The organism is Mobilibacterium timonense, from assembly GCF_900155555.1.
GTDB classification, from domain to species: domain Bacteria; phylum Bacillota; class Clostridia; order Peptostreptococcales; family Anaerovoracaceae; genus Allobaileyella; species Allobaileyella timonense.
Window position 1 is genome coordinate 1 of record NZ_FUHN01000004.1, and the last position, 56985, is coordinate 56985.

Genomic DNA, 56985 nt, shown 5'->3' on the forward strand with positions numbered 1-56985 from the left:
CCCATAAACTAATAGTACAAAGACTTTCCAGTCTCCTTAGAAAGGAGGTGATCCAGCCGCTCGTTCTCGAACGGCTACCTTGTTACGACTTCACCCCAGTCATTGGTTTTGCCTTAGGTAAACTATTTATCGTCCAACTTTGGGCACCCCCAACTTCCATGGTGTGACGGGCGGTGTGTACAAGACCCGGGAACGCATTCACCGCGGCATGCTGATCCGCGATTACTAGCAACTCCATCTTCGTGCAGGCGGGTTTCAGCCTGCAGTCCGAACTGGGACCGGTTTTAGTGATTTGCTCCGCCTCGCGGTTTTGCTTCTCTCTGTACCGGCCATTGTAGCACGTGTGTAGCCCAGAACATAAGGGGCATGATGATTTGACGTCATCCCCATCTTCCTCCGAGTTGACCTCGGCAGTCTCGCCAGAGTCCTCAACTTAATGTTAGTAACTGACAACAAGGGTTGCGCTCGTTGCGGGACTTAACCCAACATCTCACGACACGAGCTGACGACAACCATGCACCACCTGTCTCTGCTGTCCGTAGAAGGGCCCGGTTAAGGACCTGTCAGCAGGATGTCAAGTCCTGGTAAGGTTTTTCGCGTTGCTTCGAATTAAACCACATGCTCCGCTGCTTGTGCGGGTCCCCGTCAATTCCTTTGAGTTTTACACTTGCGTGCGTACTCCCCAGGCGGAGCACTTATTGCGTTAACTGCGTCACTGAATCCATTCGGACCCAACAACTAGTGCTCATCGTTTACGGCGTGGACTACCAGGGTATCTAATCCTGTTTGCTCCCCACGCTTTCGTGCCTCAGTGTCAGTTGCAGTCCAGAAAGCCGCCTTCGCCGCTGGTGTTCCTCCTAATATCTACGCATTTCACCGCTACACTAGGAATTCCGCTTTCCCCTCCTGCACTCAAGTCTTCCAGTTCGCAAGGCGAACAGCAGTTAAGCCGCTGCCTTAGACCTCACGCTTAGAAAACCACCTACGCACTCTTTACGCCCAATAATTCCGGATAACGCTTGCCCCCTACGTATTACCGCGGCTGCTGGCACGTAGTTAGCCGGGGCTTTCTCCTTGGGTACCGTCACTTCCTTCGTCCCCAAGAACAGAAGTTTACAGCCCGAAAGCCTTCTTCCTTCACGCGGCGTTGCTGCATCAGGGTTTCCCCCATTGTGCAAGATTCCCTACTGCTGCCTTCCGTAGAAGTTTGGACCGTGTCTCAGTTCCAATGTGGCCGATCACCCTCTCAGGTCGGCTACTGATCGTCACCTTGGTGAGCCGTTACCTCACCAACTAGTTAATCAGACGCAGGCCCATCTCACACCGATAAATCTTTGGCCGATACAACATGTGTTGTTCCGGCGTCATGAGGTATTATTCATCGTTTCCAATGGCTATCCCTCTGTGTGAGGCAGGTTGCCTACGCGTTACTCACCCGTCCGCCGCTGTCCATGAACAAAATCTACCGAAGTTTCATTCATCCATTTCTCGCTCGACTTGCATGTATTAGGCACGCCGCCAGCGTTCATCCTGAGCCAGGATCAAACTCTTTTTATGTTGTATTCATCGGGACTCTATCCCGTTTGAATCGATCCTGATTTCAGATCTGACGCTTTGCGCTCGATCTCGTTTCGAAATCATTGTTTTAAGAATCGTACGTGAACCACTTGACTTACCATCTCATGATTGCTATGTACATTTGTCTTTGGAATCGTATTGCTACAAGTTCCTTTGACTGGTATTCTTTGTACTATTTAGTTTTCAAGGTGCTGCGCCGCTTTCGTGCGACAGCTTGTTCATTATACGGCTTTATTTGCTTTCAGTCAAGCTCTTTTTTTGATTTTTGCAAATCTTTTTTCGAGCTTAACCTTGCAGCCGTGGCCGTATAAATTTGCCGTCTTAAAAACGGCCTAACTAATATAGCACAATTTTTGTTCTGCGTAAAGCCCTCTTTTGTATACATTTACACATATACTTCCCGAATCGCCGTCAGCAGTACATGCCATCTTCTTTTCCATATCCTATTCCAGGGAACTCCGCAACTATGTCGTTTTCCATTCCCATAAACGGTGAATACGGAGGAAAAGTCCTCAGATATTTCTTATAAGCCTGTCTTAGCCTGATGAAGTTGTTTCTTCCTATGGTCAAGGCAACACCTGAAGTGAACACCACTTCTCCATCCTCGATCTTTTCAACTGCATCTAAACTGATGTACATACTCTCCATCACCTTGTACATTCCGTTATGTTCAAGGATCTTTCTTATATCGGCAAGCCTTGCATAGCACGAATACTCGCAACCGTCATTGAGAAGGATCGTAAGCTGTCTTCCGTCCTGTTCCGCCATGGCTATCTCACCGATATGTATCCTTGAACAGAAATTGTTTGTGACGATGGATATGTATTCTGTTCTCCCCGGAGAACTTCTATCATGTTCATTTATATACATATTCTATTCCCCCCATGTTCTTACAGAGTTGCTCCCACCTGTCAGGCATCATGATGCGTTTCATGAACAGATGTTAACTGAAAACAGGGCTTTTGTGTCCGTAAACTTTTCGTGTTTTGTCGTGGTAAATCGAAGGGAATTGGGTATTTTGTGGATAAACATGTGGAAATCCCCAGTTTATCGGGTCTTGTATGCCTTACTGCCTGGGATCGGCAGATTGCGGGTTTTCTTTCCACTATACGAAGCGGCATATCTGATGCAGGCCTCAAGGAGACACTTACTGGATCACCGTGTACATCTTTTCTGCGTCTTCTTTGCGCGGCGACTCTATGAGTTCTTCCACCCTCACCTTCATGGTGCTGTTTCCGAATGTTATCACTATCTCATCGCCTGTTCTGAGCTCTACACCCGGCTTGGCGACTTTGCCGTTGACCTGGATACGTCCTGCCTCGCATGCCTCCTTCGCAACAGTCCTTCTCTTTATTATTCTGGAATTTTTCAGATACTTGTCTAACCTCATTATTCCTCGCTTTCTTACCATCATCCGCTTAACACACGATCTGCGCAGGTCATCCAGTTCCCTGCACGAAAAAAGGCCGACGACCATTCGGCCGCCTGCCCTGCTTAACAAGCTGTAATGATCTACTTGTTTACGGCATCCTTCAGAGACTTACCAGCCTTGAAAACAGGTGCCTTAGACGCTGGAATATCGATCACTGTATCAGGCTTCTGAGGGTTTCTGCCCTTTCTGGCCTTTCTGGATCTGGTCTCAAATGTTCCGAATCCGATAAGTCTTACGCTGTCTCCTGCAACCAGTGACTCTTCTATTGTTCCCAGGACTGCATCCAGTGCTGCCTCTGCATCCTTTTTCTTGAATCCGGTCTTATCTGCAACCTTGCTTACCAACTCAGCCTTGTTCATAACTATCCTCCTTAATGGGTTTCAACTTTCATTATTATACGAACGCCCCTTGAGGGTGTCAACAGCAAACATCAATTTTTCTCTTATTTTTCAACGATTTCGGCCGTTTTGAGCCTCCGTCCAGTCGGAAATATTATCGAATATCCGGTCCTGTTATACCCTTGCTCTGACCCTTTCACGTGATTCTTTTGCCATATGCATGGCCTTCTCCACATCGATGGTGTCATATTTTCCATCCTGATACAGCACTCTGCCGTCAACCATGGTCAGAACCACGTCTTTGCCATCGGCCGAGAACACCAGAGCCGTTGGAACATCTTCTATCGGCTGCATGTTAGGGACATCCAGATCCACAACTATCAGATCCGCATGCCACCCTTCCTTGATGAGTCCGCAGTGTTCCCTTCCCTGGGCGACAGCCCCCGCTCTCGTCGCACTGTAGAGCACCTTTTTCGGGTCCATTGCCGACGCATTGCCGCTCTTTACTTTTCCCAGGAGAGCAAAAGTCTTCATCTCCTCGAAAAAGTTCAGGCTGTTGTTGCTGGAAGGCCCGTCGGTGCCTATCGCAACGTTCACGCCGGCGTCGTAAAGCGCAGGCACGTTGCAGATCCCACTTGCCAGCTTGAGGTTGCTGACGGGATTGCTGGCCACTGTCACATTTCTATCTCTTAAGATCTTTCTGTCATCGTCCGTGAGCCACACGCAGTGGGCGGCTGTGGTGTTCTGATCGAAGATGCCCATGGCGTCCAGGTACTCAACAGGCGTCATGCCGTCATGGCGCTCCTTGCATCCCTCCGTTTCAGAAAGCGTTTCGGCTACGTGGACATGCATGTTCACGTCGTATTTTCTCGCGGCTTCCGCCACAAGCCTGGCAGTGGCGTCATCATTCGAGTATTCTGCATGGATCGAGGCATCCGCCTTGATCCTCCCCTCGCCGAACCCGTCGTACATCCTGATAACGTCGATCATATCTTTGTAAAAGCCAAGCTGCTCAGGATCCTCGTGAGCGAAGTTGGTGACGGATCTGCACACGTTGGCCTTAGTGCGGCTGTCCATGTATGCCCTCACCATGTAGTCCACCCACATGTACATATCGGTGGTTGAAACGATGCCGAACCTCAGGGATTCTGCCATGCTCAGGAGAGTGCCCCAGTACACAGCCTCTCCGTCGAGCTGCGCTTCAAACGGGAATATCCTCTCGTTTAGCCAGCGTCCCAGCTCCAGTCCCTCTCCATAGCCCCTGACGAGGGACATTGGAGAATGTCCGTGGGCATTGTAAAATCCCGGCATCAGCAGCTTGCCCTTGCCGTTGTATACAGGCCCGAGATTGCCCTCGTAGCTTTTTCCCTCTGGCCTCTTGTCTCCTATGTATACTATCCTGTCACCAAAGGTGAGGACGAATTTGTCCGGCCGATAATCGAAATTTTCGTCGAGAATTCCTATATGTTCGAAGAGCATTCTTTCCTCCTGACCATGTTCATATCATTTAGCAGCAACGGCATTATCTCAGTGGCATTATAAACCTCAAGGAACGCATCCACAATGTATGTCACGCGCCCACCGCCTTTGATTCTTCTATCTTCTCGTCAAGGGTCTCCATAAGCTTCAGAACCTCATCTGCAGCCGTCTGATCCGGTTCGGCGAAGTAATCCAGTTCCGGATTTTCACCGCTCCTTATGGCAAGCCTCTCTCCGAACTCCTGTTTCGCCATGACCAGTACATAGGCGTTCATGTTGTTTTCACCGCCGAATGTGATGTGGACCTTCCTGCCTGATACGTTGATCTCTTCCACACCTATCTTCTCTGCGGCGCTCCTGATCTCGGCCACCTTGATAAGGTTCATCACAGGATCAGGAATGTCGCCAAACCTGTCGATGAGTTCGTTTATCACGTCTTCTCCGTCTTCCCTCGTCCAGATCTGGGCGATCTTCTTGTACGCCTGGAGTTTCAGTGTCTCATCGGAGATATAGGAATCCGGTATCCTGGCCGGAACGTCCAGGTTTATGGAGATATCCGCTCTCGTCTCCGTTACGGTCTCTCCCTTGAGCCTTCTCACAGCCCGGTCTATCTCCTTGCAGTAGAGCTCGTACCCTATTCCTGCAATGTGACCGTGCTGGGCCTCTCCGAGCACATTCCCGGCACCGCGGAGTTCCAGGTCCCTCATGGAGATCTTGAAACCGGCACCGAACTCCGTGAACTCACGAATCGTGCTAAGCCTTTTTTCCGCGATCTCCGTCAGCTGTCTCTGCGGGTCGTACATCAGGTACGCATAGGCCAGCCTGCTGGACCTGCCCACCCGACCTCTGAGCTGATAGAGCTGGGACAGCCCGAATTTATCCGCATTGAGTATGATTATGGTGTTGGCGTTAGGTATGTCGATCCCGTTCTCGATGATGGTAGTGGCAACAAGGACGTTGCTGTTCCCCTGAGTGAAATCGATCATTATATTTTCGAGCGTCTTTTCGCCCATCTGGCCATGTCCCACGGCCACCTTCGCCTCAGGCACCAGTTCCTGTATGTTCTCCGCTATATCCCGGATGCCGCGCACCCTGTTGGAGATTACGTACGCCTGACCGCCGCGGGCCAGTTCTCTCTTTATCACACCGGATATAAGCTCCTCGTCATATGGTGTCACGAAGGTCTGTACCGGCAGTCTGTCTCCTGGCGGTTCCTCGATTATGCTTATGTCCTTGATGCCTGTGAGAGACATGTTCAGTGTCCGCGGTATTGGCGTAGCAGAGAGCGTCAGTACATCCACGCTCTTCCGCAGCATCTTGATCTTCTCCTTGTGCTTCACCCCGAAGCGCTGTTCTTCATCTATGACGAGGAGTCCCAGGTCCTTGAATTTCACGTCGCTTGAAAGGAGCCTGTGAGTGCCCACCACAAAGTCTATCGTGCCTCTCTTCAGACCTTCGACGATCTTCTTCTGCTGCTCCTCGTCCCTGAAACGGGAAAGCATCTCGATGTTGAACGGGAAATTCCTGAATCGCTCCTTCATGTTGTGGTAGTGCTGATCCACCAGCAGTGTGGTCGGCGCCAGCAGCACCGCCTGTTTCCCGTCAGCAAGGCACTTGAAAATAGCTCTCGCCGCCACCTCCGTCTTGCCGTAGCCAACGTCGCCGCACAGCAGCCGGTCCATCGGAAGAGGCTTTTCCATGTCCTCCTTGATCTCGTGGATCGCCTGGAGCTGATCGTCGGTCTCCTCGTACGGGAATTCGTCCTCGAACTCCGCCTGCCACACCGTGTCCTTGGAGAACGGGTACCCTCCCGCCTCCTGTCTCTGGGCGTAGAGCTTCACCAGGTCTTCGGCAATGGCCTCGATCGCTCTCCTGGCCTTCTGCCGGGCATTTCTCCAGTCTCCCCCGGACAGCCTGGAAAGCTTCGGTGCCTCGCCCTCGTTTCCGATGTACTTCTGGACTATGTCCATCTGCTCCGTAGGGATGTACAGGACGTCGCTCCCAGCGTAGTGTATCTTGAGGTAGTCGCTGGCGTCTCCGCCTTTGTCCAGAGTGACGATACCTTCGAATCGCCCGATGCCGTGGGACTCGTGTACAACGTAGTCTCCCTTATGTAGATCGGAAAAATCTATGGAATTTCTGTTTTTCTTCTTTTTCCTCTTCCTGTGCTTCCTGACATCAGGGAAAATATCCGTCTCTGTTATTATGCTGAGCTTCTCATCCTGAATGATCATGCCAGAGCTGAGATCGCCCACATCGTACTGTATCTTCCCGTAGATCCCGGAATCGTTGAGATATTCCCGTATTCTCTGTGACCGGTCGCTGTTTTCCGTAACGATCCTTATCTGGTAACCGTGGTCGAGCCAGTGCCTCACATCGCTGACGAAAAGCCCGAGCTGCCCGTTGTATGATGCCGCCTGCCGTCCCTGAGGCGCAACGACCTCGTCCATGGATGTGCTTTTTCCCTGGTCCATTGGAAAAGGTGAAAAAACCGCAAGGTCATCCTTGTCGTAGATCCTGCGGAACGCGTCCTTATCCTGGTATTCAGGTATCGTCTGCGCCACGCGCTCCGGGTCGGCCACCATGAGTATGCCGTCATCCAGGTAGTCCCAGAGGTAGTTGTCTCCCTCATGGAAATAATCCATGTAATCGCCGAATACTCTCGGGCTCGTTCCGGACTCGAAGATCTCCTGGATCCTCCCCTTTATGCCCTCGAGCCGCTCTATCCTGCCGTCCTTGACGTCTTCCTCGGCGTGCTGCTCCCGACACTCCAGGATGCGCCTGTCGTATTCGTCCCTGATGGCGGACCATGCCTCGATCCTTTCATCTTCTGATGGAACTATCTCTGCAGCAGGACATATGCGGATGGAGTTGAGGTTCTCCACAGATCTCTGCGTTTCAGGGTCAAAGGTCCTCAGCGAGTCGATCTCGTCATCGAAGAACTCTATCCTCACCGGATACTGATCTCCCGGCGGGAATACGTCGATGAGTCCGCCCCTGATGCTGAACTCTCCAGGATTCTCGGTGACCGGAGCGGGAGAATATCCTGCGAGCACGAGATCTTCCCTGAGGGCTTCAGGCTCCAATATCTGCCCCGTTTCAAGAAACTGGACAGATGCGAGAAAACGCTCCTTTCGCTCGAGTTTCCGCATGGCCGCCGACACCGGCGCCACCACAACGGCGGGCTCCGGACCCGTCAATGCGTCCAGCGCCTTCATTCTCCTGGTCAGGGTGTCCATATCCCTGACTTCGTATACTATCCTTATGTCATCCTCTTCCGGCATGGTGCAGATTTTTCTGCCGTCCTTCAGGAAATACGCCAGATCCGATGCTACTATCTGTGCAACTTTTTCCGTGGAAACGATGATCACAGCCTTGGAGTATTCCTCCGCCAGCCTTGATCCGTAATAGGCTATCCTGCTTCCGGTCGTGCCGCTGAATTCGATCCTCATATTACTCCGCCGAAGCCTTTTCTTTTCTGGTGTTATTGCGGTTCATGGCGAGATCTATACCAAGGGTGATATAGTCCTCCACTGCGGCCGCACCCAGCTTCGCGGCCTCCTGCAGCAATTCCTGTTCTTCCTTAGGGACCTTTCCTATGACGAAATCCACCATGTCCTTGTCGGGGCTCCCGATCCCGATCCGAAGCCTCGGGAAATCCCTGTAGCCCAGCTCCTGAACGACCGATCTCATGCCGTTATGAGTACCCGGACCTCCGGATTTTCTGAGTCTTATGCTTCCAAGCGGAATATCCAGGTCGTCGTAGACCACCATCAGATGATCGTGGTCCTCCTTGTAAAAATGCATGACCTGCTGCAGGGACTGGCCGCTGAGGTTCATGAATGTCTGGGGCTTGACCAGAAGGACTTTCTCGCCTCCAGCCATGCCCTTTCCCGTAAGGGCCTTGAATTCGTTTTTGCTCACGTCGATCCCAAGCCTGTCCGCCAGGACATCGATGACACGGAACCCCATGTTGTGCCGCGTTTTTTCATATTTGATGCCGGGATTTCCCAATCCCGCGATGATATACATATTTGCTTACCTCATAACCTGCAAAAGGCAACGGACCATTTTCTGACCCGCTGCCTCCAATGTTTTCTTCTGGTGTTTTGTTGCCGTATCCCCGTGACTATTTGTCGAAGAGGTCGCTGATGGAGCCGTGAGTGTATACCCTCGTGAGCACCTCTGCGAAGATAGGAGCCACTGACAGGAACTTCATCTTGTCCAGTTTCTTCTCCTCAGGAATAGGAAGGGTGTTCAGGAGTACCATCTCCTTGATGGCGCTGTCCCGGATCCTTTCGATCGCCGGTCCTGAGAGGACCGCGTGGGTGGCACATGCGTAGACCTCCTTTGCGCCCATCTCCTTGATGGCGTTGGCGGCATTTGTGATGGTGCCCGCAGTATCGATCATGTCGTCCAGGATGATACAGTTCTTTCCGTCTATATCCCCGATGATGTTCATGATCTCGCTCTTGTTAGGCTCAGGCCTCCTCTTGTCCACGATGGCGATAGGACAGTTCAGCCTGTTTGCCATATTTCTTGCTCTTGTTACGCTTCCGTGATCCGGGGAGACCACTACCACGTCCTCAAGGTTCTTTTCCTTGAAGTAATCGCTGAGGATAGGCATTCCCAGGAGATGGTCCACCGGTATATCGAAGTATCCCTGGATCTGATTCGCGTGGAGATCCATGGTGATGACCCTCTGAACTCCCGCTGCCGTGAGCATGTTTGCCACAAGCTTGGACGTGATCGGATCTCTCGCCTTTGCCTTCCTGTCCTGACGGGCATATCCGTAATACGGAATGACGGCGTTAACGCTTCCCGCAGAAGCACGCTTCATGGCGTCGGCCATGATGAGGAGCTCCATGAGATTGTCATTTACCGGCTCTCCGGTTGGCTGAATGATGAAACAGTCTCTTCCTCTGACTGATTCCCAGATGCTCACCGAGATCTCGCCGTCGCTGAACTTGCTGACTGTCGCCTTGCCCAGCTCCACTCCCATGATGTCCGCGATCTCCTTTGCCAGCTCCGGATGGGCGTTCCCGGCAAAAAGCTTCATGTTTGCAAATACGTCCTTATCCATATAAATGACTCCCCCTGTTTTTCTCCTGAGTTCATTTCAAACGATCTATGTACAACCCGTCTCCGGTGTTCTACCAAAATCTTAATCCTTTTTAAGATCCTTCTTGAGGATCTTTCTCTTCTTTACCCATCCCTCTTTTACGGTCTGTCTGGAACGGCCGATACACAGCGAATCATCATCTACATCCTCTGTGACCGTAGTGCCCGCGGCGACGTACACTCCTTTTCCAAGGTGAACAGGTGCGATGAGGTTTGAGTTGCACCCCACGAAGGAATCGTCTCCCACCGTGCTCCTGTACTTCCTGGATCCGTCGTAGTTCACGAACACCACGCCGCATCCGAGGTTGACGTTGCTCCCGACGTCGGCGTCTCCGATATACGTGAGATGGGATGACTTGCTTCCGTCTCCCATCGTGGAGTTCTTGACCTCCACAAAGTCTCCCACCTTGCAGCCGTCGCCTATGGTGCTGCCCGGTCTGATATAGGCGAAAGGTCCTACATGTGTGTTCTCTCCCACCTTGCTGTCGTATATATAAGAAGCCTCCACATCAGTACCCTTACCGATCTCAGAATTCCTGATCACGGAAGACTGCCCGATGTGCGCACCACTGCGGATGACGGTGTCCCCCTGCAGAGTAACATTCGGCCCGATCAGGGCTCCGGCCTCGATCACCACCGTGTCATCGATATATGCGGAATAGATGTCCACGAATTCCACTCCGTCGTCTTCAAGCCTCTTTCTGTTGCTCTCCAGCCTGGCCTTCTCTCTGTTTCTGTATTCCTCGATGTCCATTTTCTCTCCAATTCCGGTTTTTCCGGTCTTCATCCAGTCTTTCTCCGTTCTTTCCGGGAAAAAGCTTTTTCGTCGGGCGCTGCTTCTGCGGCTATCAGGACTGCTTTCCGAGCATCATCCTGCCGACCTTGTACACGTCGCCGGCACCCATGGTTATCACTATATCATCCTTTTTCGCATGTCTCTCGAGATACTTTGCGATATCCTCAAAATCCTGGATGTAGTGGACATCGCGCTCTGGATGTTTCTCCTTCATGGCCTGTACCAGCTTGTATGAAGACACACCGTACACGTCCTTCTCTCTTGCAGCGTAGATATCCGTCACGATCAGCGTATCCACATCCTTAAACGCGTCCACAAACTCATCGAACAGCGCCTTTGTCCTGGTGTAGGTATGAGGCTGGAAAACGCACCAGAGCTTGTCGTGCTTTACGTTCCTCGCAGCCTTCAATGTGGCCATTATCTCAGTCGGATGGTGAGCATAATCGTCGATCATCTGCACCCCGTCGCCGGTGACACCCACAAAATCGAATCTTCTGTGAGGCCCGTGGAAACTTACGAGGGTCTCGCAGATGACTTCATCTGAAACGCCGAGATAGTGACATGCGGCGTAAGCGGCCATGGAATTCAGTACGTTATGCTCTCCCGGTACTCCAAGGTGGATGTGGCAGAGCGTCTTTCCCTTGCTGCAGATATCATACTGAGGGAACCCGAAGGTATCAAAGGAGATGTTCTCCGCATAGTAGTCATTTCCCTCTGAGTATCCATAGGTTATCTTGTTCTTCACGCCTTTGAGGACTTCCTTTACAAAAGGATTCTCTCCGTAGGCGACAACCATGCCATCCTCAGGGATCTGAGTCACGAACTGTCTGAATGATGCCTTTATGTGGTCAATATCCTTGAAGTAGTCAAGGTGATCTGAGTCGATGTTCAGCAGTACGCCAAGCGACGGTCTGAGATTGAGGAAGCTGTCCATGTATTCACATGCCTCGGTAACGAAGTACTCGTGCTTTCCTATCTCCACGTTCCCTTTTATCTCCGGAACGTTACCTCCCACCAGGATGGTAGGCTCATACTTTGCATTCCTGAGGATAAGGGAGATCATGGAAGTCGTGGTGGTCTTGCCGTGAGTGCCGCAGATCGCAACGCTGTGCCTGTACTTCTCCATTATCGCCCCAAGCATCTGGGCTCTGGTGACCTCAGGGATCCCCAGCTCCTTGGCCCTCACGATCTCCGGATTGTCGTCGGCCACCGCTACTGAATACACGATGATATCGGCGCCTTCAACGTTCTCAGCCTTATGTTCGTAAGAGATCCTGATGCCCAGGCTTTCCAGGTGCTCAGTGACCTCTGACCGCTTCATGTCGGAACCGGTAACAGTACATCCGACATTATTCAAAATCTCGGCAACAGCGGAAAGCCCTATACCGCCGATACCGATGCAGTGGATATTCTTATATTTCGAGATATCAATCAATATCTGCACCTCCAATTTGAAATCATACTGGCTCATTATATTCCATTTCACAAACCTTGACAAGAAGAGTGGATTTTGCACGGGCCGATTGACTTTCATGCCTTTTACTATAATATAATGGAAAAAATGGAGGATAAAACATGAAGAAGAACAAAAGAGTTGCTGCTCTCCTCACCGAGCTTTCCATGAACCCGAATAAAATATATCCATCCAAGTACTTCTGCAGCAAATTCGACATTGCCAAGTCCAGCCTCAGCGAGGATATCCGCGTTGCAGACGAGATAGCCAGGGAGATGGGGCGCGGACACATAGAGACTATCCCAGGAGTCGGCGGAGGCATCAAGCTCCGTCCGGGAATATCACTGGAAGACGCAGAGGCCCTTCAGAACGACCTCTGCAGCAAGCTTTCCGATCCCACAAGGATCCTGGGAGGAGGTTTTCTGTACACTTCAGACATCATGTTCGACAGTCACACCGTAAGGGACATGGCCTTGATATTCGCACATCACTTCAGGGATGTGCAGGCCGATTACATAGCCACGGTGGAGACCAAGGGGATACCGCTCGCCGAGATGACATCTCTCATGCTGAACATCCCCATGGTGGTAGTCCGCAGAGAGCCAAAATACAGCGAGGGCTCCACGGTGAGCATCAACTATTTTTCCGGCTCCTACGAGAGGATCCAGAAGATGTCCATATCCAAGAGGGCTGTGAAAAACGGTTCATCGGCCATAATAATAGACGACTTCATGAGAGGTGGCGGCAGTCTGAAAGGTCTCACCGAAATACTCTCCGAGTTCAATATCGATGTAAAAGGCGCCGGAGTAGCAATGGCTTCGCGGGAACCTGAGAAGAAAAAGATAAGCAGCTATTTCCCGATAATCTACCTTGAAGACATAGATGAGGAAGAGCGGGTGATCAAGGCAAGTCCGAACCCTCTGAAAAACTGGTATGACGAGGAAGATCCGCAGTAGCCGGTCCCTGTCAGCAACTGCATAACATGAGTTACTTAAAAGTGCGCTGCCTGTAAAGCATAAGTCCGGCTTTACAGGCAGTGCACTTTTTTTCATGAAACGCGAAAAGAGTTATTATTTTATTCGTGTTGATTTGTAATTGAAATCGTACTATTCTTAAGTTAATAAAATCGTTCAATCAACACAATTGCATTCCTAATTCTAAAAGTATTATGAATACAATGTGGAACGCATAAAAAGAATGCATTGAAGTATTATAATGTTCGTGAAAGGCGGTTGACAAAATGGAAATCACAGATGTCAGAGTCCGTAAGATCTGCGACGATGACAAAATGAAAGCCATCGTTTCGATCACCATCGACGGAGAGTTTGCAGTACATGACATTAAATTGATCGACGGTTCAAATGGTCTTTTTGTAGCCATGCCGAGCAAGAAGCTTGGCAAAGGAGAGTTCAGAGACATCGCTCACCCACTGTCATCCAGCACCAGAGAGGTGATCAAGGATGCGATATTCCAGGAGTATGAGCGAGTTCTGGCCCTGATGGCAGAAGACCCTGAAAAGGATCTGGCGTCTATCTACAGCATGGACTGATACAAAACAGAATATTCCCGTGAAGCAATAAATAGAGTTGGTTTGAAACGATAAACCGCATGCAGAAACGAACGACAGCAAAGGAGACGGCAGCTTTGAGATTTGATATGCATTGTCATACGAAATATGGATCTATTGACGCTAAGGTAGCTATCACAGAGTATGTGAAGATCCTTAAGGACAAGGGCTACGACGGGATGCTGGTCACAGACCACGACTCCTATGATGGATATAATGTTTGGAAGAAAACACCTCTCAGCAGAGAGACGGAATTTGTGGTGCTCAAGGGGATCGAATACGACACCCGGGATGCCGGACACTTTATAGTGATCATGCCTGACGGGATCGAGCTCAAGGCTCTGACCCTGCGGGGCATGTCCGTAAGGTCTCTGGTGGATCTGGTACACGAGTACGGCGGTATACTGGGGCCCGCGCACCCTTTCGGGACGCGGAGCTCAAGTGCCATGCTTTTTCATGCCATGAAAAAGAACCGGAACCTGATCAACGAGTTTGATTTCATCGAGGCATTCAACGCCTGCGAGGCTGTAGAGGCCAACAGGCTCTCAAATTCCATGGCTTACGAATACGTTAAACCTATGTTCGGTGGTTCGGATTCACACGACCACAAGTACGTGGGGATGGGGTACACAGACATCGACGCTGATATCAGGTCGAACAATGATCTGATAAAGGCGGTGAAAGACGGTACTCCTGTTTCCTGCGGCGGAAAAGAGAGAGGCTGGACCTTCAAGTCGATGAATGCCCATGCCTTTTATTCAGTGTACGGATTCATCCTGTACAACAAGGGCATCGGCGCCCTGATATCCCCTTATCGTTCCTACAAACTGAAACAGGCCGGAGAGATCGACGACAGACGCCTGAAGATCCGCGGCAGTCACGGCAGGAACACGCACAAAGCGCAAAGGTGATAATGTCACTTATTCAAAAAGATCCCGGAACAGCATCTGCTGCCGGGACCTTTTTTCTTTGACCTCTATTGATACCGTTACGGGTTCTATTGCATTCCGGAAAGCTCTCCCGTACCATGATGCCCGCGACGCTTAGCCTCATTGCCTGGAACAGCTTCACGGAAATGAGAACACGGCCTGATGTAACAGAACCAGTAGCCGAGTCCGACTATCAGAGAGCCGCCTATGATGTTGCCCAGGGTTACCGGGATAAGGTTGTTTACGAACATGCTGCCCCAGGTCAGTCCGTCCGCTTCTATTCCGTACACAGACGACGTCATGATCCCAGAGGATATGAAATACATGTTTGCCACGCTGTGCTCGAATCCGCAAAGCACGAAGGCGGCTACCGGAAGCATGAGTCCCAGTATCTTCCCCGCCAGCTCTTTAGCTGCAAACGAGATCCACACCGCCACGCACACAAGCACGTTGCACAGTATCCCCCTGATGAGAGCATCCCCGAAGGAGAGGCTCACTTTTCCTGCAGCCGTAGTCACCACAGATGCGGCGAGCTGCTGATCGAAGAGGCTGTACACGTGGCCGTAAGTACACGCGGCAGCGACCAGCACGCCTCCCGCCAGGTTGCCGATGTACACGAACAGCCAGTTCTTCAACATTCCTGACATCGTCCCCTCGCCCTCGAGGACAGGTATCACCAGAAGGCAGTTGCCCGTAAAGAGCTCGCTTCCGGCAACGAGGACCATCATGAGTCCTATGGGAAAAACGAACGCCCCCGCCGCCTTGGCGACGGACTGCAGCGGTATGCTCACGGCGATGGCCTGGCTGCAGACGGCGCCGAAGGCTATGTACGCGCCTGCGAAAATTCCCAGAACGAACATCTTCGACACGGGAAGTTCCATCTTACCTTTTCCCACCTTAACGTAAAGCTTTCCGATCTCCGACGGTGAATTCATGTTTTTTCCTCCTGCTCCACTGCATGGATCCTGAGTTCCGTGCCTTTCAATGGAGATTATAAATAAGGAAAACGCCTGAGATCACCGACGTTTGGCGTTAAAAAATAAACGCTTGACCGATTTAATAAAAATTTTTTGATTTGTTGTTTTTGTCGACAATTTCTAGCCGCCGATGACACGCAGACCTATGATCCCCACTGCTATGCAAGCGATGCACATCAGTATCCGAAGAACTCATCCTTCACTATGTTTGCATCCTCGATCCCGAGCTCCTGGAGCTGCTTCGTAAACGCGGCATTCATACCCGGCGAACCTGCGATCAGGTACTCTGCCTCGTTCCCGTTCGCCTTCGCGTACTCGGCCACTTTTCCGGTGAAAACATCGACCTCTGTGACGAACTCCACCGAGTAGTCTGCCAGCTGCTTGTCGGCCTCGCGGAAGAAATCGCCAAACGGATGATCGCCGCCCGCCTCCGAGAACAGCATGTGGATCTTGTGTCCGTCCCTGTGGGCATCGAGCTCGTGGCGCATGATGGACCTTACAGGCGTGATGCCGATGCCTCCAACGATGATGAGAGACTTGTCCTTTTCCGGGCTGAATCCGAAGGTTCCGAGAGGCGCCGCCACCTGTATGGCATCACCCGGCTCGATCTTGTTAAGCAGGATCTCCTTGAAGCTTGTGTGAAGCTCGCCTATCTTGGTGGCGAACATCAGGAATCCATCTTCGGGAGCCGAAGCTATGGTAAACACGCGGGTATCCTTGTCTCCCTCGTCCACCTGGTAACCGGGGATCCTCCAGAGCACGTGCTGGCCGGCTTTCCATGTGTACCCTTCCGGGACCGTCATCTTGAAGCTGTACGAGTCGTGAGCGATCTGCTTTTTCTCCAGCAGAACTGTATCCTTGAATTCCATGATCCACTTCCTTTCTGTCGATTATGTCGATCCTATTGATTGACACCGATGTATGTTAATAATATTGTACCATTTTCGTAGGATTTAGAAAGGGGTAAAGTCAAAAAATTTCAAATTCTATCCCGCGTATTTTTACGGGGTCGCCAAGGGGATAGTCATCGCCGTCCACCGGCTGCGACGCGATCCTTTCCACCACGTCCATTCCCTGGAAGACCTGCCCGAATACCGTGTACCTCCCGTCCAGCTCCGGCAGTCCGCCCGCCTCCCGGTACGTTTCTTCCACGTTCACCGGCAGGGACGCCTTGGGGAATACGCCCTCATCCGCTTCCGGGCACTCAACGATGAAGAACTGGTTCCCGTTGGTGTGCGGCCCGGTGTTCCCGAGCGCCACAGCGCCGTTGAAGCAATAAAGCCCCTTTTCCACCTCGTCCCGGAAGTATCCGCCGAAGCTCGATATGTCTTCGTCGCCGGAGCCGTCAAGGGCGCCGCCCTGTATCACGAAGCCTCGTATCACCCTGGAAAAAGGCATACCGTCGTAGAAGCCCTCTGCGGCCAGCACCTTCCAGTTCACCACGGCGAGAGGTGCCTTTTCCGGGAAAAGCCTCATACGTATCTCCCCTGCGTCCGTGGTCACGACACAGATCTCTTCTCCCGGAGATGGTGCATCCAGCTGATGTATCACGACAGGGCTCACATCAACTCCGTTGTCGTTCCACAGGATGCGGCAGAACTTCCACTTCATTCCGGAGGAGTCCCCACACCTCGACGACTGGAGGATCACCGTGTGCTCCGTGACCTTTTCCTTTTCCTCGTCCTCGACCCGGAAACGCAGCTCCAGAACGCCTCTCAGGTCGTTGTATTCGTCCGTGTCCCCGACGCGGCTCAGGACGTGGAACTTTAAGAACACGATCGAAACGTCCCGGCCGGATAGCCTGCTGAAATAATTTCTCAGCCCGTCCCTGTCATTCTCCGGGATACCCTCTGCAATAAAACCGGAAACATTTTCCCCGGCCGTCAGTACCTCCGCCAGCTCCTGGCAACGAAGGCGGATGTCATCCTCGTCCCAGTGTCTGGGAAAGAATTGATAAGTCACATGATCAGAATGATCGAAAGCCATGGCCGTTCCTTTCTACTGACATTCTGCACAGCAAGGATCATCTGTCCCTTGCCTTATTGCCTCCATTTTCCATGTTTTCGATAGAAAATCAAATAGGCAGCCCGGATGGCCAGTCGATTGAAACCATCTGGATCTGAATGCATTTTGTTATCTCATTAAATATAAAAACACGATACACAGAATAAAAAAGGGCTCACGATTGTGAGTCCTCTTTCTGTGAAATTCTTTTTGAAATAACAATCAGTTGTGGTGAAATCATGGTGCGATCATGGTGCAATCTTTTCAGAAAAGCGCCGTAAATCGCCGTAAATATTCGAAATGCTCCGATTTTGCAAAGCCCATTAAAGCTCAATACTTTCAACGGATATATTGATATCACTAAGCTCTGGGCAATATCCCGAACGCGTTACACATTGAAGAGGAAGTGAATGACATCACCATCCTTCACTGTGTAGTCCTTTCCCTCTGAGCGGATCAGGCCCTTTTCTCTGGCCTTCGCCAGCGACCCGTCCACGGAGATCAGGTCATCGTAGGAGATGGTCTCGGCCCTGATGAATCCCCTTTCAAAGTCCGTGTGTATCTTACCAGCGGCCTGAGGGGCCTTCGTTCCTTCCTTGATAGTCCACGCTCTGACCTCAGGCTCACCAGCGGTGATAAAGGAGATCAGATCGAGCAATCTATAAGAAGCCTTGATCAGCTTATCCAGGCCTGATTCTTCTATGCCCATGTCCTCCAGGAAAGACTGGCGGTCCTCGTCGTCCAGCTCGGCCATCTCGGCTTCGATCTCGGCACAGATCTGCACACACTCCGCTCCTTCGGCCTTCGCATATTCCTTTACAGCATTGACGTACTTGTTGTCGTCGCTCTGGATATCGTCCTCGGAGATGTTCGCAGCATAGATGATTGGCTTCGATGTCAGGAAATCGTACCCTTTCATGAACTCCTGCTGCTCCTCGTCAAGGTCCAGCGTGCGCAGAGGCTTGCCGTCTTCCAGCCAGGCCTTCGCGGACTCGAGAGTCTTCAGGTTAACGCCCTGCTTTTTGTCGGCCTTCATGCTCTTGGTGACCTTTCCAATCGCCCTTTCGATGACCTCCAGGTCTGCAAAGATCAGCTCCATGTTGATGGTCTCGATGTCATCGATCGGGTCGATGTGGCCGTTCACGTGGACGATGTTCTCGTCTTCGAAGCAGCGCACCACGTGGATTATGGCAGAAGTCTCACGAATGTGCCCCAGGAACTTGTTTCCCAGGCCCTCACCCTTGGATGCGCCTTTCACCAGTCCGGCGATATCGCAGAATTCGATGGTGGTGTATATCGTCTTCTTCGAGTTATAGATATCGTGGAGCACCTGGAGCCGCTTGTCCGGCACGTTCACCACTCCGATGTTTGGCTCAATGGTGCAAAAAGGATAGTTCGCCGACTCGGCGCCAGCCTTCGTTATGGCGTTGAACAGTGTGCTTTTTCCCACGTTTGGAAGGCCGATTATTCCCAGTTTCATTTATCAAGATCTCCTTTGCAATTATTCTTCGTCTTCGTCGTCTTCCTGCTCCTCGCTGAACCTGTGGAGCCTGCTGGAACGCCCGCGGCCACCAATGCTCGGCATCTGAATGGAGTCGTTGGCGTAAAAGTCTGTATCGACGTTATAATCGTCGTCGCTCTTCTTTTCGTCTGATGCTTCAGCGGGATCCCTGCCGTCACCTTTTTCGGCGTCCTCTTCCTCGATCTCCTCCATTACCTCGGTCTCGAACTCAGGAGCGGTCTCTCCGAAGGCCTCGTCTATCTCACTGGCCGTCTCTGCAGCCTGGGAAAAGTATTCGTTCTCCAGCGTGGTGTCCGCGTACTCGCCCGGCATTTCGTCGGGAGCAGCTTTTTTCTCGATCTCCTTAGGCGCCCCATCCGGCTTTCCTGAAGATGACCCCTGTGTATCCAGAGCCGCCTGGATGTCAGACACCGCCGCAGTAGCAAGCGTATCTTCGGCCGCACTCACCGACAGATCCTTTACCTCCTTTTCCAGGTCTTCCAGATCCTCCTCAATGTCACCAGCGGCCTCCGCAGCCACGACCTGCGCACCGTCGAGATCTCTTTTTCTGGCCCTGGACCTGCACACTATGAACAGTATCAGCGAGAAGATGAAGATGCACACGCTGATGACCTGAGCCTGTCTGAACGGACCTATGTAGAGGCTGTCCGTGCGAAGCGCCTCCACGAAGAACCTCTCAAAAGAATAGAGCATTCCGTAAAGTGAGAAGATCTCTCCCTTGAAGGACCCGCGTCTGTCAACGATCAGAAGGAAAATGAACAGCAGCAGGCACCAGATCGATTCATAGAGGAAAGTCGGGTGTACCTTCTGACCAGAGACCACGATCGCCCACGGAAGGTTTGTCGGTGTGCCGTAAGCCTCGCTGTTGAAAAAGTTGCCCCATCTGCCTATGGACTGTGCAAGGGCCACCGCCGGTGCGAACAGGTCCAGGAGGGCAAGGAAATCCACCTTCCTGATCCTGGTCATGATGAATACACCCAGGATACCGAAGATGAGTCCGCCGTGGATGGCGAGCCCACCGGCTCTGATGTTGAAGATCTCCGGGAGATCGTTTTTGTACATATTCCAGCTGAACAGGACGTAATACGCTCTGGCACCGACTATCCCGAACGGGAGAAGCCATATCGCAGCGTCAAGCACGTTCTCAGGATCGATCTGATGCTTCGGCGCCCGTACGTAACTGATGATGATGGCGAGAACGACTCCCGTTGAGATCAGGATCCCATACCATCGGATGTCGAGACCTGCAATAGAAAAAGCTACAGGATCTGGTGCTGTCATATTGAAATTCCTCCCGGATGTGTTAGTATATTCAGGTAACATAAAAAATCGTGGAGCTCTGCCCACGACGTATAGTATAACACATAAGATGCCTTCAGGCCATGGGCCTGTTATCCGGCGCCATTCAAGTATTTCAAGGATGAGACGTCGTTTATGTTACGCGTCGGTAAAATAGAGAAAAAATAAGTGTTGACAAGCTAGCCGTGGGTTGGTAGAATAGTCCTCGCAGTCCTGATGACGGCAAAAACACGTGGCGGCTTAGCTTAGCTGGCTAGAGCGTTCGGTTCATACCCGAAAGGTCGGTGGTTCAAGTCCACCAGCCGCTACCAATATGGGCGCTTAGCTCAGCTGGGAGAGCATCTGCCTTACAAGCAGAGGGTCATAGGTTCGAGCCCTATAGCGCCCACCATTTTATGGCCGGGTAGTTCAGTTGGTTAGAATGCCAGCCTGTCACGCTGGAGGTCGACGGTTCGAGCCCGTTCCCGGTCGCCAATTGCGGTGGGTATCGTCAAGCGGTTAAGACCCAGGGTTGTGGTTCCTGTATGCGTGGGTTCGAATCCCACTACCCACCCCAATTAATTAAAGGGGTACAAATAAATATATGATGATGGGGTATAGCCAAGTGGTAAGGCAACGGATTCTGATTCCGTCATGCGCAGGTTCGAATCCTGCTACCCTAGCCAATGGCGACATAGCCAAGTGGTAAGGCAGAGGTCTGCAAAACCTTTATCCCCAGTTCAAATCTGGGTGTCGCCTCCATGATGAAAAGCAGCCGAATTTCTTGAGTCTCAAGGAGTTCGGTTCTTTTTTATTGGTAGCGTTAAGATGCAAGTGCGTGGTAGACTAAAAAACAGCGGTTATTCGAATTCAATTACCTATAAGTGTAGTAGATATATACCTTAAAAGTGAGCATTGGATAGAACAGTAGATCAATACACCATTGGAGCGTGGCATCTGTAAAGTGAAGCTTTTAAATTCATATAAAGATTAATATTTAACTTCATCTATTTATTGTTTTGTCCTCATCATGATGTTATATGTAATCATGTATTTTTATATTTTGTTGCAATTTACCCTTGCCTTGGCTATAATACTCATAGAGATTATCTCCCTGATAATCTCTATAATCTCTAGTCCCAATACCCTTTTTACGAAAAGAAGCTGCTCCCCTGCGGTTTCTTTTCTTTTTTGGTATTTTTTCAAGAGGGCGAAATCAATCGTCGAGATCCAGGTAATACTGCATCCTGTAATTACCGCGGGTCTCTCCTGCGTAGTTGTACATGTACTTCACACCGTTGACCGAGATGTTCTCGGTGTGTATGCCCATATTCCCGCAGTACTCCTCAAAGGAGATATCGTGGGTCATGTCGAATTTTTCCTTCTCTACAGAAATGTCGATAAGATGCATATCTGCCTCATGCCATCTGCAGACCTCTATCTCCGTTCCGTCTTCTGCGGTAAGGATGACCACCTGGTCCTCCACGAAATCATCCTCCGGATACGCCTTCGGATAACCATCGAGGACCCTGCTGCCGACGCATTTTTCAAGCATATCGTCGAACAGGGAGTCCACTTTTTTGTATATTCTCAGCTCCTTGCTCATCTCTCCCTACTCTCCTAACTCTTCAAGGCGTTTCCTTTCCCTCTCTTCTGTTTCCGGGGAATACCAATATTCCGCAGTTCTGGATGATATATCGGCGTTGATGCCAAGGTCCGACTCGCTCAGCGTCCTGAGATTCCGCGTCAGAGCCTTCCTCTCCAGCGTGACCTCGTATTCGTCTCCGAGGATGGCCGATATCTCCTGCTGCGTGAGATGGTGAGAATCGCTGGTCCGCTCCTGGAGTATCTTGAAAATGAAGGCGGGAGCCATGCTCTTCGAACCGTTGCGGCCATCCCGGCGGTAGAATTCGTCGATTTCTTCTTCCGACATGCTGTCGTAGTCTATCCGCCTGTTCAATATGAAATACTGTCGCTCCGGATGGTCGAACATCTCGCGGTCCTCCTGCGGATGTCTTATTTCACGAGAGCGCCTCGTATTCAGCCAGCTCCCGAAATATTTGTCTCCTAAATCACCCACTATGCTATTGACAATATTCAGGCCTTCACTCAAATATATCCAATCGGGGTCTTTAAACTTTTTTAGTTCAGAGATGAGCCATTTTCCTAATGAATCTACTAATTTGATAAAGTGCTTCAAATCCCACAGGTCGAAGCCGCCTTTTCTACCTTGCTTAAGTCCTTTATCTATCCCTCTGGCGGCAGCCCTGACAACATCCGGAGCGTTTACCGCATCTCCCTCATCAAAGAGATGTTTTATCCACGGCAGCGGCAGCTTGCCATCAGGAGATACAAAGTGTCTGCTGTGGAGATAGTTCGCGCTTTCCAGCATGTCTTCTACATGCTTCAAGAACGAATCGAGGCATGCCTGAAAATCTCCAGGGCCATTTATCATCCTGGCCAGCCTGTGCAGGTTGGACACCGACCTTCTCAAAGCGATTCTGGCATCGGCTTCTGATTTATATTTCGGCCTTCTCATTTCAGTCCTCCTGTTCTCCTATCCTTCTATCTCAGCTAGTCTTTTCAGCGTTTCCTCCGGCGAAACGTACAGTATGCCCGTGCCGCCACACGCCTCCCATTCTCTGATATTCTTTTCCAGGTCGTCGATGAGTACGCATCCCGGGCCGGTGACGAAGTTCTTCTTTTCCTCGCGGAGAACGATGTTCACAGGGATGTCCTGCGAAAGCTTCCTGCGGACCCAGCTCGTCTTGTCCTCCCCTGCACCCTCGATGCCCCTGTGGGGTTTCGGCACTCCGGTGAGTATCTGGCACCTGCCGGGATACCTGCTGAATATCTCCCGGAACATCTCTTCTGCACCGGGCATGAATTCGAGCCGGTCGTAAAAGTGGTTGCAATCCCTGATGGCCTCCCACATCCTGTCATCTTCCGCTTTGCTCCCGGGGCACTGTTCGGGCGGAACGATACCGCAGAGCTCACTGACTCCCCTTTTGAAGTCCGCCAGAACACTGTCCATATCGAAATATATTTTGCTTATCTCCATATTGCAGATTTCCTTTCTGTCTTAGCGACTATTGGAGAACGCGTTCACCACAATATACCATGGCGCTTTAAAACTCCTCAACTGAAAGCGGATCGAAAAGCTTGATTTAAGAAGTTGCCGCGATTTGTGACCCTGCTTCAACCGCGGCGAAAAAAGCTTTTCCCGGAGACGTTCAATATATAGCTGATCCGTGTCGAACCTTGGACCATTACACTCAACTGACAACCAGAAAGCAACCGACAACGTCTTACTCTGAACATCTGCATGAGCATTTTTGTTATCGAATCGTCTCCGGGGGGGGGATTGGAGGAAATAAATTATGGAATATTCATCTTACAGGCCGCTCTACAGGTCCACTTCGAACTCCACAGAGTTGTTCAGCTTGTCCAGAGCCATCTGGGCCTTTGACAGGAGTTCACGGGTATGGGAGTAATCGGCGGACGCCTTCTCGATGTCGAAGTTTGCGTACCGGTAATCCACTATGTTCGACCTTATGCTGCACTCTCTCTCCTTAGGAATCATCATCGCGAGGGTTTCCAGCCTGCTCAGCCGCCGGGAGAGCTGCGGGATGTATATCAGCATCTCGTCAATGGTCATTCCGAACTCTGGCACGACGGTATTCATGTTGAAGTCGAATATGGCGTGCTTCAGAGTCCTCACCTTACCCTCTATTTCCTCCAGCTCGGACTGGACCGCCTCGTAATCATACGCAGGCCTGACGGTCTCCGGGTCCTCGCCCATGACCGCGAGAAAGCTGCTCTCCTTTTTTTCCATATTCACTATTTTGGAATGCTCATCGTTGAGATTGCGGAGCATCTTGTTGGCCTTTGCCGAAGTCATCTTCATTTCAGGCACCGTTTCCTTTCCTGTTCTCATCTTGTTTACACCTGTATGATACTCATCCATATGTACCAGATCCGGGACACAAAGGCCATTTTAGAGAGATTTTTTGAAATTTTCACGGAATTTTTCTTGGGTTAATTGTAATATGAAGTTGAACACTAAAACTAAATAAAAGAAGATCCACAGGACCTATCTTTGGTAGAATTAAGTCACCACACAAAATCACCAAAGGAGATCACCATGGATCGTGACAATTCTACCACACCTGAAAGAGAAAGAGGACAGCATCTCGGATTCGAAGACAGATGCAGCATCAAGACCTGCAAGAAGTTGGGGATGTCTCTACGCAAAACTGCCGAAGTTGTAAACTGTTCTGCATCCACTGTACTCAATGAGTTGCGCCGCGGTACAGGAAAGCGCAAAGGCAATCGTGGGAGGTTCCCTGAGTATTCAGCTAAAAGGGGGCAGGCAAATTATGAAACTAACCGGACCCGCTGTCACAAGCCGCACAAACTAGAAGAAGAAAATCCTTTTATCGATTGGATGGTCAAGCAGGTGCGAGAAAAGCACTGGTCATTGGATTGCTGTGTAGGGTACGCCAGACGTAAGAAGCTGTTTCCAAGCGAGTATATCGTCTGCACAAAGACGCTATACCGTGAGCTGTGGGCCGGTAATCTGCCTCTCTCACCATTCGACTTGCCTGAAGTTCTCTCCCGCAAGTCGAAGAAGGCCCATACTCGCAAGAACAAGAAGGTCCTCGGCAAGAGCATAGATGATCGTCCAGAGGAAGCATCCATGCGCATCGTGTGCGGTCATTGGGAAATAGACACAGTAGTGGGCAAACGAGCTGGCAAGGAATCAGTGGTTCTCACTCTGGTTGAAAAAGTCACTGATTTCTATCTGGCTATAAAGATTCCCGGCAAAGACTCTGACTCGGTAATGGCTGCAATGGAGACCCTTAGAGAAGAATATGGTGACACACATTTTTCAGAGATCTTCAAGACCATCACCGCAGATAACGGACCTGAATTTGAAAGGCTCTCTGAACTAAAGGATTGGGGTGTAGGCGTCTACTTTGCTCATCCGTACTCATCCTGGGAAAGAGGTCAGAACGAGCGACACAACCGTCTCTTTCGCAGATACATTCCGAAAGGAGTGTCCATCGACAAATATTCTGCAGATCAAATACTGAGTTTTGCCGATGAGATGAACGCTTTGCCGCGAAAACGTCTTGGATACTTTACACCAGAAGAGCTCTTCGACGAATTTCTCGATCAAGTGTATTCAGTTGTCAAAGTTCAAAGTGCTTAATTTTACGCTAGTGTTCAAGTTGGAATTGCAATTTATAGGAATTTTTCTTGCGGAGTTTTTTCGTTTGTGCTTTTTTCCGGGTTACTGTATCATACCAATACAGATTCTGCTCATATCCGCTTGCAGATACTCATGGATGTACAAGGAAAAAACAATGAAGAAATTCACCAGAAAATATAAATACATCTCCCAGCCGGGAACCGTTTCCAGCCGCTGGTTCGGCGACCTGACGCCCTGCGTCTACGACATAGAGACCACGGGGCTTTCCAAGGAGACGAACAAGATCATACTTACCGCAATGCTGATTCCTTCAGATGACGGAGTGGAGATCACCCAGTTTCTGGCGGAAGACCCGTTCGAGGAATCCAGAGTACTCGAGGCCACGATCCAGCACCTCATGTCCATGGATGTGGACTATCTGATCACGTACAATGGCGCAAGCTTTGACATTCCATTCCCCCAGACGAGGCTGGACCGGACCCGCCTGCCCTGGTCGATCTCCTACTATGACCTGGATCTCTACAGGTTTCTCCGGAATTACTCCGTCCTGCCATCTGAAGTCGATTCGCTGTCTCAGAAAAGCGTGGAGTCATTCTTCGGCATCGGCGGGGACCGTAAGGACGTCATCACAGGGCTTGAAAGCGTCCGCCTGTATCAGGACTACACGAGGGACGGCAGTCCGATCAAGGAAAAGATCATACTCACCCACAACAGAGAGGACGTCCTGCAGCTGTACAGGCTCACGGAGATCATGATGGCGGAGGACTTTTATTCCGTCCTGAGAGATCCGCTGGACTTTGAAAAGGCTCTTGGAGAATTTGGTCTGCCGGCGGCCAGCGGTCTCCTCAGCGTAAAGCCACAGCCTAAAAAAAATGTGCTCCGCATCGTAGGGCGACAGCACGGCGGCAGGCTGATAAACAACGACGAAGAGGGGCTTTTCAGCGGTGTCAGGTTCCCTGTCAACACTCAGGACATCAAGGGGGAGTTCAGGAAAAAAACGGCGGATTTTACTGCGGAGATCCCGCTCATGAGCAAAGGGAGCTCTTCATTTGTGGATCTGTCTCTGCTGCAGGCCTCAGATGAAGACATGGAAATGTTCTCCGGTCTTTCCGGATACGTGAACGGATACCTCCTGCTGACCGAGAACGGGACAGAAAAAAACAGGGAGATAAACTCCCTGTCCGTATGGGCTTCCGAGAAGCTCCGCCGCGACCTGTTCACAGTACAGGATAAGCAGGAGCTTCGTTGACGTCACTTCTTTTTCTTTCTCAGGTCGGCCATCTTCCTCATCAGCGGATCCATGAAACGGTGGTAGAACCACTCTGCTTCATCATCTCCGATGAGCTCGCTCACCATCTGACAGCCGTCCAGGTTGTATTTCAGCAGCTTTTCCATCTCATCGACCGTCATCATCCTGAGGTCCAGTAACTCGGGATCTACCGGAACGTCCGTGAGACAGTTGACCTCGAGAAAGTCACCTGGCATTTTCTTCGGTTCCCTGAGCCAGAATACGTTTTCCACCCTGACAGCCGTATCCTCGTCGATGAACCGCGGTCCGGCGTAGACCACAGCGTTCCTGCGAAGATCGTTTCCAGAGCTTCCTGCGGAATACTGAAGGTATGAAGGCCCGGCATCCACCCCGGTGCAGTCTCCTATCCCCTGACCGGTAGGCCCGGAATAATCGAGGCCCCATTGCCAGAGGCTGGCCCTGATGAGCGCATCGAACTGTGTGTCCTTCAATCCCACCGGTATCTTCATGTCCTGTATCTCGAGCAGCGCCTTAACGGCTGCAGTGTGCGCGGCAACTGCAAAGGAGTCTGGCTTTCCGGTAAGGAAAGTCCTGGCCACGGTGGATGTCCCCCTCTCGTAATCCGTTCCGAAGCGAAGCATGATGGTGTTCTTTCTCCTGATGATCTCGGTCGGCTCTCCTTCGCAGACCATGCCTTCCTCTTCCCTGAATTCTCGTAGCTTTCTGAGGATGTTCTCATCGGTGAGCTCGGTTTTATCGGCATTGTAGAACCAGTACGTCATCTCGGCCATCACTTTTCCATCCCTGCTGCACGCAAGTGCAGAGCCAGTGACGTCGTATATGTCCTTCATTCCCCTGAAAGTCGCCACGAATCTGCTGGTGGTGGCTACCGTATTGCCCTTCACGGTGAGAAATGACATCGCCATGGCCGTGCTGCAGGCATTGCGGTCCAGGATCACGTCCTTGTTCTCAAGATCCTCCAGGAACTGATAGAACTCACCATAGTCTCTTATGGTAACGCCACGGTGGGTGAACCACCTCTTGTCCTGATTCGTCATGCTGCCGTCGTATACGAAAAGATATGCTTCATCCTGTGTCAGATAAGCATATGCCAGCGGCATGGTCCTGAAGTCGCCGCCATCCCCTCTGATGTCGAACATCCAGGCGATGTCCTCAAGATCCATCACAGGCATCCCGGCATCCGGATCTATCTGGCGCATACCAGTGCGGACATCGGCCAGCCTGTCCGTTATGATCTCCGGGGTCATGGAAACGTCTTCATAGGCTATCCTTGGCTCCTCTCCGTTGAATATCCTCAGCCTTCCCGGCTCCAGGATCTTTCTATCCTTCCATATTTCTCCCACCAGATCCATTGCCGGGTCTATTTCAACGACGCCAAGTTCGTATGCAGGTCCGATCTCATCCAGCAGGTCATCCATGAAATCGAAGGAAAAACAACGGCCATCCAGCCCTATGACCTGATGTCCATCGGTCAGATCGTCACCCTCCCCGTTGCCATCTGGAATTACAGACCCTGAGATGGATATCTCCCCTCTCATCACCGATTCCATGGTTGCCTGAGAAGCAGCGCGGAAGAAATCCATTATATCGGATATATCATCGGACTCATCTCCCACGATGTGAATGACAATATCAGTCCCTTTCATTGATCTGGCTGCTTCCTCTGCGTGTTCCTGGTTAGTCCAGAAATGGGCATTATTCTGGGTGACTATGAGGATGCAGTCCCTTATCCCGCATCCCGTCAGGTATTCCACCTGGCGGAAATATCCCGGCGGATACTGCGTGAGATGGTGATCCATGTTGGATACCATGTATACAGACACTTTTCTCTCACTCATCTTCTCTCTGAGTGCGTTCAGCCTCATCTCTGTGCTCGTGACCGACACTTCTGTCTCCTCCTGAATGCTTAGGCTTTTACTTCATAGAAATATTCTCTTCCGAAAACGTCCACCGCTATAAATGCGATATTCCCCCTCGAAATGAAACGGATATTGCTCAGGTCCCCGGTCACCGTCATCTCCGGGCCGAACGATCCGTCGTACCACGGATCCACCATGATGTAGTCGATGAGGATCTCCGGGGCGTTCTTTATTACCTGTTCAACGAAACCCCTGTCCTTGAGCGGCACGTGGCCCTCGTCGAGGTGGGGAGTGAAAGCGCCGAGGCCGAACCGGAAAAAGCTCTTTCCATTCTCAAGCTGTTCCCGCCCCAGCTCTTCCATGACCAGGCTCCCCTGGATCCTCTCACCTTCGTCGATCCCCAGTTCCTTCATATAGGTGTAAGAGCCGCTGATCCCGCTGATACGCTTCTTGGCCATGGCAACGGCGATCTCCTCGCGGTCGCAGCCGATCCACGTCCTCCCCATGGACTGGGCCGCCTCAAGAAAGGATCCCGAGCCGCAGAAGAAGTCTGCCACCAGATCCCCCTCCCTGCTGGATGCCTCCAGTATTCGCCTCATGAGCTCCAGCGGCTTCTGTGTGGCGTATCCGGTCCTCTCGCCTGATGTCCTTCCGACCATGTCGATCGACCACACATCCTTCATGTTCACCAGCGTGTACCATCCCCTGCTGTCCTGGAACTCCTTCACCCCCTTGAATCTGTAAGGCTTGAAGTCCCTGTTGTAGGACTTTTCCTCCGGCACCATGAAATAGTAGTCCTTCGTCTTGCTGTACATCAGGATGGTGTCGTGCTTCCGCGAAAAATGCTTTTTTGAACTCCCCCCTGATTTGTACTTCCATATTATCTCGTTCAGGAAGTTTCCATATCCGAAAAGCTCGTCCATTATCACCTTCACGTAATGCGCCGAATGCCAGTCCAGGTGGATATATATGGTCCCGTCATCAGACAGCAGCATCTTCATCAGGTACAGACGGCATGTCATGTTCCTGATATAGAATTCCAGACTCCTCTCGAAGGTGTCGTCATAGGCCAGATGCCTTACCTTATGGTTCTTCCCCTCTTTATCCCGGAGCTCCACAGTAGCGTCGTACTTCGCCTTCGTGAAGAAGGGAGGATCCACGTATATCAGCTTGATCTTACCCTCATATCCTCTGTCGACGAGCCAGAGCATGTAATCCAGATTGTCACCAAGTGTTATGGTGGAAAGATCTTTGCCGTCGTAGTCGAAAATGTGCTCTTCGGATCTGTAAAAAGTTCGGAGTCCCTCGTCACCCTCTTCGCTCCTCATCTCCGAAAGGCGTTCCTCCGCCAGCACGATCCCCTGTTCGAAGCCGTGGTATAGCTGTCTCAGCTCGTTCATCTGGCATCCTCCCTGCGGGTGCTCACCTTGAGGATCTCCTTCAGCTCATCTGGAGTGAAATTATACGCCTTGTTACAGAAGTGGCACTTCACCTCTATATCCTTTCCATCGTCTATCATCTCCTGGATATCCTTCGGATCGATGGTGATCAGTGCCCTCTCGACTCTCTCCTTAGAGCAGTTGCAGTGGAATCTCACCTCTTTCCTGTCGGTGATCACCATGTCCAGGTCTCCCAGGATCTCCTTAAGTATATCCTCCGGAGTCATACCTCTGTCAAACATAGAAGTCACGGAATCGATACCGGATAATCTCTTTTCGATACTGGATATCACCTCTTCGGAGGCATCGGGCATAATCTGAATGATGAAGCCTCCTGCGTCCTTGACGTGCTGGTCGGTGTCTATCATGACCCCCAGCCCCACTGCCGACGGAGTCTGCTCTGATACAGTAAAGTAATAGGCAAGGTCGTCACCTATTTCTCCCGTCTGGAGCTCCACCTGCCCGCTGTATGGTTCCTTGAGTCCAAGGTCCATGCTGACCGTCAGAGTCCCCGCTCCGATGGCGGCTCCCACATCCAGTTTTCCCGGTCTCTTTCTCGGTATGTCGACAAAGGGCTGCATCGGGTATCCCTTTACGTTTCCGTGACTGTCTGCTGTGACCGTCAGGCCCTGGGCAGGTCCGTCACCCCTCACCCGAAGGGTCACGATGTCGTCATCTCCCTTCATCATGGCTCCCATCATTGCACCTGCAGAAAGGAGCCTGCCGAGTCCTGCAGTGATCACCGGAAGAGTCGTATGGGCCTTCCGCGCGTATTCGACGGTGTCGGTGGTCCTGACCGCAAAAGCCCTTACCATCTCGTCGGCCGCAGTTGCCCGGATAAGATAATCACTCATTTTTTCTTTTCCTTTCGATACGATACTATTCGATCCCAGTCTCCTGCGGCAGATACCGTCATGCGCGGTACTGCTGTCCCGGGATATCCTGAAAAAACAGGCCCCGGAGATCCCGGAGCCTGTTTAGCCTTATTGATTTGGTGAAGTCAGCCCTGATAAGATCAGTTGAGGATCTGGCAGCCGTCAAAGTCCACGCCGATCATCTCTTCAAGTTCTGCACTTATGCTGACAACGAAGTCTATTCCGTAGTCCTTGGAAATATCCTTGATCTTGTTGATGAAGCTCGGCAGTACCTCCAGCGAGAAGTCTGCGTGCTTCATCACACCATCCAGGAAGATCGTGTCGATGTCGTTGTCGGAGCTGATGATACCGAAGATGAATCCGATGTACTCATCCTCGTTCGTTATGTGCACGAAATCCTCCATGCATACGACCCTGATCCTGTAGTCAAGGTCATATATCAGCCGTGAGTTCTTGTTGATGAAGATGGTGCTTCCCTTTCCCTCTTCTGCACAGCTGTTGGCGAGCTGGATCATAGTCTTGGTCTTTCCGCTCCCCTTGTGTCCTACCAGTAATTTAACCATGGCGGCTTCCTCCTTATCTTGCTTCTTGTGGGAATTATACAACAGATGATCGGGTCGTTCAACGCTATTTCATCTGCAGAGGCCCCCGCATTACCTGCATCCGGCTGCGGGACCCTTCTGCAAGTTAAGGCTTTAATTACTTGTTTTCAGCTGCTTCTGCTGCCTTCTCGGCATCCAGTTCCTTTACGACCTCGTCGATCCTGTGTGCCACTTTGATGAAGTCCTCTTCCTTGTATCCTCTTGTTGTCATAGGAGCGGTTCCGATCCTCACGCCGCTGGTCTGGAATGGAGAACGCTTTTCGTTAGGGACACAGTTTTTGTTCAGTGTGATGCCGACCTCGTCCAGTCTGTTCTGGAGATCCTTTCCGCTGAACAGGTGATCGGACAAATCCAGGAGGAACAGGTGGTTGTCAGTTCCGCCGGTCACCACCTTGTATCCCATCTTCAGGAACTCGTCGCAGAATGCCTTGCAGTTCACGACCACCTGGTGTGCATACTCCTTGAACTCAGGCTTCAGGGCCTCCTCTGCGCAGACTGCCTTTCCGGCGATGATGTGCTCCAGAGGGCCGCCCTGTGCGTATGGGAATACCGCACTGTCCACTGCCTTTGCGTACTCAGGTCTGCAGAAGATCAGTCCGCCTCTAGGTCCTCTCAGGGTCTTGTGAGTTGTTGTGGTGATGATGTCTGCGTACTCAAACGGGGAAACGTGCTCTCCTCCGGCTACCAGTCCGGCGATGTGAGCCATGTCCACCATGAAGAGAGCTCCCACGCTGTGGGCGATCTCTGCAAACCTAGGGAAGTCGATGGTCCTGGAGTATGCGCTGGCACCTGTGAGGATCAGCTTAGGATGGAGTTCTTTTGCCTTCTTCTCAACGTCATCCATGTCGATGTATCCGTCATCTGTTACGGAGTAGAAATGAACATCGTAGAGTGTGCCGCTGAAGTTGACGGAAGATCCGTGTGTCAGGTGACCGCCGTTGTCCAGGCTCAGGGACAGGATAGTGTCTCCAGGGTTGAGCACGGCCTTGTATGCTGCAAAGTTAGCCTGAGATCCGCTGTGAGGCTGCACGTTCACGTGATAGTCAGTGTGGAACACCTCTCTCCACTTGTCGCAGCAGTACTCTTCCAGCTCGTCCACATATCTCGTGCCGCCGTAGTATCTGCCCTTGTTTCCGGAGTGTCTGGTCACTGGCTTCCCAGGATATCCCTCTGCGTATTTCCAGGAAAGACAGCTGCCGCATGCAGCCAGAACAGCCTCTGAACAGTAGTTCTCGGAAGCGATGAGCTCCACGTTGTTCTTCTGCCTGTTGTACTCCTTCTCCACGAGATCAGCTACAGTTGGAGAGACTTTGCGGATCTCCGCGATGTCTGTCTGGTTGTATGTGCTGCTGTCGTTGCCGTACTTGTCAAACATGTTGTTAACCCCATCCTTTCAGTTAAAAAAGAATTTCCTATACCTTCTTCCCAGGCATAATTTAATTCATTATATTGTATATATATTACAGCCGAAAAGACTTTTCATCAACTCGTTGACCCCATCTTCCCGGCCACAATATCATCTTCGCGGTCAGCACCGGACTATTTTCCGGCCTGTGCCCTCATGGTCTCCAGTCTCTTCGTGACTGTGTCCAGCATGTCTCTGTACTTGTCGCCCTTGTCTTTCTCTTCCTGTACTACGGCCTCAGGCGCCTTGCTCACGAATCCCTTGTTTGCCAGCTTCTTCTCAACTCTGGCGACCTCTGATTCGAGCCTCTCCTGCTCCTTCTCGAGCCTCTTGATCTCCTCGTCGAAGTCCACGAGATCCTGGAGAGGGATGAGTATTTCGGCGTCCTTTACGGCCGCGGTCATCACGTCGTCCGCGGCGGTCTCCTCAACAGGGATGACCTTGATGCTGCTGATGTTAGCCATGTTCTTGATATATCCCTGGATCTCCGGTATGACATCTGCGAGTGCGCTCGTCCTGATCTCCATGGAGAGCTTCCTGCTAGGAGCGGCATCGGCCTCAACGCGGATCGTCCTGACCGCCTTGATGATCTCCATGGCGGTCTCGATCTTCGAAACGGCGTCATCGTAGTTCATGTCCGGATCGTACTCAGGCCAGCTGGACCTGATGAGCAGGCTGTGCGGATTGTCCTTCGTCGCCGGCTCCTTTGGCAGGTATCCGTAGATCTCCTCCGTGATGAAAGGCATGAACGGGTGGAGCAGTTTCAGCAGATCCTTCAGGACCGCCTGGAGAACGAACCGCGCGGTCTTCTTGTCCTCCTCGTCGTTTCCGTACAGTCTGCTCTTGACCAGCTCGATGTACCAGTCGCAGTACTCGTCCCAGATGAGGTCGTACACCTTCTGGGCGGCCAGCCCCAGCTCGAACTTGTCGAGGGACTCCGTGATGTCCTTAGCGGCCTCGTTCACCCTGACGAGCATCCACTTGTCCTCGTCCCTGAGGACGGCCGTATCCCAGTCCGCCATAGGCAGGAACTGGTCGTCCTCGCCCAGGAGGTTCATGATGGTGAACCTGGATGCGTTCCACAGCTTGTTGGCGAAGTTTCTGGAGTTCTCCAGCCTGCCCGGGATGAATCTCATGTCGTTGCCCGGGGTGTTGCCCGTGCACAGCATGAACCTGAGGGCGTCGGCTCCCACCTGGTCGATTATCTCCAGAGGATCGATGCCGTTGCCCAGGGATTTGCTCATCTTACGGCCCTGCTCGTCCCTTACCAGGCCGTGGAGGAACACGTACTCGAACGGCGCCTCTCCGGTCACTTCAAGAGCGGAGAAGGCCATCCTGATGACCCAGAAAAAGAGTATGTCGTATCCCGTCACCATCACGGACGTCGGGTAGAAATAGTCCAGTTCAGGCGTCTTGTCAGGCCAGCCGAGCGTGCTGAAAGGCCAGAGCGCCGAGCTGAACCAGGTGTCCAGTACGTCCTCGTCCTGGGTCAGGTGGGTGCACCCGCACTTAGGACACTTCTCCGGCTGCGTCGCCGAAACCACGATCTCGCCGCACTCGTCGCAGTACCATGCAGGGATCCTGTGTCCCCACCACAGCTGCCTAGAGATGCACCAGTCGTGTATATCGTAGAGCCAGTTCAGGTATATCTTCTCGAAACGAGGCGGGATGTGCTTGATATCCCCCTTCTTCGCAGCCTCGATGGCAGGCTCTGCCAGCTCCTTCATCTTAACAAACCACTGGTTGGAGATCATAGGCTCGATGACCGTGTGGCATCTGTAGCACTCTCCGACAGGGATCACCTTGTCCTCGGTCTTCACCAGGTAGCCGGCTTCTTCCAGGTCCTTCACCCAGGCCTTTCTGCACTCGTAGCGGTCCATTCCGGCGTATTTTCCGGCCAGCTCGTTCATGGTGGCATCGTCGTTGATGCAGCTCATCACCTCGAGATCATGTCTCTGTCCGACCTCGAAGTCGTTAGGGTCGTGGGCAGGAGTGATCTTTACGGCGCCCGTTCCCTTCTCCGGATCAGGATACTCGTCCCCGATCACCGGGATCTCACGGCCGACCAGAGGCAGGATCACCTTTTTCCCGATGAGATCCGTATATCTCTTATCGTCAGGTCTCACGGCTATCGCCACGTCTCCGAACATTGTCTCAGGACGGGAGGTAGCCACTACGATGCCCTCTCCCCCGTCAGCGGCCGGATACCTGAAGTACCAGTACTTTCCGTTTTTGTCCTCGTGCTCCACCTCTGCGTCGGACAGGGTCGTCTTGCAGGACGGGCACCAGTTGATCAGCCTGTTTCCTTTGTAGATCAGGCCCTTGTTGTAAAGCCTGATGAAGAACTCGTTGACCGCCTTGTTGCAGCCCTCATCCATGGTGAAACGCTCTCTGCGCCAGTCGCAGGAGTCACCGAGCTTGCGGCACTGCTTCGTGATGCGTCCGCCGTATTCTTTTTTCCAGTCCCAGGCGTACTTCAGGAACTCCTCTCTCGTGAACTCCCTCTTGTCCTTGCCCGTTTCTTCCTTCAGCTTGTTGGCCACCTTGACCTCTGTGGCGATGCTGGCGTGGTCGCTGCCAGGTACCCACAGGGCGCTGTAGCCTTCCATCCTCTTGTACCGGATGAGAATATCCTGCAGAGTCTGGTCGAGGGCATGTCCCATGTGGAGCTGGCCGGTGATGTTTGGCGGGGGCATAACGATGGTGAAAGGTTTCTTGTCTTTGTCTATTTCCGCGTTGAACGCCCCGGTATCCTCCCACATCTCGTAGATGCGGTCCTCGAAGGATTTGGGATCATAAGTTTTGCTCAGATTCTTCATTCGATTTCCTCTCCAGTAAAAAAATATTTTTTGCAGAGCCACAGGCCCTGTACCTCACGTTTTCGCTCCGGCGCCATCCTGCGGCCGGCGTCTTCTTCTTTTCCTAGAAGACCTGATGGCGTATCCTCTCCATCTGGATGTCCACGTCCGCAAGGGTCTGCGCACACTCCTGCAGCTGATCCTTCACGTCCGCACTGAGAGCGCCCCTGTTCTTGTACTTCAGGTCGTGCTCCAGTGTCGCCCAGGTATCCATGGCTATGGTCCTGAACTGTATCTCCACAGGAACCATCTTTTTTCCGTCTACCAGAAAAACAGGTATCTCCACCACCACGTGGAGACTCCTGTAGCCGCTCGGCTTAGGGTTCTTGCAGTAGTCCTTCACCTTGATGGTGCGCACGTCCTCCTGCGCCCTGAGGAGGTCTGCGATGGTATAGATGTCCTCTCTGTAATTGCATACCACCCGGATGCCGGCGATGTCGTACACCTGCTCCCTCACCTTAGGGATGTTGTGAAGTGGATCCTCGATGCCGTACCTGCCGGCCTTTTCCATGAGGCTGTCAAATGTCTTGAGACGCCCCTGGATGTGGTGCACCGGCACGTAGGAATTCATCATCTTGAAGTTGTTGCTCAGGATCTCCAGCTTTGCCGTGATCTCCTTGAGGGCCGCATTGTAGGTCAGCTCTATGTCGTCCAGCTCTCGGGCGAATGCCTCGCTGTGCACCAGCTCATCCGGCAGCTCCGCCAGTACCCTTTCTTCCTTGATATATGATGATATACCCATGTTATTCAAATCTCTTTTCTATAAATTTTTTTACCGCTCCTCAGTCTGCTGCTTTGCAGCGATCACGAGATGTCTCAGGAGCAGTGCCGTGGTGATGGATCCCACGCCTCCTGGTACAGGAGTGTACTTAAGGTCTGTAAGTTCCGGATGATCTTCCAGTGACTGGGAATCGAAATCTCCGGCCAGCTTGCCGTCTCTCCCCGTTCCGGTGCCCACGTCGATGATCACCTGTCCGTTTCGGAAGAGGCTGCAGTCGTAGCCCTGGATGACGCCAGTTGCAAGCACCACGATGTCCGCCTCCTTGAGGATGGCCTTCAGGTCCTCCTCTCTGGTCCTGGTGTGGCACATGGTGATGGTGGCGTTCGCGTTGAGCATCATGAGCATGAGAGGCTTTCCCACCCTCAGGCTCCTGCCCACGATGGCCACTCTCGCCCCCTTTACAGGGATATCGTGGAACTTCAGCATCTCCATGCACGCCTCTGCGGTGCATGCGAAAAAGCCTTCTTTCTTGTTCTGGAACAGATCGGCATAGGACTTGTCAGTGATGGCGTCGATGTCCTTGGCCGGATCCAGAAGGGCGACCAGCCTGTCGGAATCCAGGTACTTCGGAAAAGGCATGAGCATGAGGATGCCGTGTATACTCGCATCGTGATTCAGCTCCTCGAGAGCCTTCTCCACATCTTCCTGTGATGTGCCATCAGGCAGCACCACCGTGCGGCACTCGATACCCGCTTTTCCGGTCTGCTTGACCACCGAGCTCTCGTAGTACTTCTGACCTGCGTCCTCTCCGACTCTCAATGTGGCCAGACCCGGCACCATTCCGGAATCTTTCAGATCCTTAACGATCTTAGCGACCTCTTCGTTGATCTGGTCTCTGACCGGCTTTCCGCTCAATATCTCGTGCATGGCTGTTTACCTCTCCACATGGTACACATCCCGAGCTCCCGGGCCCCCGGGACAGGGATCACAATAAAAACCGTCATACATTATAGCATAGGTTCTGGTACCAAACATGTAGAATTCCACAGAAAAGCAGGTGCGGAAATTATAAAATAACAAAAATGCACTGCCGCACAAAACTCACTTGATGCCGAGGGCCTCTCCCGCCAGCTGATCCGCCATCTCGTTGTATTTCACGCCCGAGTGGGCCGGGACCTTGACGAAGCGTATGTCCAGGTCGTTCCCCGCCTTCTGCACGAACTCCTTGTACCACCTGGTCATGTCCAGGTTGGTCTTCCACTCTCCACGGCCCCACATGCCTACTCCGGCGTAGTCATGGCAGATCGTTAGAGCTCTATATCCCTGGTCTCTGCACCAGTCGATGGCCGTGACGGCGCCCATGATCTCCCCAGCCACGTTCCGCATGCTGCTCTCGGGCCCGGACGGGAACGCCCTGCTGAAGGTGTGCTCTCCTTCCTTCGTGATGATCACGCCCCCACATGCATACCTGTGGGTCTTCTTGTCGTAGCTCCCGTCCACATAGGCCAGGGCTTCCCCATCCTCAAGGTCATGCGGTCCGGCCTCTCCTGGAAAAGGTCCCTTCGTCTGTCCCTGCCCTGCGGCTCTGCCCGCGGTGTTCTTCTTCACTCCTGATGATCCTGCGGCATCTCCGCCGCTCATGAAGGCCTCCGCCTCTTCTTCAGTGGCAAAGCCCTTGAACTCGGCTCCCGGAAAACCTGTGACCTGCTTCTTGCAGTTGTTCCAGTCATAATAAAGTCCGGGCTTTCTCCCCACCCGGACGGCGTATACTTTCTTTCCCATGCTTTCTCCTTGAAGTCACATGTGCTTTTCTCTGAAGTTCTTCAGAAAAGATCTCCTATGCACCGGTGTCATCCCCTGTCTGCGAAGTCCCTCGTAGTGGGCGGCGGTGCCGTATCCCTTGTTGGAGGCGAATCCGTATCCGGGGTACTCACTGTCCAGTTCCTCCATGCGTTCGTCCCTCGCCACCTTGGCAAGTATGGAGGCGGCGGCGATGGAATAGCAGCGGCTGTCCCCCTTGACTATGGATTCCTGGGGGATGGAAAGGCCGTCCAGGTGGACGGCGTCGATGAGGAGATACTGGATGGGAGGAAGCTTTTTCTCCGCCAGCATCCCGTTGGCTGCCTTGATCGCCCGGCCCATTGCCAACTTGGTGGCATTAAGGATGTTGATCTGGTCTATCTCCTGGGGGGATGCCCAACCCAGGCCCCAGGCCAGGGCGCCGGCCCTGATCAGCTCGCTGAAATGCCGGCGCTTTTTTTCAGATAGTTTTTTCGAGTCGTTGATCCCGGGTATCTGGAATTCGGGAGGCAGCACGACGGCCCCCGCGGTGACCGGGCCGGCAAGGGGGCCGCGGCCTGCTTCGTCCATGCCAGCCAGGCAGAGCAGGCCGGAGGAGGAGCGCAGCTCCTCCTCGTGCTGCCTCATGTCGTGCATAAGCTGGATCTCACGCTGTTCTCTTTCCGCTTTCGTCATCCCCATTGTTATTCTGCTCTTTCCAGTGTTATTCTTCCGATCTTTCCGGACCTGAATTCATCCAGTACTGTTCTGCCCGTGCGCTCATAATCTATGCGTTTTCCCGGGAAAATGAATCCCCTCTTCAGCGCGATGGCGTCCATGTTCTCCAGTGGTGTCTCCGCCAGGCTTTCCAGCTTGTAGCGCTCCATGAGGAGCTCCGGATACCTGTCCTGCAGCACACCAATGAGCTCCAGCGCAAGATCCGGCACGTCCATGATCTCATCTTTGATACTGCCGCAGAAAGCCAGGTTCAGGCCGACCTCCGGATCCTCGAATTTCGGCCACAGGATACCAGGCGTATCCAGCAGCTGCATGCCGTTCTGAAGCGCCACCCACTGCTTTCCCCTGGTGACTCCGGGCCTGTCACCTGTCCTTGTGCTCTTTTTCCCCGTCATCCTGTTGATGAGAGATGACTTTCCCACGTTCGGCACGCCTACCACCATCATCCTGAGAGGACGCTGGTTGGACTTCTCCTTGTCTCTCTTTTTCTGGTACTGGTCGAGAACGCGATTGAGCTGCTTCAGGTTCTCTCCGGAACGGGTATTCATGGAAAGCGCAGTGTAGCCGTATGACGTGAATTCTCTGCACCATTTTTCGGTCTCCCTCGGGTCTGCGAGATCCGCCTTTCCCAGTACGGCTACCCTGTCCTTCGAGCCTATCAGCTCGTGGACGATCGGGTTCCGGCTGGAGACCGGTATCCGGCTGTCGACGATTTCGATGACCAGATCCACAAGTTTGAGATTTGCGCTGATCATCTCCCGGGTCTTCTTCATGTGTCCCGGGTACCAGTTGATATTCTGAATGGACATCTCACTCCCATCCTTTCCATCGTTCTTTTTTATTATAATATCATGTTTTCGCCGATCCCTGAAACGGGAATGCTTCACGGACCACAGAGCGGCACTCCAGTACCTGAGTTGGAGATCCCGAAGCTGCGCTGATGGCATGTGGTGCAGGACTGAATCATGCAGCGATTTTTCCTTCAGATGCAAAAAAGGGGATGTTTCTCATTGACATATTTTTTGATCCAGGTCTCACAATGCTCGAACAGTGGGTATTTCAGGGTTTTGTTGTGACTGTTGTGTATTTATGCAGCTAGCTGCATAGAAGCATCCACAATTTCGGAGGAAATTTTGGATACCGCTTTTGTGAGATGAGGATTTTCCAGGGGAAACGTCAATTTTTCGGCGTTTCCCCTGGAAAATCCTCCGCTCGAAAACCTGAAAAAAAAGAACAAAACAATACAGTCTTAAATCTGGCGGCTTTAAACTACAAGATGGTCACAGAGATCAGATACAAGAGTCTCAGAAATATGACAATGAGACTAAATACCTTGCTGCGGTGAGACCGGGATCCACTTGAAGGCAGAATTAATATACTTTTTTTATTCATCATCTCGTCGGCACCTCTGATCACTGGAAAAAGTTCCAGGGGAAACGCCGAAAAGGGGCATCTGATATGGAATTAAATTCTTGCATAAATATCCAGAGCTAATTTGAATAACTGTACCGGTGCTATATAAGGAAAAAGGAGGTTTCGCATTTGAACAAAATGTTACGGCTTATAGGCTCAGCCTTGTATGGGCACCTTCCCCTAAATGAGAGCACAGAAAAAGAGGTGCCTCACTTCTCAGTACGACACCTCCATAAATTTCAGCTCAATGTTACTGAACGCTCTTTGCAGGCTTGATCCTAGCTGCCTTACCTGTTCTCTCTCTCATGTAGTTGAGCTTAGCCCTTCTGACTCTGCCCTTCTTCACGAGCTCGATCTTTGCGACCTTTGGAGAGTGGATCGGGAATGTCTTCTCAACTCCGATGCCCTGACAAAGCTTCCTGACTGTGAATGTCTCGGAAATTCCGCCGCCCTGCTTCTTCAGTACGTATCCCTCGAAGATCTGGATCCTCTCTCTCTGACCCTCGACGATCTTTACGTGGACTCTTACTGTATCTCCAACATTGAACTCAGGCACATCCTGCTTCTTGTAGTCCTTTGTGATAGAATCGATGATATTCATTGTTATTCCTCCTTTCCCTCGTAGACGCTCGTAGCTCCCGTTCTTCGGCAGCAGCCGCCTTCAAGGAAAGGGCTGCAGTGGCCAGAGGACCGCCCGTAATAACTCAGATATGATAACACATCACATCATCCGATTCAATAGCTTAAGGACACAAAATCTTATTTTTTTCAGTTCATCCGAACTATTCAAGCCATGCAGTATAGTCTGGTACTGGTGCATCTCCACACAGGTCACGCCCTCGGGTGCGTCTTCTTGTACACGTCTCTTATCCGCACCTTCATCACCGACAGATAGGCTATCCCCACGGACATGTCCTCGAATCCCATGAGTTCCTGGAGAGACTTCAGATCCGCCCCGTTCTGAAGCATATGGACCGCAAAGGTGTCCCTCAGAATCTGAGGCGTCATCTTGTCCTCGATGCCGATCTGACGGCCGTACTCCTTCAGGATCTTCCATATTCCCTGTCTTGTGAGCGGCCTTCCGCGGAAGTTTATGAAAACATAATCTCCGTCGGTGCGCAAATCTCCCTTTATTGCGTTGTACGCCTTGTCGATGTACTCCACCAGGGCCTTGTGGGCGTAACTTCCTATCGGAACGATACGTCCCTCGCCCTTGCCATCCTTGCAGGTGGTGATGTTCATCCTGAGGTTCACGTCTTCGAACTTCAGCCTGACCACTTCAGTCACCCTTGCTCCCGTACCGTACATGTATTCCAGCAGAGCCCTGTCTCTCAGACCCTTTGGCGTGTCATCAGGAGCCTCCAGGAGGGCGTTCACCTCCTCGATGGTGAGGTACTCGATATCGCGCTTGTCGTTTCTTGTGGACTTGATGTCGGAAAAAGGGTTGACGTCTATCTCCCCCTCGCCCATCTCGTAGTCGTAAAACGCACGGATGGAGGAGATCTTTCTGTTTATGGTAGCTCTGGACTTGTTGTCGTTGGATAGCGCATAAACGTAGGCGATGGCATCGCTGTCCTTGCAGTCGAGCAGGTCTTTTCCGCCTCTGGTCTTCAGGAACTTTTCAAAGGCTCCGATGTCCCGCATATAGGCGATGACAGTGTTATCCGCCTTGTGGCATTCATTGATAAGATAAGCCTTGAAACCTTCCATCTAAATTTCTCCTGCCTGCCTGGCGAAAAGCAGCCCCACGACAGTCTTGGAATCTGTCAGCTCGCCGCTCATCACCTTTTCCAGGGCCTCGTCCACGGGTATCTCCACGAGATCGATATCTTCCGTCTTGTCCAGATCCGTCTCGCCGGGAGTCAGATCCCTGCAGAGATAAATGTAAAGCAGCTCCGTGGTATATCCCACGCTTGTGTGGATAGCGGTGAGGAACTTTATCGAGCCCGGAGTATATCCCGTCTCCTCTCTGAACTCCCGCAGAGCGGTAGTCTCCGGATCCTCCCCAGGATCTCTTTTTCCCGCAGGCAGCTCCAGTATGGTCTTTTCCAGCGCCTTCCTGAACTGGCGGACCATGACGATGTTTCCGTCATCCTTTATTCCCACTATGACAGAGCCCCCGACGTGTTCCACTATATCCCTGTATGCGACCTGATCGTTGACTGCAGTGACCTTGTATTTTCTAACATTAAAAACAGCGCCTTCATAAACCAGCTTGCTGTCTATGGTCTTCTCCTCAAATGCCATGAGCTCCACCGTCAGACCAGGACCCGCCGGGGATTCTGATCTAAAAAACGTTACAATAAACTATTATCCAATCTGTTATATTTTAGCACTGTTTTAAAGGGTTTTGAAGTATTATCGTAAACTTATGTTGGTGCTTATAATGTTGCTCATATGACTTTTGACTTTGCCTGGCACACTCTCACGGTCCTCAGGAAATTCTCAGGATATTTCAAAAAAAAGGAGAGGGGAGGGTCTGCCTCAGCCCCCTCCCGTGCGTCCCATTCTTAAACGATGAAAGTTATGCGATTGCGAGTTGCAGAAAGAGCAAGCCGGCCTCTCCTCCTGTCCCTCGCCTGAATGGTACCACGGTCGTTTTTCCCCTGCAGTACCATTTCATCTGCAACACGATCATACGAGCTCCAGTTCCTCCGCCAGCCTGTAGATAAATCTCTGCTTCCACCTCTTCCACGTATTCTCATGGGCATGATCCCTGAATCCCCCGCCCCTTCTCATCGTAGACTCCAGAACACCCTGCCGGTACTCCCCGGGCACAGAGCAGAGAGCGCAGGCGACGGCATCCAGCCTTGCCGCCGCAGAGACCACCTGACCGGGAGCCTCCTCCGCGCCCCGGTCCTCAGCCAGATATTCGATGCACAGGTCCCTGGCCCTCTCTATGTCTCTCACCGTCCAGATGCACTGGTGGTACACGGCATCAGGAAGCCTGTACCCCTCGAGCTTGATCTGATATTCCTTCATCGCTGCACCTCCGCACATCGCCGCTGCCATCTGATCCGCCGCCTTTTCTCGAAGTCCGCCGTCTCCGCTCCGCACCATCTCGGCCGCTCACGTATCCCGACGGCTGCACGCAGAAAAAGCCTCCGCACATCCTGTTTTGTCAGAATACACGAAGGCTGATGCCATGTCTATGCGGTCCGTCAAATTGTGCATTTGCCTGCCGGATAAAGGTATTTTTATGCGCTCACGGGTTCCTCACCAATGGACCCGTTATGCCCCATGCTCCTCCTCCTGTTCAAAAGGGTCGCTCCTGGTGCTGGACTCTCCGTCCTCGAGTGTTATCTCCCTGAGTTCCAGCGTGCTGTCGTTCAGCTCGCTGATGATGTTGTTCAGCCGGATCAGCTTATCCTGATCCATCCTGCTCCCTGTCATCAGACGGGCGTTTAACAGGGCGTCGTCGATGTTGTCGTTGATCGACGAGATCTTGTTTCTGATGCCCTGGATCTCCTCGTCGCTGAGCATGTCCTCCTGGAGCTCCTTATCTCCTCCAGGCAGCGTGCCGAGTTTCTCCGCCACAGTGTCCTCGCCGTGGCCCGGAGCCAGGCTGAACTCGCAGTTCTCCGTGACCACAACAGGTGTGATCCCCAGCTTTTCCTCGAGATGACGGGCGAAGTCGTTCTTGGACTGCTCTTCACCGTGTACCAGGAAAAACTTCGGCCGGTTCTCGAAGGCTGCGACCCAGCGCGTGAGGCCGTCCTGGTCGGCATGACCCGAAAACCCCTCGAGGTTAACGATCTCTGCTTTTACCATGACCTCCTCGCCGAAGATGTTGACGCTTTTCGCGCCTTCCACGATCTTCCTTCCGAGGGTACCCTCAGCCTGGTAACCCACGAAGATAACAGTGTTTTTCTCGTTCCACAGGTTGTGCTTGAGGTGGTGCTTGATGCGTCCGGCCTCGCACATGCCGCTGGCGGATATGATGATCTTCGGGGTGTTGTCCATGTTGAGGCGCTGTGAGTCCTCGGTGTTCTGGGTGAACCTGAGGTTCTTGAACTCCAGCGGGTGGTCTCCCGATTCGATGTAAGCCTTGGCCTCTTCGTCGAATACGGACACGTTGGCCTTGAAGACCTCTGTTGCGGCATTGGCCATAGGGCTGTCGATGTAGACCATGATGTCCTTGAGGCGCTCGGCCATAGCCGGGTTTTCATCGTACACCTTGTTGAGCTCGTAGATCATCTCCTGGGTCCTGCCCACGGCGAAGGACGGGATGACAACTGTGCCGCCACGGTCCACCGTCCGAAGGATGGCGTCGAGAAGGTTGTTGATGCTCATGGCGTTGTCGGGATGGAGCCTGTTTCCGTAGGTGCTCTCCATGATGACATAGTCGGCCTTGCGGAACTTCGTCGGGTCTCTCAGGATCGGTCTGCCCTCCACTCCGATGTCTCCGGAAAAGATTATCTTAGTCTCTTCGCCGGCCTCTTTCACCCAGAGCTCGGTCATGGCGGAGCCGAGTATGTGGCCCGCGTCGTTGAAGCAGATGGTGATCTCTTCATTGAGTTTGATGATCTGGTCGTACCTGACCGGCTCGATCAGCGGGAGACAGGCCTCCGCGTCCTCTACCGTGTAGAGTGGCTCCACAGTCTTCTGGCCTTTTCTCTGAGCCTTCTTGTTGGCCCACTCCGCCTCCTTCTCATGGATGTATCCGCTGTCTCTGAGCATGATCGGAAGCAGGTCCGCAGTCGGCTTCGTGCAGTAGATCCTCCCGCGGAAGCCCCTCTTCACCAGAAGTGGGATCCTGCCGCAGTGGTCGATGTGGGCATGGCTCAGGATCATGGCCTCCACATCAGATGGATCAAACGGAAATTCCTGAAAATTAAGCTTGTCCTGTGACTTTCCTCCCTGAAACTGTCCGCAGTCCATCAGCAGGTTGTGATGATCTGTGGTCAGAAGGTGGCAGGATCCGGTCACGCCCGTAGTTGCCCCGCAAAATTCAATCTTCATTTTCGAATCTCCTCTCGTTCTCAGAATGAAAATCCGATCCTCCTGTTACTGTCATATCCCTGGCTCTGGCGAAGTCCCTGAGCCACTGGGAATCGTAAAAAGTGGCGGATGGGTGCCAGCACTCTATTCCGTCGACGCCCGAATCCATCAGCCTTTCTATCACGTTCGTGATCCTCGGCCTGAACGTCTCCAGCGTCTCGTTCTTCTGCCGGATCTCCATTGGATGCGCCATGACCGCCATTCCTCCGGCTCTGTGTATGAGGCTGATCGCCCTGGCACTGGGCATGTGCTTCTTCTTCACAGAGCTGATCTCCGGCCTTGAAAACACTGTCCTAAAGACCTCTTTGACGGACTGCGCATATCCCTTTTTCACCAGGACCCTGGCGAACGTGGGTTTTCCCACGAAGTGTCCGTCGTTTATCTCCAGCAGATCGTCTATGCAAACATCGTAACCCATCTTTTGGAGAGCCTTCAGAAATTTGTCGTTTCTCTTCGCCCTCTCCATTCTTGCCTCGAACAGCGCAGCCTGGAGCTCCTCGTTCTCCAGATCAAAGCTGTATCCAAGCATGTGTACGGTGTTGCCATACTCATCCACCGTTGAGAGTTCTATTCCCGGTATCACGGTTATGGCCTTTTCCCGGGCATAAGAAATCGCGGCAACGGACCCCTCCAATCCGTCGTGGTCCGTTATCGCGATAGTTGAATACCTTCTTTGAATGTACCAGTCGACGATCTCCTCAGGTGTCTTCACCCCGTCGGAAAAAGTCGTGTGAATGTGATAGTCGCAGTCAAGCAGCATGCCGTCTCCTCAAGCTCGTTATCCTAGTTCTCACTCTGCAGATAGCTGATATATGGAAGGCCTCTGTATCTCTGGTCGTAGTCCAGTCCATATCCGATGATGAAAAGATCGTCCACCGTGAATCCCACGTAGTCGGCCTTGAAGCCGGTGGTGCGCCTGGACGGCTTGTCCAGCATGGTGCAGACTTTCAGCCATCTCGGGTTCCTCTCCTTGAGCTTCTCCATGAGGAAGCTGAGGGTGTTTCCGGAATCCACGATATCCTCTACGACAAGTACGTTCTTCTTGTACAGGTTAGACTCCACGTCCATCTTGATGGTCACAACTCCTGAAGAAGCCGTGCTGGAACCGTAACTGCTGGCTATGACGAAATCCAGCTTGGTGTCCATCGGTATCTCTTTCACCAGATCCGTCATCCACATTACCGCACCCTTGAGAGTGCATACCACGATGAGCTCGTCCTGGTCCTTCAGATCTTCCCTGATCTGCCGTCCAAGCTCCCTGGCACGGGCTCTTATCTGCTCCTCCGTGAAGAGTATCTTTCCCACAGGCTCCTGTTCCATAGCCGTCTCCTTCTTGACCTCTGCCGAAGCCTTCTTTTCCTCTGCCATCCGTATTCTCCTTCTGTTAGATTTATACTCAATTATACGCAAAGGCTCTGCGTATTGCAAAAAATATAACGCATCCCCCAGACGTCTCCGGGGAAATGCGTCATGACGCGTAATGAGTTATTACTTTTTTTCCGACGAGATGTTCCTGTACACCGTATCGTACACTTCCTCGACGCTCCTCCCGGCGAGATCTTTCTGGAAATTCTCCTGGATCTCTTTTAGCTGGGAATCGAGCCCGCTGTGTATATTCCTTCCCACCGGGCATTCCGGGTTGGGATTCTCATGGAATCGGAAAAGATCGTCAGCGCTGTTGGTCTCCACGGCGTCGTATACGTCGAGGAAGGTTATGTCCTTCAGAGGCCTGGTGAGGCTGATCCCTCCGGGGCCTCTCTTTACATCTATCAGCCCGGCGTTCTGTAGCTGTACCATTATGTTTCTCACTATCACGGGATTGCTCCCGATGCTTGCCGCGAGGAACTGGCTGGTGACCTTGCGGTCCTTTCCAAAATACTCCACTGCTGCCAGCAGGTGGATCCCTATCGTGAATTTAGTTGAGATCTGCATGAACGTGCACCTTCCATTACTGTATTTTCATAATTGTAATGTATACCATTACAATTATGATGTCAAGTTCGAGGCTTTTTACTATGCATCGTCCACTCACATCGATGATCTACAGTGACTCTCTGAATATCTCCTCTATCTCGGCTGCATCCAGCTTGCGATAGCCTCCGTCCAAAATGATGGTGCCCTTCACCATATCAGGGATCATTTCCTCCGTGGCTCCGAGATCTGTCAGGTTCATCACAACTCCGATTTCTTTCATCCAGGCCTCCATGGCGCTCAGTCCGGCCTCCGCCAACTCCTTTTCAGACTTTCCATCCGCAGGAATGTCCCAGACGTTTGAAGCGAACCTGGCGAATTTTGGCAGACCATCATTCATTATGTGGCGATAGTACGGCAGGGATACGGCTGCAAGCGTCATTCCGTGGGTTGCGTTCGTACATGCTCCTGCAGACTGTCCGAGCATGTGCACCATCCAGTCCGTGCTCTTGCCCTTGGCGATCAGTGTGTTCAGGGCCCAGGTCGCGGTCCACATAATATTGCTCCTGGCCTCATAGTCCTGCGGGTCCTTTACCGCTATACGGCTCGAATGGATCACGCTCCTCATCAGCCCTTCGCTAATGTAATCGCTGGTGTTGTCGTCCTCTCCGGAAAAGTACTGCTCGCAGATGTGATTGAAGATATCGTAAATGCCGGATACCATCTGGTAGCGCGGAAGTGTCAGCGTATAGGACGGATCCAGTATGGCAAACCTCGGCATGATCTTCTCGTCCTTGAACACGTGCCCTATCTTCAGCTTCTGTTCCGGGTTGGTGATTACGGCACCTGAGTTCATCTCGGAGCCTGTTCCCACCATGGTGAGGACTGCTCCGACTGGAAGGGTCTCACACGTCGGCTCTTCAAAGTGTATGTAATATTTCTCCCACGGATCCTCATCGCAGTTCACTGATACTGACAGAGCCTTGGAATAGTCGATGACTGAGCCGCCTCCAACGGCGAGGATCAGGTCCACTTTATTTTCTCTGGCAATAGCGATCCCCTCTCTCAGCTTCTCTATAGTAGGATTCGGCATGACTCCGGCGATCTCTGTAACGTTTTTCCCGGCATCTCTGAGCACTCCAATGACCTCATCGTATATACCGTTCTTTTTGATCGAGCCGCCGCCATATACCAGCAACACGTTGTCTCCGTACTTATTCAGTTCATCCCTCATCGAGCCGACAGCCCCCTTGCCGAAATACAGCTTTGTAGGATTGCAGTATGTAAAATTACCTAACATCGTTTTCTCCTTCTCGTCATCCTTATTTCGTCGACGATATCGCTGCTACAGGATATCTCCTTTTACACTGCCGTTCAGCAGCTTGCCTCCGCAGATGTCCAGATCAGGGTACTTCTTCTGAAGATCCTTTATCGCCGCACTGATCCCTGTCCCGCCGGATGTGGCGAAGATCCCGATCTTCTTTCCTGCGAGGTCGTTGTTTTCGATGAACGTGTTGATGACCCTCGGGGCAACTCCCCACCAGATCGGGAATCCAATGTATACGGTGTCGTACCCTGAAAGCTCTGTGGTCTTCTCCGCCAGCTCAGGTCTTGATGACGGATCTCTCATCTCAAGAGTGCTGCGGCTCTTCCTGTTTGTCCAGTCCAGGTCGGCGGAGGTGTATTTCTGTGCAGGGACTATCTCGTACACATCTGCTCCCACCTCTGAGGCCAGATCCTTTGCCTTTCTTGCGGTCACGCCGCTGGCAGAATAATATGCAACTAATTTTTTCATGGCTCTTTACCTTCTTTCTTAATCCAGCTACTTCAGCAGCTGCAGTACACACATGCGCACCATTTCTTCTATGGTGGTCTTTCTCACTTTCATGCCAACGGAATCCATGGCCCTCTCCTGTTTTTCCGTGTGGTAGACATATGGATACACACCATACAGGAAAGGAAAAAACTGGTATACGAAATCGGATCTTTCATCTTTGGACTTTTCAGGGAAGAATTTCTCGAGCAGCTTTTCCATACTGGTCATAGTCTGCATGAAGACCTCTTTAAAATCATTCAGACTTTCCTGCCTTGAGTTCTCCTCGATATCATAGAGATCAGTCGACTGGATCTCCAGGAGGAGCTTTCTCTCTCTGAGGCTTTCAGCCAGATCCGCTGCAAACTCGTCTCCAGTCATTTTCTGATGGCCCGTGAGTATACCCTGGAGGTCATCGTTCCACCTCCTGTACTCGCGTTCCAGAACGCCCAGGAAGATCTCTTCCTTCGTCCGGAAATAGTTGTAGATCGAAGGCCTGGAAATGCTGGTCTCACAACTGATCTCCTTCAGATTTATGTCGCGGAAGCTCATGGTCTCATGAAGCCTGACACAGGCGTCCATTATCTCATCGGGCCTGCCTTCGACCACCTCTCTCGATACCTTAGCCATTGGACCTCCTTCGAAATTAATTTGACATCATGTCAGTAATTGCAGTATAGTCATTATCTGACGCGATGTCAATAAAGTGCTTTGTATTATAATAAATGCTCGAAAAAAGCCGCGGCGGACATCACTGCTACGGCTTTTCCAGATTCACCATATCTTCCGGTCCCAGCCCGGATGAAGGCTGTGCGTTTTTGATACATGAAAGTATTTTGCTGTCATCCGTTCTCGGGATGAGCAAAAGGTCTATTTCCATCCAGCTGAATTCAAGTTCTCCGGACGATGTCGGTCGTAGTATCCGGAAGTACTCCCTCAATATGCCGCCAGGAGCGCCGTGAAGGCGGTCCTTCATCGTGTCGGGGTCCGCATACAACATATATCGCTCTCTGTCCTCAGGATGGACCATGTTCCTGCAAAACGCCTTCAGGCCTCTCCTGAGATCGTCATGTTTCTTCATTCCCCCGTCGATCCCGAAGTTGTTTATCACATTATCGGCGGTGTTGTTGTCCGGATCAAGAATGTGTACGTCGTCAAACAGCAGCGCAATGTCCTCTGCCGACCTGTCAAGGATCTCCCCTGTCTTGCGGGTCCTGTCCTCGGTGATGTTTACGAGAGAAGAAGTGATGATCACCCGCTTTTCCTGTTTCACCACCATGCGGAAGGCGAGACGTACGAAGAAAGAGTTGTCCGGGAAATACATCACCGCGGTCTCCCCAGTCGATATAGCGTATTCGATGAGTGCCCTGAACTTCTCGTGCATCGGGAAATGGGCGCTGTTCAGTATGAACTCTGATTCTGTCCTGTTTCTCCGGCCGATACTCCTGAGCTGTTCCTTCTGCTTCTGGTTGGCGAACAGATAGTGGAAGCTGTCCCTGTCCCCGTCGTATTCCAGCACTCCCAGTGGGACATCGCTGTTGACCACGTGAGAGTCTGCCGCATCATAGAAAGACTTCCAGTCTATCGACTCCGGGTGCACATCGTCTCTACGGATGTAATGATCCATTTCATCCACCGAAAGTGGCATCGAATAGTAAAAGCCCTGCATCATGTCGCAGCCGATCTCTTCCAGGAACCGGACGTGCTCCTCCTTTTCCACCCCCTCGGCAAGTGTACGGATACCAAGGTTTTTGGCCATGTTCACCGTGCTCCTCATTATCTCTCTGGAGACCGGGGAAAAGGATCTGAGAAAGCCCATATCCATCTTGATCACGTCGAGTGTATAGTCATTGAGGAAGATGAGTGAAGAATACCCGCTGCCAAAATCGTCCATGCATATCTGAAAGCCTTCATCCCGCAGGTCTTTCACGACGTTCCTCATCTTGTCTTTGTTCTTTACGAGGGTGCTCTCCGTGATCTCCAGCCAGATCAGTTCCTTGCTTATGTGGAACTTTTCCACCTGTTCCTGCACGAATGATGCCACATCCATCACGTCAAAATCGCTTCTGGAGAAATTCACCGATATTGGTCCTACTCTAAGGCCCTGATCAAGGCGACCTCTCTGCATCTTCGCCGCTTCGATGAACATGTGACAGTCCACCTTGTATATGAGTTCTTTTTCTTCCAGCACTGGAATGAAATCCGCTGGCATGAGGAATCCGTATTCCGGATCCTGCCAGCGGGCAAGTGCCTCAGCCGCTGCAACGCCTCCGTTGATGGTGCGTATTATGGGCTGAAAAAACGGTCTGATCCATCCGTTCTCAAGAGCTTCGTCCAGGTGGGAAACTATATAGTCATTCAGTCGATTCTTGTCCATATGTCTGCTTTCTTGTATACATTATGCTGCGACAATAGTAAATCAATCCCGGCCCTCAGACAAGAATTTTACTGAATTTTTTTGTGTTCAGCTTCTCACCGTGCCGTCATGTGTTTCAAATCGGGGCGTCTATGTCCTACTGACTCAAAATATTCCTGTAGATCTCCATGTCACTGTCTTTGAACACATTGAAGATCACTTTCTTCATGCAGCTGTCAGGATGACCATTCAGCCATCCCCGGACCGTCTTCACAGCGATCTCCGCCGCCTTATTCTGCGGGAACATGAAAACCCCTGTGGAGATGCAGCAAAAAGCGATGCTCTCGCAGCCGTGCTCCGCCGCTATGTCCAGGCAGTTCCGGTAGCAGGCGGCGAGCTGATCCTTGTGCTCCTTCTTCAGGAAGGGGGAGACTATCGGGCCGACGACATGGATGATATACCTTGATGGAAGGTTATATGCGGGAGTTATCATCGGGACAGCCGTGGGCTGCTGATAGTCCTGACCGTTGATCTTTCTGAGTGCCTCCATCTTCTGGTATGTATCCCAGCGCAGTTCCACGCCGCTGAACGTCCCGACGATGTTGTCCTCACAGTTGTGAAGGGGCCTGTAGCAGCCGGTCATCTGGCTGTTGGCTGCATTGATCACGGCGTCGCACCTCAGGGTGGTGATGTCTCCCTGCCACAGATACAGTCGCGGATCAAGAGGCACAGGTGACAGGTCACTGATGTCGGCTATTCCCTTTTCTTCAGCCCGCAGCGAAAGATATTCGTCCTGCACCTTCAGGAACTCCTGGGAAGCGGGTGCCGGAAGGCGCACGTTGAAGAGGGCCCGCAGGAGATTCCTCTGACCCTGATCGTCTGCGGGGATCTCATATCTTCCGTATTCCAGCATCTCCTCCTGAAGTGCTCTTATAAGATATTTTCTTCTCTCCTCCTGAGTCATGATCCGACCTCCTCCGTCAACACGCCTCACCCTTAAATGTAATCTATAGGAAGTGCCACTAAGTTTTCCCTGAGATATGTTTTCCTGCCGATCATGCACAGAATCACTCCCATGCCTCTTTTTTTACCAGGCACCTTATCCAGAACTGTGTTGGCAGATCCCATTGAAGCTTTAGGATTTCCTGTCATCTTAATTTCAACTGGGTATAAAACGCCGTTTTCTTCGATGATCAGATCGATCTCATTTTCAACGGTGTTCTTTTTATCTTTTCCCCTGTAGTAATAGATCTGGAATTGATAATCACGGCCTTCATTCGAATAAGACTTCAGGATCTCTGAAACAACAAATGTTTCAAACATACTGCCTGCGACAGCTGAATTCTTCAGCGCATCCGCCGTCAACCATTTTGTAAGATAGCAAGCTAGTCCGGTGTCTCGAAAGTAGATCTTGGGTGTTTTGATCGCCCTGTTCAAGGCGCTAGCACTATAAGGCTGCAGAATATATACGATCCCGGTTCTTTCCAAAATGGAGATCCAGTTTTTGACTGTCGGCTCACTTACACCGATTTCCGACGCAATATTGGCATAATTCAACATCTCTCCGGTCCTTGCCGCAACAGCAGTCAAAAACCTTGTAAATGTAATACTGTCTGTTGAAATAAGTTCATTGATATCTCTCTCCAGATAAGTGGCTACATAGGATGAATAAAAATCCTGCCAACCACGGTCAACATCATATAATTCAGGATACGACCCTTTATGAATAAGTTCCCAGATATCGTCATAATGCCTCAATTCCTTCTCGCGCTCACTAATATACTGCTCCGTTGGGACAAAATGTTCATTAAAGGGAACATGATTTATTTCCCGAAGAGACAAACCACCCAACTCACAGATCGATACTCTGCCCGCCAGAAATTCGCTTACACCTTTCATCAGTTCAAGTTTTGCAGAACTTCTCCGATATCCCCTTCAATGCACACCGAACGATCCGCGACAGCCTGTGGACAGTACGCCTCGCCCTTGTTGATGCAGACGTAGAATGCCTTCGTGTTTTCTGCCGCATACTGCCAGAAAGGGAATTTGATTATCACCGGGGTGTTCATCCCGACACCCAGCTCAAGGTAAAGTATGCGATCTCCTTTGTGTCTCCTGTTGAACGCCTCATACCGGCTCTGTGCCCAGTGCCAGCCCTCGTCCTCCACGAACGTTCCGTCAACGCGAAGGTTGAGTGTCATTCTGCTCCCATCGTCCGGGCATGTCGGAATCAGCTCCTCAGGCACCTCCATCTTGAGCTCCCCGTTCTCCGGAGGCTGGAAGACGCCGTCCTCATCCCTCACAAAGCCCTGGGCCTCCATCATCGCCATCACCGTCTCCCGGTTGTCCCAGGTCTTCTGCCTGACCGGAGCCACGCTCTGGAAAAGGCCGTAATCTCCCTGGGTGTAGAACAGCCTCTTCTTATCAAAACCTGCCATCTGAAACTGGTGATCCACGTTTGTGGTCAGGACGAAGTAGTCTCTGTCCACGACGAGAGATAGCAGATCATCGTACACGGAAGACGGCGCCTTCACGTACCGGTTTATGTATATGTGCCTGCTCCACCATGCCCAATACGTCTTCTCGTCAGGAAAAGGATAGAATCCTCCTGAGTACATATCGGTGATGCCGTACTTTCCGGCAAAATCATAGAAGTATTTTTCAAATCGCTCTCCCGAGTAGGTCAACCCCGCAGACGTTGAAAGTCCGGCCCCTGCACCGATCAGGACACCGTCGCACTGATCCAGCTGCTGCTTCAGGATCTCCACCTGCCGATCTTGATCAACTGTCAGGCCGTTGGAAAGCTTCCCTGGAATATATGATGAATAGAACATGTGACACCCCCGTTCTTAAAGATCCGTTTCGCTTTATAAATGTAATATAATCCATTACATTTAAGATGTCAACGCATTTGTTACAATATATTTTCTAAAGGTCGTGTCTGACATCCGATATCCCGTGAAGGAAAAGCCTGTTCGTCAGCTCTATCAGATCTTCCAGTGAAAGGACCTTGCCATCTTTCACCCACTGGCGATAGATGTTCACCGAAGTCAGGCAGAGAAACGTGTTGATAACGTTCTGCTCTTCCTTCGAGTAATTGGCGTAGGGGTTATATCTGCTCCGGTTGTGGATCATCATGGTCATGAAGAGCTTGTCGGAAAAATCCCTGTAGCTCGGGGCGCACACCATCCTTTCCATGTACGGCTCCTGCCGGGACATGAAGGTGAAAAAGACTCTGTTCACCTCGTCGAATGGTGCATCAGGGGCGGTCTGTTCGATGAGCCGGCAGTATTCCTGGAAAAGATCTTTCATGATGTCCTCAAACAGCGCTTCGATGGTGGTGTAGTGGAGGTAGAAGGTCTTTCTGTGGATCTGCGCGCGCTCCGACAGTTCCTTTACTGTTATCTGCGATGCATCCATCTCCATCACCATCTCCTTGAACGCATCCTTTATAGCCTTCTGAGTCTTCAGTACCCGGAGATCCGTTTTTCTCCCGATCTTTCTCTCTTCCATCATCCACTCCTCCCGGCTCTGCCGCCGAAGCCTTCCAAGATAATATCCACTTTTTTCCATGTGTGGCTTAATCCACACCTCCCGGGATCTGGCAATTGAACCCGGCCTCCGGAGACATCATAATATCGGCGAAGGAAATAAACAACACGTGGACATTAACTTGATATCAAAAAGGAGAAAACAATGGCAGACAAGATAGTTCAGACCGCCGGCAGAGACTCCCTCGGAGACTTCGCCCCGGAGTTCGCACACTACAACGATGACATACTTTTTGGAGAAAACTGGAACAACCAGGACATCGACCTTAAGACCCGCTGCATCATAACCGTGGTGGCCCTGATGGCCTCCGGGATCACGGACAGCTCTATAAAATACCATATTGAAAACGCCAGGAATCACGGTGTGTCCAAAGAGGAGATGGCCGCGGTCATCACCCACACCGCCTTCTACGCCGGATGGCCTAAGGCATGGGCAGTGTTCAGGATCGCCGCGGAAGTCTACGCGTGATGAAGAAGATAAGCATCACTGATGGATCCACCGTCCTGTATGCCTGTCTCAACGACACCCTTGCAGCAGCGGACCTTGAGGAACGTCTTCCATGTAAGTTCAACGTCACAGATTCGGGGACAGATCTCTGCGGTCCGGCTCCAAGGGGAGTGTATGACCCAATGGAGCTCCAGACGGGATGGAAAAACGGTGATCTGAGCCTGTGTGATGGATGGTTCGCCATTCTTTATGCGGGGCAGGAGGATTCCAAGGCATATGGACACATGATGATAGTCGGGCACCTGGAGGAGGCTTCCCTCGAAAAGGTCAGGGAGCTTCCTGCGCATGTAACACTTAGGGTAGACCTTGCTTGAAATACAGGAGGAAATACAGATGAAATATCAGAATAGAGAAGATTTTGAAAAGGTAAACGATTTTGGCACAGGAGCCCCTAACGATGGATTCGCACAGTATTTTACCGGTGACTCCTTCCTGAACGTACTGGTGGACCCTGCCACATCCCCTCTTTTCCTGGCAAACGTGACCTTCGAGCCTGGATGCCGCAACAACTGGCACATCCACCACGCAAGCAAGGGCGGCGGCCAGATCCTGATCTGCACTGCAGGAGAGGGATGGTATCAGGAAGAGGGCAAGGTTGCCCAGGAGCTTCTTCCGGGAACGGTAGTGGTGATCCCGCCGGAGACGAAGCACTGGCACGGAGCAAAGAAGGACAGCTGGTTCGCCCACATCTCCCTGGAAGTACCGGGAGAGAACACCTCAAACGAGTGGCTGGAACCTGTGACCGATCAGGAATACAACGCTCTGTAGATATTTAAATCATTTGACAGACAGGAGAAACAATATGGAAAACGAAAAACTTGCACTATCACAGGAATGGGACAAGACTTTTTCCCAGAGCGATATGGTATATCACAAGAAGATAACCTTCCACAACAGATACGGCATCACCCTTGCCGCGGATATGTACACACCGAAGGATCACGGAGGACCGCTGCCCGCCCTGGCGGTAGCCGGGCCTTTCGGCGCCGTAAAGGAACAGGCATCCGGGCTTTACGCCCAGACGATGGCGGAGAGAGGCTTCCTCACCATAGCCTTTGACCCTTCGTACACAGGAGAAAGCGGCGGAGAGCCACGCTATGTTGCCTCCCCGGACATCAACACGGAGGACTTCTGCGCTGCTGTTGATTTTCTTTCGGTCCAGGAAAATGTGGATCCTGAAAAAATCGGGATCATCGGC

At 51.8% G+C, this 56985-nt stretch carries 54 protein-coding genes, 6 tRNA genes and 1 rRNA gene (1 of these 61 only partly in view); 15 read left to right on the forward strand and 46 right to left on the reverse strand.

What is annotated here, in order from left to right; translation table 11 throughout:
- Nucleotides 1–40: 40 nt before the first annotated feature.
- From BQ7382_RS00030 to murC, 10 genes are all read right to left on the reverse strand, one after another.
- Nucleotides 41–1557: ribosomal RNA gene (locus BQ7382_RS00030) — 16S ribosomal RNA — on the reverse strand.
- 432 nt (nucleotides 1558–1989) lie between these two features.
- Nucleotides 1990–2448 (reverse strand): LytTR family transcriptional regulator DNA-binding domain-containing protein, encoded by a 459-nt coding sequence (locus BQ7382_RS00035; RefSeq protein WP_077389504.1) that lies wholly within the window; start codon nucleotides 2446–2448, stop codon nucleotides 1990–1992.
- Nucleotides 2449–2725: 277 nt separating this feature from the next.
- The gene (locus BQ7382_RS00040) at nucleotides 2726–2968 is read right to left on the reverse strand and encodes an RNA-binding S4 domain-containing protein (RefSeq protein WP_077389864.1); all 243 of its coding nucleotides are present in this window, start codon (nucleotides 2966–2968) and stop codon (nucleotides 2726–2728) included.
- A gap of 122 nt (nucleotides 2969–3090) precedes the next feature.
- Nucleotides 3091–3369: an HU family DNA-binding protein gene (locus tag BQ7382_RS00045; RefSeq protein ID WP_077389506.1), complete on the reverse strand. Its 279-nt coding sequence runs from the start codon at nucleotides 3367–3369 to the stop codon at nucleotides 3091–3093.
- Nucleotides 3370–3522: 153 nt separating this feature from the next.
- Nucleotides 3523–4827 carry an amidohydrolase family protein gene (locus BQ7382_RS00050; RefSeq protein WP_077389508.1) on the reverse strand — a complete coding sequence of 435 codons (1305 nt, stop codon included), beginning with the start codon at nucleotides 4825–4827 and terminating at the stop codon, nucleotides 3523–3525.
- 91 nt (nucleotides 4828–4918) lie between these two features.
- Complete coding sequence (mfd, locus tag BQ7382_RS00055) at nucleotides 4919–8278, reverse strand: transcription-repair coupling factor (protein ID WP_077389510.1); 3360 nt, start codon at nucleotides 8276–8278, stop codon at nucleotides 4919–4921.
- Nucleotide 8279: 1 nt separating this feature from the next.
- Complete coding sequence (gene pth / locus BQ7382_RS00060; RefSeq protein ID WP_077389513.1) at nucleotides 8280–8858, reverse strand: aminoacyl-tRNA hydrolase; 579 nt, start codon at nucleotides 8856–8858, stop codon at nucleotides 8280–8282.
- A gap of 97 nt (nucleotides 8859–8955) precedes the next feature.
- Entirely contained in the window at nucleotides 8956–9909 is a 954-nt protein-coding gene (locus BQ7382_RS00065; RefSeq protein WP_077389515.1) for a ribose-phosphate diphosphokinase, read from the reverse strand.
- A gap of 81 nt (nucleotides 9910–9990) precedes the next feature.
- Nucleotides 9991–10734, reverse strand: coding sequence for a DapH/DapD/GlmU-related protein (locus tag BQ7382_RS00070; RefSeq protein WP_235847896.1), 744 nt, complete (start codon nucleotides 10732–10734; stop codon nucleotides 9991–9993).
- Nucleotides 10735–10795: 61 nt separating this feature from the next.
- Nucleotides 10796–12178, reverse strand: a complete 1383-nt coding sequence (gene murC / locus BQ7382_RS00075; RefSeq protein ID WP_330618700.1) for a UDP-N-acetylmuramate--L-alanine ligase — start codon at nucleotides 12176–12178, stop codon at nucleotides 10796–10798.
- 140 nt (nucleotides 12179–12318) lie between these two features.
- Here murC and purR point away from each other — a divergent pair, with 140 nt between their 5' ends.
- The 3 genes from purR (at nucleotide 12319) to BQ7382_RS00090 (ending at nucleotide 14674) form a co-directional block, all read left to right on the forward strand.
- Nucleotides 12319–13152: a pur operon repressor gene (purR, locus tag BQ7382_RS00080; RefSeq protein ID WP_077389537.1), complete on the forward strand. Its 834-nt coding sequence runs from the start codon at nucleotides 12319–12321 to the stop codon at nucleotides 13150–13152.
- A gap of 284 nt (nucleotides 13153–13436) precedes the next feature.
- Nucleotides 13437–13745: a septation regulator SpoVG gene (gene spoVG / locus BQ7382_RS00085; protein ID WP_077389540.1), complete on the forward strand. Its 309-nt coding sequence runs from the start codon at nucleotides 13437–13439 to the stop codon at nucleotides 13743–13745.
- Between the two features lie 95 nt (nucleotides 13746–13840).
- Nucleotides 13841–14674, forward strand: coding sequence for a PHP-associated domain-containing protein (locus BQ7382_RS00090; RefSeq protein WP_077389543.1), 834 nt, complete (start codon nucleotides 13841–13843; stop codon nucleotides 14672–14674).
- A gap of 86 nt (nucleotides 14675–14760) precedes the next feature.
- Here BQ7382_RS00090 and BQ7382_RS00095 read toward each other — a convergent pair whose 3' ends face one another.
- From BQ7382_RS00095 to lgt, 5 genes are all read right to left on the reverse strand, one after another.
- A complete protein-coding gene (locus BQ7382_RS00095; RefSeq protein WP_077389547.1) occupies nucleotides 14761–15627 on the reverse strand; it encodes a formate/nitrite transporter family protein in 867 nt (288 codons plus the stop codon).
- Between the two features lie 218 nt (nucleotides 15628–15845).
- The gene (locus BQ7382_RS00100; RefSeq protein ID WP_077389549.1) at nucleotides 15846–16538 is read right to left on the reverse strand and encodes an FAD-dependent oxidoreductase; all 693 of its coding nucleotides are present in this window, start codon (nucleotides 16536–16538) and stop codon (nucleotides 15846–15848) included.
- 100 nt (nucleotides 16539–16638) lie between these two features.
- A complete protein-coding gene (locus BQ7382_RS00105) occupies nucleotides 16639–17655 on the reverse strand; it encodes a peptidylprolyl isomerase (protein ID WP_077389552.1) in 1017 nt (338 codons plus the stop codon).
- 406 nt (nucleotides 17656–18061) lie between these two features.
- Nucleotides 18062–19153 (reverse strand): redox-regulated ATPase YchF, encoded by a 1092-nt coding sequence (ychF, locus tag BQ7382_RS00110; protein ID WP_077389555.1) that lies wholly within the window; start codon nucleotides 19151–19153, stop codon nucleotides 18062–18064.
- 21 nt (nucleotides 19154–19174) lie between these two features.
- Complete coding sequence (lgt, locus tag BQ7382_RS00115; RefSeq protein WP_077389558.1) at nucleotides 19175–20476, reverse strand: prolipoprotein diacylglyceryl transferase; 1302 nt, start codon at nucleotides 20474–20476, stop codon at nucleotides 19175–19177.
- A gap of 252 nt (nucleotides 20477–20728) precedes the next feature.
- Between lgt and BQ7382_RS00120 the strand changes: the two genes are divergently transcribed.
- From BQ7382_RS00120 to BQ7382_RS00145, 6 genes are all read left to right on the forward strand, one after another.
- Nucleotides 20729–20805: transfer RNA gene (locus tag BQ7382_RS00120), tRNA-Met, on the forward strand.
- Nucleotides 20806–20809: 4 nt separating this feature from the next.
- Nucleotides 20810–20885 (forward strand) — tRNA-Val (locus BQ7382_RS00125).
- Nucleotides 20886–20891: 6 nt separating this feature from the next.
- Nucleotides 20892–20968: transfer RNA gene (locus BQ7382_RS00130), tRNA-Asp, on the forward strand.
- Nucleotides 20969–20974: 6 nt separating this feature from the next.
- Nucleotides 20975–21050 (forward strand) — tRNA-His (locus tag BQ7382_RS00135).
- Nucleotides 21051–21084: 34 nt separating this feature from the next.
- Nucleotides 21085–21159: transfer RNA gene (locus tag BQ7382_RS00140), tRNA-Gln, on the forward strand.
- A 2-nt stretch (nucleotides 21160–21161) separates the two neighbouring features.
- Nucleotides 21162–21235, forward strand: a tRNA-Cys gene (locus tag BQ7382_RS00145).
- A gap of 454 nt (nucleotides 21236–21689) precedes the next feature.
- Here BQ7382_RS00145 and BQ7382_RS00150 read toward each other — a convergent pair.
- From BQ7382_RS00150 to BQ7382_RS00165, 4 genes are all read right to left on the reverse strand, one after another.
- Nucleotides 21690–22079: a hypothetical protein gene (locus tag BQ7382_RS00150; protein WP_077389561.1), complete on the reverse strand. Its 390-nt coding sequence runs from the start codon at nucleotides 22077–22079 to the stop codon at nucleotides 21690–21692.
- Nucleotides 22080–22085: 6 nt separating this feature from the next.
- A complete protein-coding gene (locus BQ7382_RS00155; RefSeq protein WP_077389564.1) occupies nucleotides 22086–23012 on the reverse strand; it encodes a hypothetical protein in 927 nt (308 codons plus the stop codon).
- 18 nt (nucleotides 23013–23030) lie between these two features.
- Nucleotides 23031–23534 carry a 5' nucleotidase, NT5C type gene (locus BQ7382_RS00160; RefSeq protein ID WP_077389567.1) on the reverse strand — a complete coding sequence of 168 codons (504 nt, stop codon included), beginning with the start codon at nucleotides 23532–23534 and terminating at the stop codon, nucleotides 23031–23033.
- A gap of 345 nt (nucleotides 23535–23879) precedes the next feature.
- Entirely contained in the window at nucleotides 23880–24440 is a 561-nt protein-coding gene (locus tag BQ7382_RS00165; protein WP_077389570.1) for a hypothetical protein, read from the reverse strand.
- A gap of 177 nt (nucleotides 24441–24617) precedes the next feature.
- On the opposite strand from BQ7382_RS00165, the gene BQ7382_RS00170 reads away from it, so the two are divergent.
- On the forward strand, nucleotides 24618–25688 hold the full coding sequence (locus BQ7382_RS00170) for an IS30 family transposase (RefSeq protein ID WP_077389574.1): 1071 nt from the start codon (nucleotides 24618–24620) through the stop codon (nucleotides 25686–25688).
- A 154-nt stretch (nucleotides 25689–25842) separates the two neighbouring features.
- Nucleotides 25843–26937 carry a ribonuclease H-like domain-containing protein gene (locus BQ7382_RS00175; RefSeq protein ID WP_159437170.1) on the forward strand — a complete coding sequence of 365 codons (1095 nt, stop codon included), beginning with the start codon at nucleotides 25843–25845 and terminating at the stop codon, nucleotides 26935–26937.
- A gap of 2 nt (nucleotides 26938–26939) precedes the next feature.
- Here the strand turns inward: BQ7382_RS00175 and BQ7382_RS00180 are convergent, their stop codons facing one another.
- The 27 genes from BQ7382_RS00180 to BQ7382_RS00315 all read right to left on the reverse strand — a co-directional run bounded on the left by BQ7382_RS00180 (nucleotide 26940) and on the right by BQ7382_RS00315 (nucleotide 55244).
- A complete protein-coding gene (locus tag BQ7382_RS00180) occupies nucleotides 26940–28844 on the reverse strand; it encodes an aminopeptidase P family N-terminal domain-containing protein (RefSeq protein ID WP_077389580.1) in 1905 nt (634 codons plus the stop codon).
- A gap of 20 nt (nucleotides 28845–28864) precedes the next feature.
- Entirely contained in the window at nucleotides 28865–30217 is a 1353-nt protein-coding gene (locus BQ7382_RS00185) for a DNA-methyltransferase (protein ID WP_077389583.1), read from the reverse strand.
- Nucleotides 30214–31110 (reverse strand): Hsp33 family molecular chaperone HslO, encoded by an 897-nt coding sequence (gene hslO / locus BQ7382_RS00190; protein WP_077389586.1) that lies wholly within the window; start codon nucleotides 31108–31110, stop codon nucleotides 30214–30216. The genes BQ7382_RS00185 and hslO overlap by 4 nt, the downstream gene beginning before the upstream one ends.
- Nucleotides 31111–31271: 161 nt before the next feature.
- Nucleotides 31272–31694, reverse strand: a complete 423-nt coding sequence (locus BQ7382_RS00195; protein WP_077389589.1) for a hypothetical protein — start codon at nucleotides 31692–31694, stop codon at nucleotides 31272–31274.
- A gap of 136 nt (nucleotides 31695–31830) precedes the next feature.
- Entirely contained in the window at nucleotides 31831–33108 is a 1278-nt protein-coding gene (locus BQ7382_RS00200; RefSeq protein ID WP_077389592.1) for a serine hydroxymethyltransferase, read from the reverse strand.
- A gap of 164 nt (nucleotides 33109–33272) precedes the next feature.
- Nucleotides 33273–35957, reverse strand: a complete 2685-nt coding sequence (locus tag BQ7382_RS00205; protein ID WP_077389595.1) for a valine--tRNA ligase — start codon at nucleotides 35955–35957, stop codon at nucleotides 33273–33275.
- Nucleotides 35958–36060: 103 nt separating this feature from the next.
- On the reverse strand, nucleotides 36061–36738 hold the full coding sequence (locus tag BQ7382_RS00210) for a GTP pyrophosphokinase (RefSeq protein WP_077389598.1): 678 nt from the start codon (nucleotides 36736–36738) through the stop codon (nucleotides 36061–36063).
- A gap of 30 nt (nucleotides 36739–36768) precedes the next feature.
- Nucleotides 36769–37644, reverse strand: coding sequence for a bifunctional 5,10-methylenetetrahydrofolate dehydrogenase/5,10-methenyltetrahydrofolate cyclohydrolase (locus BQ7382_RS00215; protein ID WP_077389601.1), 876 nt, complete (start codon nucleotides 37642–37644; stop codon nucleotides 36769–36771).
- Between the two features lie 174 nt (nucleotides 37645–37818).
- A complete protein-coding gene (locus BQ7382_RS00220; protein WP_077389604.1) occupies nucleotides 37819–38499 on the reverse strand; it encodes a ribonuclease H1 domain-containing protein in 681 nt (226 codons plus the stop codon).
- A 15-nt stretch (nucleotides 38500–38514) separates the two neighbouring features.
- Complete coding sequence (locus BQ7382_RS00225) at nucleotides 38515–39198, reverse strand: ribonuclease HII (protein WP_077389607.1); 684 nt, start codon at nucleotides 39196–39198, stop codon at nucleotides 38515–38517.
- A 2-nt stretch (nucleotides 39199–39200) separates the two neighbouring features.
- Nucleotides 39201–40043 carry a ribosome biogenesis GTPase YlqF gene (gene ylqF, locus BQ7382_RS00230; RefSeq protein ID WP_077389610.1) on the reverse strand — a complete coding sequence of 281 codons (843 nt, stop codon included), beginning with the start codon at nucleotides 40041–40043 and terminating at the stop codon, nucleotides 39201–39203.
- A gap of 854 nt (nucleotides 40044–40897) precedes the next feature.
- A complete protein-coding gene (rplS, locus tag BQ7382_RS00240; RefSeq protein ID WP_077389616.1) occupies nucleotides 40898–41248 on the reverse strand; it encodes a 50S ribosomal protein L19 in 351 nt (116 codons plus the stop codon).
- Nucleotides 41249–41478: 230 nt separating this feature from the next.
- The gene (locus BQ7382_RS00245; RefSeq protein ID WP_077389619.1) at nucleotides 41479–42357 is read right to left on the reverse strand and encodes a tyrosine-type recombinase/integrase; all 879 of its coding nucleotides are present in this window, start codon (nucleotides 42355–42357) and stop codon (nucleotides 41479–41481) included.
- A complete protein-coding gene (locus BQ7382_RS00250) occupies nucleotides 42358–42894 on the reverse strand; it encodes an NUDIX hydrolase (RefSeq protein WP_077389623.1) in 537 nt (178 codons plus the stop codon).
- Nucleotides 42895–43281: 387 nt separating this feature from the next.
- A complete protein-coding gene (locus BQ7382_RS00255; protein WP_077389626.1) occupies nucleotides 43282–43707 on the reverse strand; it encodes a hypothetical protein in 426 nt (141 codons plus the stop codon).
- A 171-nt stretch (nucleotides 43708–43878) separates the two neighbouring features.
- A complete protein-coding gene (locus BQ7382_RS00260; protein WP_077389629.1) occupies nucleotides 43879–45609 on the reverse strand; it encodes an MBL fold metallo-hydrolase RNA specificity domain-containing protein in 1731 nt (576 codons plus the stop codon).
- The gene (locus BQ7382_RS00265) at nucleotides 45599–46408 is read right to left on the reverse strand and encodes a PHP domain-containing protein (RefSeq protein WP_077389632.1); all 810 of its coding nucleotides are present in this window, start codon (nucleotides 46406–46408) and stop codon (nucleotides 45599–45601) included. The genes BQ7382_RS00260 and BQ7382_RS00265 overlap by 11 nt, the downstream gene beginning before the upstream one ends.
- Nucleotides 46409–46431: 23 nt before the next feature.
- Complete coding sequence (gene hpt, locus BQ7382_RS00270; protein ID WP_235847897.1) at nucleotides 46432–47016, reverse strand: hypoxanthine phosphoribosyltransferase; 585 nt, start codon at nucleotides 47014–47016, stop codon at nucleotides 46432–46434.
- A gap of 120 nt (nucleotides 47017–47136) precedes the next feature.
- Complete coding sequence (locus BQ7382_RS00275) at nucleotides 47137–47580, reverse strand: Rrf2 family transcriptional regulator (protein ID WP_077389635.1); 444 nt, start codon at nucleotides 47578–47580, stop codon at nucleotides 47137–47139.
- A gap of 109 nt (nucleotides 47581–47689) precedes the next feature.
- On the reverse strand, nucleotides 47690–48859 hold the full coding sequence (locus tag BQ7382_RS00280; RefSeq protein ID WP_077389638.1) for an iron-containing alcohol dehydrogenase: 1170 nt from the start codon (nucleotides 48857–48859) through the stop codon (nucleotides 47690–47692).
- 45 nt (nucleotides 48860–48904) lie between these two features.
- Nucleotides 48905–49354, reverse strand: coding sequence for a flavodoxin (locus tag BQ7382_RS00285; RefSeq protein WP_077389641.1), 450 nt, complete (start codon nucleotides 49352–49354; stop codon nucleotides 48905–48907).
- A 27-nt stretch (nucleotides 49355–49381) separates the two neighbouring features.
- Nucleotides 49382–50002 carry a TetR family transcriptional regulator gene (locus BQ7382_RS00290; protein WP_077389643.1) on the reverse strand — a complete coding sequence of 207 codons (621 nt, stop codon included), beginning with the start codon at nucleotides 50000–50002 and terminating at the stop codon, nucleotides 49382–49384.
- 127 nt (nucleotides 50003–50129) lie between these two features.
- Nucleotides 50130–51749: an EAL domain-containing protein gene (locus BQ7382_RS00295; RefSeq protein ID WP_077389646.1), complete on the reverse strand. Its 1620-nt coding sequence runs from the start codon at nucleotides 51747–51749 to the stop codon at nucleotides 50130–50132.
- 136 nt (nucleotides 51750–51885) lie between these two features.
- Nucleotides 51886–52692, reverse strand: coding sequence for a protein-ADP-ribose hydrolase (locus BQ7382_RS00300; protein WP_077389649.1), 807 nt, complete (start codon nucleotides 52690–52692; stop codon nucleotides 51886–51888).
- 32 nt (nucleotides 52693–52724) lie between these two features.
- Entirely contained in the window at nucleotides 52725–53627 is a 903-nt protein-coding gene (locus tag BQ7382_RS00305; protein ID WP_235847898.1) for an ATP-binding protein, read from the reverse strand.
- Nucleotides 53627–54562, reverse strand: a complete 936-nt coding sequence (locus tag BQ7382_RS00310) for an SIR2 family NAD-dependent protein deacylase (protein ID WP_144082043.1) — start codon at nucleotides 54560–54562, stop codon at nucleotides 53627–53629. Before BQ7382_RS00310 ends, BQ7382_RS00305 begins: the two co-directional genes overlap by 1 nt.
- 94 nt (nucleotides 54563–54656) lie before the next feature.
- Nucleotides 54657–55244, reverse strand: coding sequence for a TetR/AcrR family transcriptional regulator (locus BQ7382_RS00315; RefSeq protein ID WP_235847899.1), 588 nt, complete (start codon nucleotides 55242–55244; stop codon nucleotides 54657–54659).
- 180 nt (nucleotides 55245–55424) lie between these two features.
- On the opposite strand from BQ7382_RS00315, the gene BQ7382_RS00320 reads away from it, so the two are divergent.
- The 4 genes in view from BQ7382_RS00320 to BQ7382_RS00335 are tightly spaced (at most 34 nt apart) and all read left to right on the forward strand, a layout consistent with a single transcriptional unit that may run on beyond the window.
- A complete protein-coding gene (locus BQ7382_RS00320) occupies nucleotides 55425–55748 on the forward strand; it encodes a carboxymuconolactone decarboxylase family protein (RefSeq protein WP_330618702.1) in 324 nt (107 codons plus the stop codon).
- Nucleotides 55748–56101 carry a cyclophilin-like fold protein gene (locus BQ7382_RS00325; RefSeq protein ID WP_077389651.1) on the forward strand — a complete coding sequence of 118 codons (354 nt, stop codon included), beginning with the start codon at nucleotides 55748–55750 and terminating at the stop codon, nucleotides 56099–56101. The genes BQ7382_RS00320 and BQ7382_RS00325 overlap by 1 nt, the downstream gene beginning before the upstream one ends.
- Before the next feature lie 19 nt (nucleotides 56102–56120).
- A complete protein-coding gene (locus tag BQ7382_RS00330) occupies nucleotides 56121–56555 on the forward strand; it encodes a cupin domain-containing protein (RefSeq protein WP_077389654.1) in 435 nt (144 codons plus the stop codon).
- A gap of 34 nt (nucleotides 56556–56589) precedes the next feature.
- On the forward strand, nucleotides 56590–56985 hold the 5' portion of the coding sequence (locus tag BQ7382_RS00335; RefSeq protein WP_077389657.1) for an alpha/beta hydrolase. It continues 576 nt past the right edge of the window; 396 of the gene's 972 nt are visible here — the first part of the coding sequence; its start codon is at nucleotides 56590–56592; the stop codon falls past the right edge of the window.

What these genes read in the sequence shown, in the direction of transcription:
- BQ7382_RS00255 (WP_077389626.1), bottom strand. Translation starts at nt 43,707, where the DNA reads ATGGTGCGGAGCGGAGACGGCGGACTTCGAGAAAAGGCGGCGGATCAG.
- BQ7382_RS00070 (WP_235847896.1), bottom strand. Translation starts at nt 10,734, where the DNA reads ATGAAGACCGGAAAAACCGGAATTGGAGAGAAAATGGACATCGAGGAA.
- BQ7382_RS00065 (WP_077389515.1), bottom strand. Translation starts at nt 9,909, where the DNA reads ATGGATAAGGACGTATTTGCAAACATGAAGCTTTTTGCCGGGAACGCC.
- BQ7382_RS00280 (WP_077389638.1), bottom strand. Translation starts at nt 48,859, where the DNA reads ATGTTAGGTAATTTTACATACTGCAATCCTACAAAGCTGTATTTCGGC.
- BQ7382_RS00105 (WP_077389552.1), bottom strand. Translation starts at nt 17,655, where the DNA reads ATGGCTTTCGATCATTCTGATCATGTGACTTATCAATTCTTTCCCAGA.
- BQ7382_RS00200 (WP_077389592.1), bottom strand. Translation starts at nt 33,108, where the DNA reads ATGTTTGACAAGTACGGCAACGACAGCAGCACATACAACCAGACAGAC.
- BQ7382_RS00165 (WP_077389570.1), bottom strand. Translation starts at nt 24,440, where the DNA reads ATGGATGAGTATCATACAGGTGTAAACAAGATGAGAACAGGAAAGGAA.
- rplS (WP_077389616.1), bottom strand. Translation starts at nt 41,248, where the DNA reads ATGAATATCATCGATTCTATCACAAAGGACTACAAGAAGCAGGATGTG.
- ychF (WP_077389555.1), bottom strand. Translation starts at nt 19,153, where the DNA reads ATGAAACTGGGAATAATCGGCCTTCCAAACGTGGGAAAAAGCACACTG.
- BQ7382_RS00225 (WP_077389607.1), bottom strand. Translation starts at nt 39,198, where the DNA reads ATGGGGATGACGAAAGCGGAAAGAGAACAGCGTGAGATCCAGCTTATG.
- mfd (WP_077389510.1), bottom strand. Translation starts at nt 8,278, where the DNA reads ATGAGGATCGAATTCAGCGGCACGACCGGAAGCAGGATAGCCTATTAC.
- BQ7382_RS00035 (WP_077389504.1), bottom strand. Translation starts at nt 2,448, where the DNA reads ATGTATATAAATGAACATGATAGAAGTTCTCCGGGGAGAACAGAATAC.
- BQ7382_RS00290 (WP_077389643.1), bottom strand. Translation starts at nt 50,002, where the DNA reads ATGGCTAAGGTATCGAGAGAGGTGGTCGAAGGCAGGCCCGATGAGATA.
- BQ7382_RS00295 (WP_077389646.1), bottom strand. Translation starts at nt 51,749, where the DNA reads ATGGACAAGAATCGACTGAATGACTATATAGTTTCCCACCTGGACGAA.
- BQ7382_RS00300 (WP_077389649.1), bottom strand. Translation starts at nt 52,692, where the DNA reads ATGACTCAGGAGGAGAGAAGAAAATATCTTATAAGAGCACTTCAGGAG.
- BQ7382_RS00325 (WP_077389651.1), top strand. Translation starts at nt 55,748, where the DNA reads ATGAAGAAGATAAGCATCACTGATGGATCCACCGTCCTGTATGCCTGT.
- BQ7382_RS00265 (WP_077389632.1), bottom strand. Translation starts at nt 46,408, where the DNA reads ATGCTGCTTGACTGCGACTATCACATTCACACGACTTTTTCCGACGGG.
- BQ7382_RS00315 (WP_235847899.1), bottom strand. Translation starts at nt 55,244, where the DNA reads ATGATGGAAGAGAGAAAGATCGGGAGAAAAACGGATCTCCGGGTACTG.
- spoVG (WP_077389540.1), top strand. Translation starts at nt 13,437, where the DNA reads ATGGAAATCACAGATGTCAGAGTCCGTAAGATCTGCGACGATGACAAA.
- BQ7382_RS00045 (WP_077389506.1), bottom strand. Translation starts at nt 3,369, where the DNA reads ATGAACAAGGCTGAGTTGGTAAGCAAGGTTGCAGATAAGACCGGATTC.
- purR (WP_077389537.1), top strand. Translation starts at nt 12,319, where the DNA reads ATGAAGAAGAACAAAAGAGTTGCTGCTCTCCTCACCGAGCTTTCCATG.
- BQ7382_RS00050 (WP_077389508.1), bottom strand. Translation starts at nt 4,827, where the DNA reads ATGCTCTTCGAACATATAGGAATTCTCGACGAAAATTTCGATTATCGG.
- BQ7382_RS00330 (WP_077389654.1), top strand. Translation starts at nt 56,121, where the DNA reads ATGAAATATCAGAATAGAGAAGATTTTGAAAAGGTAAACGATTTTGGC.
- BQ7382_RS00195 (WP_077389589.1), bottom strand. Translation starts at nt 31,694, where the DNA reads ATGGTTAAATTACTGGTAGGACACAAGGGGAGCGGAAAGACCAAGACT.
- BQ7382_RS00150 (WP_077389561.1), bottom strand. Translation starts at nt 22,079, where the DNA reads ATGAGCAAGGAGCTGAGAATATACAAAAAAGTGGACTCCCTGTTCGAC.
- BQ7382_RS00095 (WP_077389547.1), bottom strand. Translation starts at nt 15,627, where the DNA reads ATGAATTCACCGTCGGAGATCGGAAAGCTTTACGTTAAGGTGGGAAAA.
- BQ7382_RS00205 (WP_077389595.1), bottom strand. Translation starts at nt 35,957, where the DNA reads ATGAAGAATCTGAGCAAAACTTATGATCCCAAATCCTTCGAGGACCGC.
- BQ7382_RS00040 (WP_077389864.1), bottom strand. Translation starts at nt 2,968, where the DNA reads ATGAGGTTAGACAAGTATCTGAAAAATTCCAGAATAATAAAGAGAAGG.
- BQ7382_RS00185 (WP_077389583.1), bottom strand. Translation starts at nt 30,217, where the DNA reads ATGAACGAGCTGAGACAGCTATACCACGGCTTCGAACAGGGGATCGTG.
- ylqF (WP_077389610.1), bottom strand. Translation starts at nt 40,043, where the DNA reads ATGTCCATTCAGAATATCAACTGGTACCCGGGACACATGAAGAAGACC.
- BQ7382_RS00170 (WP_077389574.1), top strand. Translation starts at nt 24,618, where the DNA reads ATGGATCGTGACAATTCTACCACACCTGAAAGAGAAAGAGGACAGCAT.
- BQ7382_RS00320 (WP_330618702.1), top strand. Translation starts at nt 55,425, where the DNA reads ATGGCAGACAAGATAGTTCAGACCGCCGGCAGAGACTCCCTCGGAGAC.
- BQ7382_RS00285 (WP_077389641.1), bottom strand. Translation starts at nt 49,354, where the DNA reads ATGAAAAAATTAGTTGCATATTATTCTGCCAGCGGCGTGACCGCAAGA.
- BQ7382_RS00260 (WP_077389629.1), bottom strand. Translation starts at nt 45,609, where the DNA reads ATGAAGATTGAATTTTGCGGGGCAACTACGGGCGTGACCGGATCCTGC.
- BQ7382_RS00275 (WP_077389635.1), bottom strand. Translation starts at nt 47,580, where the DNA reads ATGCAGATCTCAACTAAATTCACGATAGGGATCCACCTGCTGGCAGCA.
- hpt (WP_235847897.1), bottom strand. Translation starts at nt 47,016, where the DNA reads ATGGCAGAGGAAAAGAAGGCTTCGGCAGAGGTCAAGAAGGAGACGGCT.
- lgt (WP_077389558.1), bottom strand. Translation starts at nt 20,476, where the DNA reads ATGACAGCACCAGATCCTGTAGCTTTTTCTATTGCAGGTCTCGACATC.
- BQ7382_RS00305 (WP_235847898.1), bottom strand. Translation starts at nt 53,627, where the DNA reads ATGAAAGGTGTAAGCGAATTTCTGGCGGGCAGAGTATCGATCTGTGAG.
- BQ7382_RS00155 (WP_077389564.1), bottom strand. Translation starts at nt 23,012, where the DNA reads ATGAGAAGGCCGAAATATAAATCAGAAGCCGATGCCAGAATCGCTTTG.
- hslO (WP_077389586.1), bottom strand. Translation starts at nt 31,110, where the DNA reads ATGAGTGATTATCTTATCCGGGCAACTGCGGCCGACGAGATGGTAAGG.
- BQ7382_RS00250 (WP_077389623.1), bottom strand. Translation starts at nt 42,894, where the DNA reads ATGGCATTTGAGGAGAAGACCATAGACAGCAAGCTGGTTTATGAAGGC.
- pth (WP_077389513.1), bottom strand. Translation starts at nt 8,858, where the DNA reads ATGTATATCATCGCGGGATTGGGAAATCCCGGCATCAAATATGAAAAA.
- BQ7382_RS00160 (WP_077389567.1), bottom strand. Translation starts at nt 23,534, where the DNA reads ATGGAGATAAGCAAAATATATTTCGATATGGACAGTGTTCTGGCGGAC.
- BQ7382_RS00210 (WP_077389598.1), bottom strand. Translation starts at nt 36,738, where the DNA reads ATGGGTATATCATCATATATCAAGGAAGAAAGGGTACTGGCGGAGCTG.
- BQ7382_RS00220 (WP_077389604.1), bottom strand. Translation starts at nt 38,499, where the DNA reads ATGGGAAAGAAAGTATACGCCGTCCGGGTGGGGAGAAAGCCCGGACTT.
- BQ7382_RS00175 (WP_159437170.1), top strand. Translation starts at nt 25,843, where the DNA reads ATGAAGAAATTCACCAGAAAATATAAATACATCTCCCAGCCGGGAACC.
- BQ7382_RS00245 (WP_077389619.1), bottom strand. Translation starts at nt 42,357, where the DNA reads ATGGAAGGTTTCAAGGCTTATCTTATCAATGAATGCCACAAGGCGGAT.
- BQ7382_RS00100 (WP_077389549.1), bottom strand. Translation starts at nt 16,538, where the DNA reads ATGGAATTCAAGGATACAGTTCTGCTGGAGAAAAAGCAGATCGCTCAC.
- BQ7382_RS00310 (WP_144082043.1), bottom strand. Translation starts at nt 54,562, where the DNA reads ATGTTCTATTCATCATATATTCCAGGGAAGCTTTCCAACGGCCTGACA.
- BQ7382_RS00215 (WP_077389601.1), bottom strand. Translation starts at nt 37,644, where the DNA reads ATGCACGAGATATTGAGCGGAAAGCCGGTCAGAGACCAGATCAACGAA.